Here is a 57,671-nt window from a genome sequence, read left to right on the forward strand (position 1 = left end):
CCCTGTCGCGGTGATCGGCCCGATCGTTGAACCGCAGGGCATGGCGTTGTGGGAGACGAAACTCTGGCTCGCCACCCCCGCAGCTTCACAGGCGCGCAGCCACAAGGCGATGCCTTCTGCATCAGTGGCGTAACGCTGATTCGCATTGATCTTGACGATGGGGCCACGGCCCATAACGGGACGATTGTGGGGATCGTGACGTTCGGCGTAATTCGGGTGGACCGAATGGGCAGCGTCGGCGCTCACACAGGAGGACTGGGCGAGCATGCGGTGTCGTGCGTCGAGGTCACGGCCAAGAGCTGCTCCAGTGCGTTCGAGGACGCTCGCAAGGAGCGGGCCTGCGGCGCCCGATCGGGTTTCCGAACCGATCTCCTCGTGGTTGAAAGCGATGAAAACGAGGACATCGCCCTCTTTCGGCATTCCCTTCGCGGCCAGGCGCTCCAAAGCGGTCAATCCCGAGTGGACGGAGGAGAGATTGTCTTGCTGGCCAGCGGCGAAGAACTGGCCTCGGTCGCCGAAGGTCCCCGGCCCCTGCTGAGGTACGAGGACGAGGTCGTGGGACACGATGTCTTCAGCCTTCACTCCCGCGTACTTCGCGATTTCTTCCATGAGATCGGCGTCGGAATCGAGGGACCAGATGGGGTGCAGGTGTTGCTGCGGATCGAGCTTCAGGCCCTCTGGGTTGACTGTACGGTCGAGGTGGATTGCGAGCTGCGGGATCCTCGCGAGCGCTCCGGTTCGGACGAGGACCTGTGAACCATCGCGCATGAGGAGGCGCCCGGCGATTGCGAGCTCGCGGTCGAGCCACGAGTTCCACAGCATGCCGCCGTAGACTTCGACGTCGATCTGTTTGAAACCATCCGGGCTTGTCGAGGACATGGAGGGTTTGACGCGGAAAGCGGGGGAGTCGGTGTGTGCGCCAACGATCCTGAAGCCCGCGTCCTCGGTGAGGGTTTCGGGGACGACCCATGCGACGACGGCACCTGAACGGAGCATGACGTGCCCGCCGGGGGAGGCGTCCCAGGGGTCTTTCTCATTTTGAGGCGTGAAGCCCGCGTCTTCGAGGCGCTGACGGACGAGGTCGGCGGCGTGGAAGGCGGAGGGGGAGTCGAGCAGGAAGTGTTGATAGTCGATCGCGTGCTGCGTCGTCTCGTCGTATTCGAAATAACCCATGAACTCCATCGTAGGGCCCGCCTGTGCTGACGTAGGACCCGCCGATGAAGACCACTGTTGATGAGGTCCTCGCCGACGGGCCCCTCCGGCTGTGCTCAGGATTCCGCGTCTGATTGATCCGCCAGAATGCGCCTGTAATCCGCGCTATCGCGTTTGAGTGTCTCGTGCGAGCCGTGGGCGACAACCCTTCCAGAGTCGAGCACCCAGATGGATTCCGCATCAGCAAGGGAAGCGAGGCGGTGCGATATCACCAAGGTCGTCCGCCCCTGCCTGAGGCGCGTCGCCGACTCGGTGATCTCCCGCTCCAACTCCGGGTCAAGATTGGCTGAGGGCTCATCGAGGATGAGGAGGCGGGGCTGTCGTAAGAATGCGCGTGCGAGGACGACCCGTTGCCGCTCGCCCCCAGACAGCGCAGTTCCCCGGTCACCGACTGGCGCATCAAGACCACCAAGACTTTTGACGAGGTCTTCGAGTCCAGCTGCATTAAGCGCCTCCCACATCATGGTGTCATCGGCGTTCCAGTCGGCCAGAAGGAGGTTCGAGCGGAAGGTCCCGGAGAAGACGTGGCCGTTCTGCGGGACGAGAGCGACCTCGAGCCTGTGCTCATCCGGATCAATTCCGCGAAGGTCGTGCCCGGAGAAACGCACGCTCCCCGAATCGGGGTCCATGAAGCGCATGAGCAGATGAGCGAAGGTCGACTTTCCGGCACCGGAAGGACCGACGAGCGCGACGGTTCGGCCCCCGGGGACACTCAGGGTCGCCTCCTTCAAAGCGGCTTCACCCTCATAGCGGTAGGTCACGGACTCGCCCACGGCAGCATCCTTCTCGCCTTCGACGAAGGGCAGATCGAGGACCGTGGAGGGGAGCGGATCTGGGGCGTCGAGGATCTCGTTGACTCGGTGGGCACAGGAGGAGACCTCGCCCATGATGCCGAGCATCCCCGCAAGAGAGAGAACGGGAAGAGTTGCCATCCCGATGAGCACGATGGCGACGGGAAGGAGCTGGGCCGGGTAGGTTCCTTCGATGACTCTGCCCGTGAGAACGGCCAAAATAGCGATGCTGACCGCGGCAGCGCCGAAAGCGGATCCTGCAGATTCGATGCTCTTGCGCGTGGCTTGTGCGAGTTTGTCGCGCTGGACGAGGGCGCTCATCTCAAGAACTCGACGCGTGTGTTCTTCGCGTTGTCCGAGGGCGTAGAGCTCTCGTGCGCCGACGACCGAGTCGAGGCCGAGGGATTTGAGGCTTGAAAGGCCTGCGCGCACCCGTTCTCCCTGTTTTCTTTGGATCGGGGCGAGTAACCATGGCATGAGGATGGGGAGAACCATCGAAATGAGGACGAGTAGGACCAGTGGTCCGATCAGGGCGATGAGCACGGACTCGATGATGATCGTGTTGATGAGGACTGCGACGGCTACTGGAGCGGTGTGGGCGTAGAACCATTCCAATTGTTCCATGTCGTTCATCGCAGTAGCAGTCAGATCGCCGGTCCGTCGCCCCGACAGGCCCCTGGGAGCGATCCTCTGGATCGCTGCGTACAGGTCGATCCGCATACGCGCGAGGATCTGATAGGCGAGCTGATGGGACCACCAGGCATCGTAGAGGTAGCAGAGTGCATGGACGATAGCGAGGGAGAAGAGCACGAGGAAGGGGAGGAAGAGCTGGGGGTGGTCCTCGGATACCAGCCTTGTCGTGATCCATACGCTCACCACTGAGACGAGGATGAGGGCGATCTGATGGAGGGCGATCACGAGGACGGAGCCGATGAGCAGGCGTTTGAACTCCCCGAGTCGTCCCATGATGGACACGAGGTCTGTGAAAGTCTGTTTCATCGCTTCTCGATTCCTTGGGAAGGCACGGGTTGGGAGGAGACGCCGATGACTTCGGCGGGGGCTCCGGATGAGTGGATCTCCCCACCGCAAAGACGGACGATCTCGTCTGCGCTCGCCGCCACTTCCATCCGGTGGGTGACGAGGACGAGGGTCATCTCGGGATAGGTCTTGCGCAGGCCGGAAAGGATTTGGGCCTCGGTATTCGAATCCAATGCGGAGGTGGATTCGTCAAGGATGAGGACTCGTGGTCTTCTGACAAGAGCCCTGGCGATGGCCAGACGCTGGCGCTGGCCTCCGGAGAGATTCGCTCCCCCTTCCTCGATGAATAGGTCGAGGTCTTCTCCTTGGGCGCCTGAGCCGTGGTGCACGCAGGAATCGCGATTGTCATGGAGCCCGTATGCGCGCGCAAGAGTCAACGCTTCGAGCATCTCTTCCCGAGTCGTCGAAGGGGCCGCCGCTGCGAGGATCTTTTCGACGGTTCCGGGGAAGATCACGGGAGATTGTGGCACCAGCGAAATCGTTGAGGGGATGTCGACGCTGGTCGCGGGCTCGCCGCCGATCGTGACTCTACCTGCAGTCGGGGAGTCGAGACCGAGGATCATGCCAATCAGGGTTGACTTCCCCGAGCCGGAGCCGCCGATGATTGCGAGGAATCTCCCTTGGGGAATGCGCAGTGAGGCGTTGCTGAGGGCGGGCGCATCGGCCCCCTCGTAGGTGTAGGACACGGCGTGGGCTTCAATGTCGGCGGTGTTTCCAGCGGGCAGGGCACGGCGCTCGGATGTGATGCGGGCGGGAGCGTTCCCGTGGAAGACCTCGTGGATTTGCGTTGCCGCACTCAGTCCGAAATAACCCGCGTGGAAGGCATTGGCGAGATCTCGAAGGGGACGGAAGACCTCAATGGACAGCAGGGTGATGAAGAAGAGACGATCGACCCCGTAGAGCCCATGATGGAGTTCGAAAGCAGCAATGAGGAGTGCGATCGCGGGTCCGAGGACCATGACGGCGGCGGAGGCGCCGGTCTCTCCAAGGGAGATCCTCAGCTGCGACAGGGTCGTTCGCAGGAGCTCTTTTGATCTCTCTGCGAGCTTATGCCCGTAGGCCTGGCTCGCGCCGAAGGATTTCAGGGTCGTCATCCCCATCATCGCATCGACGAAGTCGCTGTTGAGATCTTCGTAGGCGCCCCAGTGCGCCTGCCCCTCCTCAGCAAGAGCGCGGTCCCATAGCCTCGGCACGAGGAAGGTGGCGATCGCGCAAAGGAACAGCACGGTGCCGATGGCTGGGCTGACGGTTCCGATCCAGATGCACAGGGGGCCTGCCGTCAGTGCAGTGACGGCGATCTGGGGAAGATAGGAACCGAAGTAGGGCTCAATGGCCTCTACCCCGTCAACCATGAGTGATTCGAGGGCTCCTGCGCGTGAGGAGCTCAGGCGCATCGGTCCTCGCTCATCAATGTCTGCGAGGATCCTCCGGCGCAGATTCACTTTGAGGAGGAGCCCGAGCCTATTCGCGATGTAGGCCCGCAGGAGGCCCAGGAGGGGAATGAGGATGAGGAGCAGGGCAAGCACCGCGATCCATCTCGTCAATGCGGAGGGATTGCGTTTTCCTAGCAGTTCGGTGAAGATCATCGAATTCACTAGGGCGCTTCCAACAAGCGCGGTGCTCGCGGCAAGGCCGGCGAGAATCGGTGGGATGAGGACCGCAGGGCTCACTCCTGCCGCTTCGAAGACCGCACGTTGACGTTCCCCTACTGTGCGAATGCTCATTCTCTCTCCTGGGCCTTTCAAGGTCACTGTTCTGCGAGCGTCTTCACGAGCTCCCGTGCTGCGTCGATCGCTTCGACGGTCGGGTAGGCGGCCCCGGAGGGCAGCTCAATGATCCTCTTGTTCTTGAACGCTGCCGTTTCCGTCATTCCGGGGATCTTCTCCAAACGAGCCAGCGAGTCCTCGAGGGTGATTCCGCCTTCGCCCGTGGTCACGATGAGGACATCGGGATTCGACTTGACGATCGCCTCGGGCGAGATGGCGCCGTTGAACATCGCGTCGTAGGTGGGGGCAACGACGTTCTTCAGATGCGCGGTGTCGAAGATACCCTGGATCGTCGAATTCGCGCCGTAGGCGAAGAGGTCCTCGGATGAATCCCAGTAGTACAGACCTGCGACCGTGAGTTCGGGGAGCTTCTTACCTTCAGCTCGGGCTTCGGCGAGATCCGTTTCCATTGTGCTCGCGTTCGTGTCGGCTTTCTCTGCGGTATTGAGGAGCGCCCCGAGTTCACGGACGTGGGCGGGAATCGCATCGAGATCGGCGAAGTTGCTTGTCGCGTCGGCGAAGGCGTAGGCGCAGCTGCTCGGAGGCATCACGGCCGAGATCCCGTTTGCTTCGAGATTGTCAATGCTCAGGTCGCCGTCACCTAGGGCTGATCCGTAGATCATGTCGGGGCGTAGTTCGAGGATACGTTCGAAACTGATGCTGCCGTGCTCCTCGCCGCCTGCGGAAACGACCTCTTCGATACCGGTGAGTTTGTTGAGCTCGTTCTCAATGCGGGGGCCGTATTGAGCGCCGTGCTCGCCGAATCGTGCCACCATTTTGTCCGCTGCGCCGGCGGAGACGATGTTTGCAACGCCTTCGCGTCCAGCGCCGATGATTCGCTGGGGCTCGTGTTTGACGGTCACCTCTTGTCCGCAGAATGAGGCTTTCATTGGATAGGTGCCATTTGAAGATGGAGAGGCTGGCGTTGAGTGCTCTTGGGCGGCACCTGTGTCGGTCGAGCATCCCGCGAGGACGAGGGCCGCGCAGGTTGCGGCGGTAAGGAACAAGGGCCTGAGTGTCATGGAATTTTCCTTCTATCGAGTGGGTGAGGTGAAAAGGAATTGCGGCTTGCCGCAGTGGTCAATCCGTGAAACGTTGACGCCGTACAGCTCTGCGATGGTGCTTTCGAGGAGGACCTGTTCGGCGGCGCCGACGGAGTGCATGCGCCCTGCGCTGAGGATGTGGATCCTGTCGCAGTAGCGTGCGGCCATATTGAGGTCGTGCAGGACGATGACGACGGTGCGGCCAAGATCGCGCAACAGTTCGAGAACCTCGTGCTGGTAGCGGATGTCGAGGTGGTTCGTGGGCTCGTCGAGGAGGATGCAGCGACTTCCTTGCGCGAGCGCCCTGGCGATGACGACGCGTTGGCGTTCACCGCCGGATAGCTCGTCGGAGCGTCGTTCGCTCTTGTCGAGCATCCCCACCGCTTCGAGGGCATCGAGGGCCAGTTTGCGATCTTCTTCACGGTAGGGGCTGAAGTCGGAGATGAAAGGCATGCGCCCCAGCAGTACTTCGTCGAGAACGCTCATTCGATGAGGGATGAAAGACTGCTGGACGACGACGCTGATCTCACGCGAGATCTCCCTCGGATCGAGAGAGTCGAGGGGGGAACCGTTGAGGAGCACTCGTCCGCCAGCGGGGGTGAGAGCCCCGTACATCGTGCGCAGAAGTGTCGTTTTTCCTGAGCCATTGGGGCCTACGAGCCCGGTTACCACGCCGTGGGGGATTTCAGCATTGATCGAGTTGAGGGCAAGGGCTGATCCGTATTTGACCTTGAGATCCTCGATCCGGAAGGCGGGGGTTGTCGTTGTCATTCCTCATTCCTTGCGTCGCGTCCGATGAGGAACATGAGGAGGGGAGCTCCGAGTAGTGAGGTGATGACTCCGATTGACATTTCGCCGGGGGCTACGGCGATTCTTGCGAGCAGGTCGGCGAGGACGATGATGATGGCGCCGATCACTGCGCAAGCGGGGGCGGAGCGGCGGAAGATCCCACCGTGCAGTCTTTTCGCGAGGTGTGGGACGACGAGTCCGATGAATCCGATCGTTCCTGTGAGGGCCACGAGGAAAGCGACGATGAGGGAGATGAGGAGGAAGACGAGGAAGCGCTGGCGTTGTGGATCTACACCGAGGGTGCGCGCGACGTCGTCGCCGAGGGATAGCGCGTCAATGCGCCGACCGATGGCGATGAGTCCGAGGATCCCGGCGCCGCTGGCACCCATTGCGATGGCAACCTCGGGCCAGTGGCTTCCGGCGAGGGAGCCCAGCATCCAGAAGACGACTGAGCGCGTCGTCGTGGGGTCTTTCGCGAGCATGATGATGAGGCTGGTGAGGGCGGAGAAGAAGAAATTCACGGCCATTCCGGCGAAGATCACTCGCGTGTTCGTCAGTCGCCCCGCTCCCCTGGCAAGGGTCATGACGAGGGCGAGTGAGACGAGGGAACCGATGAAAGCGCCGACTCCGACTCCAACGTGAACTGGACTGTTAGCCATCCGCAGACCGAAGACCATGACGGCTGCAGCTCCGGTGGAGGCTCCGGCGGAGATCCCAAGGATATAGGGGTCGGCGAGGACATTTCGTAGGGTCGATTGAGCGGCGAGGCCTGTGACGGCTAGTCCCGCGCCGCATGCGGCGCCGACGAGAGTGCGGGGAAGTCGAGTGCTCCAGATGATGCCCTCGTCAACGGGGCTTGGGGGCGGCAGAATCGTCCATTGCCACGGGGTGAGGTGTTCGAGGACGATCCGCAGGGTGATTCCCGGGTGGACTTCGACTGCGCCGATGCTGCATGCGAGAAGCATCGAGATGATGAGGAGGACGACGAGGCCGACATTGATACTCGCGTTGCGGGCCCGTGCGGCACGGGGTAACCGAGTATTTCCTTGAGTGAAGCCGATGCTACTGGTGGGGGGATGAGAGCTAGGCATGAGGCAGGGGGAATCGGTTGAGCTGGTCGGGGCTCTGCGGGGCGTCGTGCAGTCCCATCCGGTGGTAGGCATTGAGGATTCGTCCGCCTCCGAGCGTGATGTCTCCCGCGGGGAAGTTCGGGACAAGACCGGGGACGAGGACTCGGAGCACGACGCCGTTGCAGGCTCGAATGTCGGGGGTGGTGACGTCGGCGGCGAGGATCTCGTAGCCTGCGGCTTCCAGTTTGTTGCGGTAGTAGGCCGAAGCGCGGGATTCCCCTTCATCCACGGGGTATCGGGTAATCGGGACGATAGGGCGATCGAGATGTGGGGAGCGATGCTCGTGCGCCCGGGGGTCGAGGTTGAGCTGCTGTTGGATCATGAGGTCATGAACGGAGTCGTAGTTCCATTCAATGGTGTCGAGATAGGCCCGGTCTTGCCTGTACGGCAGGGCCATGTTCGGTGACAGTTCCAGTCTCTCGATGGCTGAGAACATCCTGCCCGCCGGGTCGAGCAGATCAATCGCTCCGTCGAAGAGGGTTGCGGCTTCTGTGATCGCCTTGAGAGCGGCAGCTTCCGTGCTCGGGCGGCAGGAGAAGCCGATGTTGCAGGTGCGGTGGTGGTCGTTGCGCAAGACTGCGGCGACGACGGGGATGTGGAACTCGTTGGGGAGGATGAAGAAGGAGAGATCGAACCCTTTCGCTAAGAACCGGTCGACGGTTTCGGCGACTTTGGGCGACTCGATGCTCACGGGATTAATCGTTGGCTTCGAGTGCCACCAGATCATTGTGGCGTCGCGTTCGATGATCTCTTCGAGGCCGTTGAGCAGTGCTCCCTCGAAATCGTGGCCTGCGGCGATTCCCGCGTATGGGATCGGTGCGATTCTGGGGAATGAGGAGAAGGGTTCGCCGTGGATCGTCCCCTTCTGGTTGTAGTTGACGTAGACCATGGAAAGGGGGACGAAGTCGTCGCGTTGGCGCGTAAAGTTACGCGCCGGCATCCATGGTATTCGGGTGTGAGGGGTGAAAGGTGTGAATCGGAAACCGGCTTGGGCGTACTGCTCGGAGGAGAAGAGTATGAAGCTTTCAGGGGGAACGGGGGTGCGGCCTGAGGAGAGGAGGTCGTCGTAGCTGCCGATGACGATGGGCTCGGAGTCTATGACATTGACGCAGTATCTCTCGATGGCCTCTCCCACCGCTGCGCGGCGTGCCTCATCTTCGTCCTCAATGGCGCTTCCCTGGCATACGGTGTTGTTGCTCCATTCGCTGATGACCCGAATATCCGTGACATCGGATTGAATGGTGATGACGCATTTGGGCAGGGCTTCGTTGTGATCGATCGTTCGCAGTCGTGTGACGATTCCGGCGAGTTCGTCGCAGAATGCCTCCGAATGAATATCGATGATTTCTGGCGCGTGCTCGTAGCCCCTCCACGTCAGCCATGGAACGAGCACCCGAGCGCGCTTGCGCGCGGAGGGAATATCGATAGTCGTCCAGTTCAGGGATGATTTCGCATCCTCGTTTCGTGTGGGTGAAATCTTCACGTCGAGGAGACGATCGGGGAACTCTTTCAGGTGATCGCGGATGAGATCGAGGGCGGGCGGACGCAATGTCGCGGAGGTGGCTCCGGGGGCGAGGCTGGCCGCCGTTATGCGTGCCTCCAGGTGTCTGTAGAGGTTGGGGAATTGGGGGCTGGACAAGGGGCCGATGAGAAGATCGGGAAAGCGGATGAGGATGGCGAGGTAAGAGGCTCCAGCATTCAGCGCTCGCTCCTCGGCTTTCAGCACACTGGGAAGGTCTGGGCTCGTCAGGTAGTGGATGACGGTGTCGCCGGGGAGGGGGCCTTCTCCTTCGAAGAATTCTTTCAGTGTGAGTTTTCGCGCGCATGCCTTGAGGAGGCTTTTCGGAGCCGGGCTATCGGCGAGGAGAGCGGGGTGCGCGTTGGGGGTGAGGTCAATGACGATGGAGAAAGGGTCGGAGGGGAGCGGAAGGGCTGCGTCTGGGCAGGGGGCGAGGGCTTCGAGATCGTTGCGCAGACCTCTGATGAGGGTTCCGTCTGCTCTGCGCGCGTATGAGTCCTTCTCGCTCGGCCATAGTTGGACGAGACCCTTTCCGCTCCCCTTCGTCATGGTTTCAGCCCTTGAGCTCGGCTTCGAGCTGGAAAGCGGTGCTCGCGTGCACGCCCGGGTGGTGGTTGGAGTTGGGAGCGAGGATAGCGTCCTCGCGTTTTGTTTCGAGAATCTCGGTGATGGTCTTGTCGCTCATGCTGAGTGTCCTTTCGTGTGGTTGGCCTAATTCGGAGGGGTCTCCGAATTAGGCAAGGTAAGGCTAACCTAATTCCCTGATCTCTGAAAGGGGAGACTCATGATGAGGTGTGAGTGGGCATCACGAAGCGTGAGTGGGCGTCACGAAGCATGAGCGCAAGTCACAGAGCATCATCCGCCCGGGGTGCATACCCACAGCGGTGGTGCTTTCAGAAATGAAGAGTGTGGCCCTCCACTCGGGCAACGCTTCAGATTCGAAGAGCTCAGTCCAGGGGCGCGTGGTCTATGTCGGCGGTGACTGCGAGGTCTGCGCGGTCCACGTCAGTCCAAGGGCACGCGGTACACGTTCGTCTCACGCTGCTCGAAACCTGCTCGGCGGTACAGGCGATTCGCGGCTTCGCGTGAAGGGCGGCTCGTGAGGTCGACGGTTCTCGCGCCGACTTTCTTCGCCTGTTCAAGAGCAGCTTCGACAAGCTTAAGGCCCGCGCCCTGACCGCGCGCTGCTTCGTCGACAACGACATCCTCGATCCAGGCTCGAACGCCAGTGGGAATCTCGAAGATCGCGAGTGAGAGCATGCCGAGGATCGGATGCTCGCCTCGTGCGTCGGCTGTGTCGGGGCGGTAGATGAGGAAATGAACGCCGGGCTGGGAGATGAATCGTTCGCAGGCTTGAGCGTCGAGAGGTTTCGCTGAGCGGGAGAGTTGGGGGATGAGGCGCTCCATCGCTTCGACGATTTCCGGGGTGGATTCGGTCAGCAGTTCAACGGCCATTGGTTTTCCTCATCGTTCGGGGTCGACGCGCTTGTGCGCGGGACGCTTGCCATGAGTGTAAGTCTCTGTGAGCACTGAAGGAGGGATGCCCGTTTGGTGTTCTCCTTCGCTCGTGTTCGAGTGCGCGCTTCCTCCACGTCGAGTCGCCGTAAGAATCCTGGCTTGCAGGGCTTAGGGGAGTGTCCTCGTCTTTTCGAGGACGAGGGCGAGCTCGGCGTGATCGGTGTGCGGGAACATGTCGAAGAGCCTCGCCTCGATTCCTTGGTACGAGGGCATGAGCGCGAGATCCTTCACGAGGGACTTCGGGTTGCACGAGGAGTAGATGACTCGTCGGATGCCGGATTCTTCGATCCATCGGGCGAGTTCTTCGCCAATGCCGCGCCTGGGTGGATTGACGACGAGCACATCGGGGTGGGTCTGCGCGGGCTGTGCTTTCGCCCATTCGGTGGCATCCGCCGTCACGAAAACGGCTTTTGAACGGCTAATCCCCATTGACCTTGCGGCTGTGATCGCCGATGAGATCGCCTGATCTGAAACCTCCACTCCCGCAACCGAGGCTATGCCCTCCTGGGCGAGGTGGAGCGCGAAGCCACCGACTCCGCAGTACAGATCCCAAGCGGTGGAGGGGGCGGCCTTGGCGATGGGGGCGCTCGCCCACTTGGCGGCCTGACGGTAGAGCTGGGAGGCGACCTGCGTGTTCGTCTGGACGAAGGAACGCGGTCCGAGGGCGAGCCTCGTGTCACCAACTATCAGCGGCAAAACGCGGGCCTTAGTGAGGATGATCTCTTCGGGTCCTTCGACGATTGCCTCGTGTGTGGGGTGGATGTTCGCGGTGACGACTGAGACGCCGTGGACGAGTTCGCGCAGAAGGGGAAGGGAACGACGCAGATCGGTGACACGCTCGCGCGTGCGCAAGACGAAACGGCACATGAGCTGCTCGTCGGCTCCGAGGGTGAGAAGGATGTATTTGAGTTCTCCGGATCGCCTCGGCACGTCGTAGGGCGTCAGGTCGAGTGCACGGATGAAGCGTTTAAGTCCGGGGATGGCCTTGTTGATTGCGGGGTGCTGGATCTGGCAGGCGGGGAGGTCGACGCCGCGCCGATCAGCTCCGAGGGCGCCGAGGGTGGGGCGCCTGCGGGTCCCGCCGACGACGAGTTTTGCTGAGGTGTGAAAAGCTCGGGGCTCGGATGAGGCAGGAGGGAGCCAGTGAATGTTCGAAGCATTGGGGACAGTGTCGAGGGTGGCTCTCAGCGAACGGGCTTTGTCGGCCAGCTGTTCTTGGTAGGGCACTTCAATGAGAGTGCACGAACGGCACACCCCCGATTCCCAGTGTTCGCAGTGCATAGTCTGATCGTCCCATGAGGTGGCTACGGACGCACATGTCTTTTCCGATGACAGAAAGAAAACCGCCCCCGTGATGGCTGAGCAACAGCGGGGAGCGGTATCTGATAAAACGACGGTAACACTGTTTTCGTAGCTGTGGATGGCTATAGCAAAGATGTGCCTGAGGTCACGCTGCTCGCAATGCGCTGCGAATCGTCACGTGGCTTGGCTCACTCAACGATGTATTCGACGAACTCTTTGAGTGAAATGGACAAGGCTTGGGGCCGCCGCCCACTGTGAGGTGATGCGGCGGCCCCGAACGGGAGCTAGTGCTCAGGAGCGGGCTGTGCGCTTGCGCAGCAGCAAGAGGGTTCCAGCTCCTGCGGCCAGTGCGGCCCCGAAGAGGACCGGCAGTGCGCTCGAACCCGTGCGGGCGAGGAGACCTGTGGAAGAGGACCCGTCGTTGGAGGGCTGGGTCCCTGATTGGGGACCTGGCTCGGCAGCGGGCGGATTGGACGGAGCGGGCGCCGCCACGGCCAGCGGGATACTGACGGACTCGCCGCTCGCAGCGTCGAGGGCGATCAGCTGGTGGTCGCCAATGGGCGTATCCGAGGGGATGGTGACCTCAGCGGTGAAGGTTCCATCCGCAGCCACCTTCGCGGTCCCGAGGTCGACCGGGTCTGAATGCAAGGTGAGCAGAATGGTCGCGTCAGGCGTGAAGTTCTTCCCGGTGAAAGTGACCTTCTCGCCCGGGGTGACGGAAAGGAGATCCAAGCTGATCGACGCAGGCTCCTTCACGGTTTGTGCGCTGACCGTGACTGAGGTGACCTTCGTGTTCTTGCCGAAGCCTTTCAATGCGTAGTAGGGGTCGTCGTAGGACAGGGTCGCTCGGTAGGTGCGTCCCGCTTCGAGCGTGAAAGCACCAACGCCAGCGGCCAGATCCGCAGTTGTCAACCCTCCGATCTTCTGATCGCCGACAGTGACCTTGTACTTGGCGTAGCTGTCTGTGAAGCCCGTCGTGTCAAAGCGCAGCGAGACGCCTTCGGCGCGCTTATCGCCGGAGGTGAGTGAGGCGATGACCTGAGTCTCACCAGTCTTCGGAGTCGGCGCCTTGAACATCTCGAGGTGTTCGCTTCCGATCGTGGTCTGCCCCTGTGTGACGGTGGTCAGGCCCACGGGCACGTAAACGGGGGCCGTGGTGGTCTTCACCGCGATGACGGGCAGGAAGTCGTCGGGGACGGCGGGCAGCGTGATGGCAAGGTCATTGCCCTCAACCGTGTAGGAAAGGGCCTGATCAGTCCCATCCAGGGTGATGGACTCAATCGAGTTCGCGCCTGCGCCCCTGAGGGTAATGGTCTTGCCTTCTTCCCACTTCTCGACGCCCATGTAGATATGGGAGTCGTCAACCATGGTCTTGCCCCATTCTTCGATGGGGAAGTAGGTGGGACGTGAGTTCGTGAGAACACCAGGGTGAGCGGTGTTCCACTCACCGATGGCCTTGAGGACGGAGGCGTCCCACTCGTTGTAGGAGCCGTCGAACTTCGGGCCGACGTTGAAGAGGAGCTGGCCTCCCAGTGCTGCAGTGTTGAAGAGGTTTGTCAGAGTTTCTCGAGTCTTTTTCGCTGCGCCGTTCGGGTCTGTGCGCAGCCAGGTCTGGTTATCGACATTAGTGACGTGATCCCAGTCGGGGTAGTCCGGATACCCGGTGTCTAGGTACTGCGCGTTAACGTTGTCCCATTCACAGTAGCCCCAGCACTTGGGGAAGATGGAGACGGCGGACTCCCAGGGGCCCTGTGTCTGTTCGCTTTGAAGCTCGTTATCCCAGCCGACCTCGAAGTCGGCGCGATCATTGCCCACACGCGAATTAATCATGATGTTCGGCTGCAGCTCATGGGCCCACTGGCGCATCTTGTCAGATTGCTCGGGGTTGGGCTTACCCATGTCGTACCAGAGCTCGGCGATCTCGCCGTACTTGCCGCCGAGGAGTTCCTTGAGCTGCTCATGGATGTAGTCCATGTAGCCCTCTTCGTTGAGGGTGTTGTCATTCCTCCACGGATTCTCGGGCTGTTTCTCCCAGTCGATGTTGGAGAAGTAGAGACCGAACTTGATACCGACCTGACTGCAGGCCTGTGATAGTTCCAGGATGGGATCGCGGTGGGAGGGTGACTGCTTGGCGAAGTTGTAGTCGGTTGTCGCCGTATCCCACATGGCGAAGCCGTCATGGTGCTTGGAAGTGATGAGCAGCATTCTCATGCCGGTGTCTTTGGCTTGCTGACACCAGGCGGTGGGATCGAAGTTGGGAGCATCGAAGGTTTGCGCGGTAGCGAGGTACTCCTCGCGGGGGATTCCCGACAGGGGGATGCGACTATCCCAGGTTTGTTGGTGCCCCCATGCCTTGATCTGCTCGGGGTAGCCGACTTCTTGCTTTTGCCCCTTGTACCAGCCGGCATAGTGAGAGTAGACGCCCCAGTGGATGAACATGGCGAACTTCATGTCCTGCCAGGTGGCGACTTTCTCGACGTCCGAGGTCGGGATTGCGGCGGGGATTGCGTACGTCTGGTCGGGAGTTGGGTCGGCGATTGCAGTGCCCGCCATTCCCAGGGTGACAAGACCGGCCAGGGTTGTGCCGATCACTTTTCGTATGTTCAACATCAAGTCTCCGTTGAATTGATGGGAATGCTCCGGCTTCTGGAGGCCCTAATAGGGTAGCAGAAAAGGCGAATAAGAATCATTTTCCTCTTCCGATGGTAGGGGAGTTTGTGTGCAGCTCACTCAGGGTTTGGAAAGTATTGGTAAAGGAAGTGGTTTTTCTGATGGAGGTGTGTGCATTTCGAGTCTGGATTGACAAATATGCAAAGTTTTCTGATGTGACTCTCTAAAGGTCGACCCTTGTGTCTGAAGTCTTGATTTTGCGCCTCGGATCTCGAAGTTGTGTCCATTCGACCTCGGCGCTCGTCGTCGAACTCTGCTGCCCACGCGCTCTTGCTTCCTTATGTCCGCGCGCCCTCTGCTCTTCACGAACGAGTCCTGGGACTGCCTGACTTGCTCCCTTCGTACCCACCGCCCCGGTCCCTCACTCTCTCTGACTTGTTCTTCCCCGTATCTTTCGAGTGTGGAGCTGAACTCCGCGGGGGAGGTCTTCAACGAGGAGTACTACGCCAGGGCGCAGGCGGCAGTGGACTCCTTCGAGGAATACTCCCGGCGACTGACGGAAACGGACGACCCGAATGCGGTCGACGTGATTTCCGGTGCGACCGTCGCGCACTCCCAGTTCATGCAGGCCGCGATCCGTGCCATTTCCGCAGCCCAGGGGGTTGACAATGATGCTGCGGCAAACCGGGTCGACATCCCCGGACTGTCCGACTCGATGCGGGATGAGGGGTTGGACAAGGACCTCGGCGGGGCGGATCGGTGAGACTCCCGTCGTCGCGCAGTGCCACGGGATGGGGCGCGACGGTCGATTTCAGCGTCAGCGGCTTGCCAACCTGGAGGGTTTCCTTCCCCGCGATGGGCACCCGATTCGACCTCGTCGGCCACGGCGGGGACCTGCGGGCAATCACCGAGGCCGCCTGCTCCCTCGTCGACGCCCATGAGCAGCTCTGGTCCGTCTTCCTTGATTCCTCCGATGTATCGCGACTCAACGCCTCACAGGGGTGGACGGATGTCGACGCGTCGACGGATCGCCTCCTTGTCGATGCCCTCGCCCTGTCGGAGGCGACCGGCGGAGTGTTCACACCGCTCATCGGCGCCTTCGCTGCACTGTGGGAGGGTGCGGGCGGCGGGCGCGCACTCGGGTCGGGAGACCCTGCGACGCTCGCGCCGGACGAACGGGAACGGGCGAGAGCCCTCCGGGCGTGCTCGCCGTCGCGCCTCGAGCGCAATGACATCGGCCAGTGGCGCCTCATTGCGAGCAGCGACAGCGCGCACCCCAGGGTCGACCTCGGCGGAGTAGCGAAGGGGGAGACGGCGGACCGTCTGCGCGACCTCGCGGTCGACATGGGAGCCGGGGGAGTCCTCGTCTCCGCTGGAACCTCATCGCTCGCCGCATGGGGGACGAGGACGAGCGGCGCGCCCTGGCGGATCGGATTGCGCGACACCGTCGGGGGAGCGGACGACTGGGCGGGGTCGGTGCCCCTGCGAGGAGGGGCACTGTCGACGTCCGGGATTCCAGGCGGAGCGTCCTGCCCGCCATCCCATCGGATTGTCGACCCGAGGACGGGCGCCGCGCCGACGTCGGCGCGGCGCCCGGCGAGCGTTTTGTGCGCGAGCGGAGTCATGGCGGAGGTCCTGTCGACTGCGATCCTCATCGCCGGGACGGAGTGCGTCAACGAGGAGGCGCTTCGCCGGTGGGCGCACCGTCGCGGGGTGAGCGCCGAATGGGAATGGGTCGTCATGGGAGACTCGGGCGTGCAAGCGTCGGCTGGTGCGGGTTGGACCCCGCGCGCCGGTCCGGCTCATGAAGTCCGTCGAGGGGCGGCCCGGTAGGCGGAGACCGTCGGGTCGCCGTCGATCCAGAAGCGCCACGGGTAGGCGTCGCCGTCCCCGCCGGGGCCGGTGACGCCCGTCCTCGGGCCCCGGCGGATCATGGCCGGCGCGGCCGCCTGCCTCGCCCAGCAGCGCCCCGTCGTCCTCGCGAGTCAGTCCGAGGGCGGTGCACAGCCTCGCCGGTCCTCGCGCGAGGTCGGTGTCGCGCTGGGCCCTCGGCCTGCGGGCCCTGGCCGCCTCGACCCCCCGGGTGACCTCTCCGGCGCGTAAGAGGACCGCCGAGGCCGACCCGGCGGGCCCGCATACGATGTTCGCGCAATGGTGCATGCCGTAAATGGAGTAGACGTAGATGCGGCCCCCGGCTTCGAACATTGACGAGTTCCGAGCGGTACGCCCGCGGAAGGCGTGCGATCCGGGGTCGTGCTCGCCCAGGTAGGCCTCGACCTCGGTAAGGCGGACGGACACGGCCGTGGTCGGGCCGAGAACGCTCAGGGTTGCGCCGAGGAGGAAGGGGGCGGCTGCGAGTGCGTCGCGCTCGACGATCCCGTCCAATGAGAAGCGCGCCGTCCGAGTCATGAGGAGAGTCTACCGATGCCGTTCCGCTTCGGATACCGCGGGGCGTACGAGTCGCGGTCCAAGCGCCGCGCAGCGTATGGACGACGAGTTGTGTCCGCCCCTGATCGCGCGTGGTGCCGGTCCAGCGAATGGACCGGGGTCTTTGCGTGAGGGGCGGCACGGAGTACGTTGTGATATGTAGCTTCAGTAACTTGCTGCACAAGACGAAGGAGTCTTCGTGAGTCCCTCACACGCCCCGCGAATAATGACCCGCCTGCGGCTTCTCCTAGCCGCCCTCATCAGCGCCGGACTCCTGATCCCCGGTGCCGCCGCCCCGACCGTCGCCGCCCCGACCGTCGCACCGACGACGGTGACCCTGACGAACGCCCTCACAGGCGCTTACGACGGAGACGGCGACGCCCTCGTCACCATCCCAGGCTCCCACAACCCCGCCATGGGGTGCTCGGGCGAATGGCAACCCGAATGCGACAGGGCCGCCCTCATCAAAGACCCCGAGACGGGCATCTACACCGCAACCTTCGACCTGCCGCGAGGCCAATGGCAGTACAAGGTCGCGATCGGCGGGACGTGGGACGAGAGCTACGGCGCCAACGGAGTCCCCGGCGGAGACAACATCACCTACTCGCTGGACGAAACCGGTCCCGTCACTTTCTTCTACGACCCCGCAACCCATCGGGTGTGGAATACTGCGGATGGCCCTGTCATCACACTCTCCGGAACTCTCCAAGCGCCACTGGGGTGCACGCGAGGGGACAACGGCGGCAATTGGGCGCCCGACTGCCTCGCACCACTCATGGCGCCCAATGGGGACGGGACATGGACCTACTCAACGAATAAGCTGCCTATGGGCAACTACCTCGTCAAAGTCGCCCATAACCGCTCCTGGACGGAGAACTACGGCGTCGACGGGGTCGAAGACGGTCCGAACTACTCCTTCTCTGTGACATCCGACAAGACAGTGACATTCACCTACACCATGGCAACGCACCTCCTCGACATCGACGTCGCCGACGCTCCCCTCATGGGAACCGGACAACAAGCCGCCTACTGGGTAGATGCGACAACCCTCGCATGGCCGACGTCGATGCTCCCCAAGGGCGTGACCGCAGATCAGGTGGTCTCGGGAGAAGCCGGTATCGGCTTCTCCCTCGTCACCGCGGGCAACGGCGGTGCGGAGATCATCGACGGAGCAGTCGCGGGAGGAGAATCGACGCCGCTGACAATTACCGCAGACCTGCCGAAGGAGGCGACCGACCTCCGACCGAACCTCAAGGGCTACATCGGACTGCGCATCCCGGACGGCTTCGGCGTCGACGCCGTGAAGCGGGCCCTCACCGGCCAGGTCCGCGTTCTCGCCACCGCTCACTCCGCCCCCTTCGCATTCACCGGAGTGCAGATCGCGCCCGTCCTCGACGCCCTGTACTCCGACGATGCACGCACTGCGGAACTCGGCGTGACGTGGACGGGGTCCAGGCCCTCCTTCGCGCTGTGGGCGCCGACCGCGAAGAGTGTGACGCTGCTGAGTTGGAACAGTGGCGATGACACCGGCTCCGTTCCCCAGATCGACGAGGACGCCCGCCGCACACCCGCACGCCTGGGCCCCGACGGGCGCTGGGTCGTGGACAATGCGGACGGGGCCATCACCGCGGGTGCGCAGTACCTGTGGGAGGTGGAGGTCTACGTCCCGGCGACCGGGAAGGTGGAGACGAACACCGTCACCGACCCCTATTCGATCGCCCTGACCGCCGACTCGACGAGGTCGGTCACCATCGACCTCATGAACCCGGCGATCATGCCCGAGCAGTGGGCCCGTACCCCGTCCCCTCGGGTCCACAATGACGCCTCTCGGGCGATCTATGAACTGCACGTCCGCGACTTCTCCGCGAAAGACGAGTCCGTGCCCGCCGCGCTGCGCGGCACCTACGGGGCATTCACCGTCTCGGACTCGACGGGCATGAGGGCGCTTGCGGAACTCGCCGAAGCGGGCATCGACACCGTTCACCTGCTGCCGACCTTCGACATCTCCACCATCCCCGAGAGACGTGCGGATCAAGCGATTCCGACGATCCCGGATGCGGGTCCCGCGGCCGAGGACCAGCAGGCGGCGGTCGCGGCGGTCGCGGATCGAGACGCCTTCAACTGGGGATACGACCCGTTCCACTGGATGACCCCGGAGGGCTCCTATGCGGCCGACGGTCACCAGGACGGAGGGGCAAGGATCGCGGAGTTCCGGGACATGGTCGGCGCTCTGCACTCCGTCGGCCTGCAGGTCGTCCTCGACGAGGTCTACAACCATACGGCCGCAGCGGGGCAGGACCCCAAGGCAGTGCTCGACCGGATCGTCCCGGGCTACTACCACCGCCTCGATGCGACCGGAGCGATCACCACCTCCACATGCTGCTCCAATATTGCGACCGAGAACCTCATGAGCGAAGACCTCATGATCGATTCCCTCGTCCTGTGGGCGCGCGCCTACCGGGTCGACGGGTTCCGCTTCGACCTCATGGGTCACCATTCCCGCGACACTATGATCCGGGCGAAGGAGGCGCTCGCCGAACTCACCCTCGAAAGGGACGGTGTCGACGGATCGAGCCTCTACCTGTACGGCGAGGGATGGAACTTCGGCGAAGTCGCAAACAACGCCCTGTTCACGCAGGCGACCCAGGGACAGCTCGACGGCACGCAGATCGGCGCATTCAATGACCGGCTGCGCGACGCAGTCCACGGCGGCGGCCCCTTCGACGCGGACCACCGGGTCTTCCAGGGCTTCGGCTCCGGCGCGGTCACCGATCCCAACGGCTTGGACACGAGGGGCGCCGAGGAACAGCTCGCCGACCTCATGCACCGGACCGACCTGGTGAAACTCGGCGTGGCCGGCAATCTCAAGGATTACGCGCTGACGACTTACGACGGGAGCGTGAAACTCGGCAGCCAGATCGACTACAACTCCCTGTCCGCGGGCTATGCCTCAGATCCCGCGGAGAGCGTCAATTACGTGGACGCCCACGACAATGAGACGCTCTTCGATCTGCTGACCTACAAACTGCCCTCGTCGACGCCGATGAGCGACCGGATCCGCATGAACACGGTGTCGCTGGCGACCGTCGCCCTCGGACAATCCCCCTCGTTCTGGGCGGCGGGCACTGAAAGGCTCCGCTCGAAGTCGCTCGACCGGGACTCCTACAACTCGGGCGACCACTTCAATGCCATCGACTGGACGGGCAGCGACAACGGTTTCGGACACGGCCTGCCAGTCGCGTCGACGAATCAGGAGCAGTGGCCGATCATGAGGCCGCTGTTGGAGGACCCCTCCCTCAAACCCGGCGCGGATGATATCGCTGCAGCGAAGGCGCAAGCCCTGGACCTTCTGCGCCTGCGCAAGTCGACACCGTTGTTCTCACTCGGATCCACCCGGCTCATCAAGGAGAAGGTTTCCTTCCCGAACTCCGGTCCCGACCAGGCGCCGGGCACTTTCCTCATGCTCATTGACGACAACGCCCCAAGCGGTGCGTCCACGGACGCAGGGAATCGGGCGGTGACGAGCGTCGATCCGAATCTCAACGGCGTCCTCGTCGTCTTCAACGCCTCGAAGGAGCCGCTCACACAGGCAGTCGACGGGCAGGCGGGCCGCCACTTCGTCCTCAGCCCCGTCCAGGCCTCCGGCTCCGACCCCGTGGTGAAGACGACGACCTGGGACGATGCGACGGGCACCGTGACGGTTCCCGCCAGAACCGTCGCCGTCCTCGTCGACGAGGCGAATGCCCCCGGACCCATCGCGCCCCTCGGCGTCTCCTACGAGCCGGTCGCAGTGACGGCGGGCGACGAGGCGAGTGCGACTCCGATCGTGCGCGACGAGTCGGGCAAGGCCGTCACCCTGCCCGAGGGGACATCGTTCACCCTGGGGGAGTCGGCTCCGCGTGATGCGGTGATCGATGCGACCACGGGCGTCATCCGCTGGACGGTGCCGGCCGATCATGCGACGACCGCAGTCCGGATCCCCGTGACCGTCTCATTCGCCGACGGGCGGGTGGTGACGAGCGAACTCGTCGTCTCCGTGACGGGACGCGACGCCGCATCCGATGCACCGGCCTCTCCTCGTGCCGGCATCGTGGGCGCGCTGCCGATCACCGGGGCCGGCGGGCTTCTCCTCGTCCTCGCCATCGCCGGTGCCGCGGCCGTCGCCGGGGGCGTGTTCGCCTCCCGCAGGCGGGCCTAGAGCGAGGGCGGGGCGCCGTCCTCGCCGCCGCCCGCTTCATGCCGCGGCCGCGAGGCGCGCGCGCCCGGAGGCGAGCAGACCGGCGACGCGCGAGCCGAGGCGGGAAGCATCGCAGCGCAGCGCCTCGACGGTGCCGAAGACCAGGTAGGACTGGCCGAGGTAGTTGAGTGCGAAGAGGGACGAGTTCGCCCCGATCGATGCGGCCCACAGGGGCACTCCCGTGTTCGTGAGGGTCGTGAGTGAGGCGTAGGCGAGCAGCATGATCACCGCCCCCCATGCGTAGTAGCGCGCCGCGGTCGCGATGAGGCCGCCGCGCGCCCTGAAGACACGCCGGTTGATGAGGTAGTTCATCGTGCAGGATGCGGTTCTCGCAATGATGACAGGGGCGAAGAGGCCGCCGATCGTCGCATTGAGGATGAGGAGCATGAGGTAGTCGACTCCGGTGGAGGACAGAGACGACGCGATGTAGCGGACCTGGATGCCCAAACGCCTCATGAGGTCGGTCTCCCGGGCGAGTAGCGGAGCGGGAGAGGCAGAGCGTCGCATCATGGTCATGTCTTCAGGTAACCGTGCTGCGCTGTCGCCGCCGTGTGGCGGACCTATGGACGAGCTGTGACATTTCGAGGATGGGCGCCCCTCGGCGGCCGTCCCGCGATCGTCCGATGACGCCTCAATGCGGGCGCCCGCCGTCGCGTGCGGCTCGCAGATCCCACGCATAAGATGGACGCATGTATCGAGGCGCCCTCGCGCACCACCAGGGATTGCGCCGCCGTGTGCGCATTCGGATGATGCGGCGCGCGACCCGACCGCCGTTCTCGGCGGAGGTGCGGGCGCCATGACGATTCCGGAGGGTCCCTCCCTTTTCGATTCGGCGGCTGAGGACGGCGGATTCGACGACACGACCCGTCCCCTCGCGGACCGGTTGCGTCCGCGCAGCCTCGACGAGGTCGTCGGGCAGGACCACCTGCTTTCAGCCGACGCCCCGCTCGGGCGAATGGTTCACGCGGGGCGGATCTCGTCGATCATCTTGTGGGGGCCGCCCGGATGCGGCAAGACGACGATCGCCCGACTGCTCGCCGGCAAGACCGGCCTCGTCTTCGAACAGGTCTCCGCCACCTTCTCTGGGGTGGCGGACCTGCGCAGGGTCTTTGCTGCTGCCTCCAAGCGCAGGCAGATCGGTCAGGGCACGCTGCTCTTCGTCGACGAAATCCACCGCTTCAACCGCGCCCAACAGGATTCTTTCCTGCCCTATGTCGAGGACGGCACGGTCGTCCTCGTCGGCGCGACCACCGAGAACCCCTCCTTCGAACTCGTCGGCGCGCTCTTGTCGCGCTGCCACGTCATGGTGCTCCACCGCCTCGACGGCGCCGCTCTCGCAGAGCTCATGGACAGGGCGGAGGGCCTCATCGGACGGCCACTGCCGCTGACCGAGGGAGCACGCGCCGCCATGATCGCCATGAGTGACGGGGATGGGCGCTACCTGCTCGGCCTCGTCGAACAGGTCGATGCACTGGGACCGAGGGGCGAACCCCTCGACGCGGAGGGCCTCGTCCATCTGGTCGCCTCGCGGGCGCCCCTGTACGACAAGTCGAGCGACGAGCATTACAACCTCATTTCGGCGCTCCACAAGTCGATGCGGGGATCGGACCCGGACGCCTCCCTCTATTGGCTGTCGCGAATGCTGCTGGGAGGTGAGGACCCCTTGTACGTGGCGCGCCGACTCATCCGTTTCGCCTGTGAGGATGTGGGCATGGCGGATCCGAATGCGCTGTCCGTGGCGCTGTCCGCCTGGGAGTCCTATGAGAGGCTCGGCTCCCCCGAGGGGGAGATCGCCATCGCCCAGGCCGTCGTCTATCTGGCGAGTGCACCCAAGTCAATCAGCGTGTACCGGGGATTCAACAGGGCGTGGAAACTGGCGAAGGAGACCGGGTCGCTCATGCCGCCCGCGCACATCCTCAACGCGCCGACCCGCCTTATGAAGGACCTCGGGTACGGTGCGGGATACCAATACGATCCCGACCTTGAGGACGGCTTCTCGGGCGCGGATTACTTCCCCGACGGCGTCGCGCGGCTCCGCCTCTACGAGCCGACGGACAACGGGTATGAGCATGCGGTGCGCGACGGCCTCGCACAGTGGGAGCGCATGCGCCGACTCAAAGAGCGCGACTCATGAAGGGGCGGTCGGGGCCGACGCGCAGCGGCCGCACGGCTCAGGAGGGGGTGCGGCGCAACAGCACCGCGACCTCGACGTGGTCGGTATGGGGGAACATGTCGAATAGGCGCGCTTCGACGCACCGGTAGGCGGGCATGGCCTCCAGATCCCGGGCGAGGCTTGTCGGATTGCACGACGAGTAGATGACGCGCTCGCCTGCGTGCTCGTTGACCCACTGGGCGAGGGCGTCCCCGATCCCGCGCCTGGGCGGATTGACGATGAGGACGTCGGGCGCCGTGGCGGGGTCTTGCTGAGCAGCCCACGCGGTTGCATCCGCTGCGATGAAGCGCGCAGCGGTGCGGGACAGTCCCGCCTGTGATGCCGAGCGGATCGCAGAGGCGATCGCCCGTTCCGACACCTCGACGCCGGTGACTCGGGGGATGCCAGCGTTCGCGGCGTGAAGGGCGAACCCTCCAATGCCGCAGTACAGGTCCCACAGTGTCTGCGGCGCATCGCCCGATGCGAGGGGGAGAGCCGCCCAGTCGGCGGCCTGGCGGTACAGATCGCCGGCCACGGCGGCGTTCGTCTGGATGAAGGAGCCCGGCCCGAGGGCGAGATCGAGGTCGCCCGCGCGGATCGGCAGCATCCGGCGCTTGGACAGGATGATCTCATCGGCTCCGACGGTGAGGAGGATGTACTTGAGCTCCCCGTTCTTGGTCGGAACATCGTAGGGGATGAGGTCGAGCGAGCGGATGAAGCGCTTGAGTGCGGGCGTGGCCCGGTTGATCGCAGGATGCTGGATGGGACAGCCCGGAAGGTCGACGCCGCGCCGATCCGGCCCGAGGATGCCGAGGGTGGGGCGCCGACGGGTCCCACCGACGACGAGTTTCGCACTGGTGCGGAATGCCGTGGGCGCGGATCGCCTCGGTGAGAGCCAATGGACGCCCGCGGCGGTGGGGACGAGGGCGAGGGCCTCGGCCGCCGTTTCAGACTTGGCGGCGACTTGTTCGCCGTAGGGGACGTCGAGGTAACGGCAGGAGCGGCATGCGCCCCGGTCCCAGTGTTCGCACTGCATGGCCCGATCGTCTCATGAGGCCGCCACAGATGCACGTGGCTCGTCCGATGATCGAAGGGATGATCAGGAAAATCGAAATCGAAAGAGACGTATCGACTACTGTCGTTGGGGTTATCTGACGCTGGGAGAGGCAACGACGCCCCGCCCGGTGCCAAGGCTCAGCGCCTTGAGCCGTCGACCGACTTCGGTGCGACCAGTGCGAAACACGCTTCGTCCCGGATGCGTCGAACAACGCGTCTGCTGGATGTGCGCGTCTCGTTGGGGGCGATCGTCTGGTCGAGGGCCGGAGGAACGGACCCTGTCCTTAAGCATGCCCTCGTGCGCGGCGCCCTTGATGAAATCATCGGAACGGTACTTGCGCTGACGAGGATCCTGTTCACTTGTCGGAAGAAGGCGGAAGGGGTATCTGTAACCGCCGAGACGGTGATAGCCGTAGGTCTGGAGGTCTTGCAGGGCGCGTGAACGGTCAATAATGAGCAGTCCGCGAGCGATCATCAGATCCAACAACTCAGCGTCAGTGCGAGAGTGTTTGGGGAACGATGGCGCGGTCATCTCCCCACGATACAGAAAGAAAACCGCTCCCCGTGATGGCGAAGCAACAGCGGGGGGCGGTGTCTGATGGAACGACGATAAGACGGCGTTCGTTGCCTTGGACGACTGCAGTGAAGGTGTGGGTGATGTCATGTGGGCTGTGGGCGCCCCGGGTGTTGTCATTGCTCGTGACGGACGTGCCTACTCAAGGAGGTGGAGGGGGTGCACGAATGGTCACGCGGATAGACCGTGTCGTTGCAGGCGGATAACGGCGCGATCCAGTCGGGGCGTACGACGGCGTGCTCCGCACGAGTGAGCCGCTGCTGGGCGTCGAGCGGAGCGTGTTCTGGCGGTGATCCGTGATGCGTCTATGACGTTGTTGGGCCGTTGTGTGCGCCGACACGAGAGTTGAGTACATGTGACTCAATGTGAGTCGCGTCGTGTTGCGCCCGCGATTCTCCTGTTCTAAAGTTGAGCCCAAGGGACTCAAGTGAGTCTGTAGAACGTCAGAAACCCTTGGTCGGGACACTCGCTCCGACCGGAAGGAAGGAAACACCATGGCACGAGCAGTCGGCATTGACCTCGGCACCACGAACTCTGCAATCGCCGTCCTTGAAGGCGGCGAACCCACCATCATCGCGAACGCGGAAGGCGTGCGCACCACGCCCTCCGTCGTCGCCTTCTCCAAGACCGGCGAAGTTCTCGTCGGCGGAATCGCCAAGCGCCAGGCCGTCACGAACGTCGACCGCACAATCTCCTCCGTCAAGCGCCACATGGGCACCGACTGGAAGATCACGATCGACGACAAGGACTACACGGCCCAGGAAATCTCGGCCCGCATCCTCTCCAAGCTCAAGGCCGATGCAGAGGCCTTCCTCGGTGAGCCCGTCACCGACGCGGTCATCACCGTCCCCGCCTACTTCAACGACGCCCAGCGCCAGGCCACGAAGGATGCCGGTCAGATCGCCGGCCTCAACGTCCAGCGCATCGTCAACGAGCCGACGGCCGCGGCCCTCGCCTACGGCCTCGAAAAGGGCAAGGAAGACGAGCTCATCCTCGTGTTCGACCTTGGTGGTGGCACCTTCGACGTCTCCCTCCTCGAGATCGGCAAGGACGAGGACGGCTTCTCCACCATTCAGGTTCGCGCCACCGCTGGCGATAACCGACTCGGTGGCGATGACTGGGATCAGCGCATCGTCGACTGGCTCATCGCCCAGGTCAAGGCCAAGACCGGTGCCGACCTGTCGAAGGACGCCGTCGCTTTGCAGCGCCTGAAGGAGGCCGCCGAGCAGGCGAAGAAGGAACTTTCCTCCTCGACCTCGACGAACATCTCCCTGCAGTACCTGTCGATGACGGCCGATGGTCCGATTCACCTCGATGAGACCCTCACCCGCGCGAAGTTTGAGGAAATGACCTCCGACCTGCTCGAGCGCACGAAGAAGCCCTTCAAGGACGTCATCCGCGACGCCTCGATCTCCACATCCGAAATCGACCACGTCGTCCTCGTCGGCGGCTCGACCCGTATGCCGGCCGTGACCGAGGTCGTCAAGGAGCTCACCGGTGGTCGCGAACCGAACAAGGGTGTGAACCCCGATGAGGTCGTCGCCATTGGTGCTGCCCTCCAGGCCGGTGTCATCCAGGGTGACCGTAAGGACGTCCTCCTCATCGACGTCACTCCGCTCTCTCTTGGCATTGAGACCAAGGGCGGCATCATGACCAAGCTCATCGACCGCAACACCGCGATCCCGACGAAGGCCTCCGAGGTCTTCTCGACCGCAGAGGACGGCCAGCCCTCCGTACTCATCCAGGTCTACCAGGGTGAGCGCGAGTTCGCCCATGACAACAAGCTCCTGGGTACCTTCGAGCTGTCCGGCATCGCCCCGGCCCCCCGCGGCGTCCCGCAGATCGAGGTCACCTTCGACATTGACGCGAACGGCATTGTTCACGTCTCGGCGAAGGACCGCGGCACCGGCAAGGAGCAGTCCGTCACCATCACAGGCGGCTCGGCCCTGCCCAAGGAGGACATCGACCGCATGGTGAAGGAGGCGGAGGAGCACGCCGCTGAGGACAAGAAGCGCCGCGAGGAGGCTGACACCCGCAACCAGGCTGAGCAGGTCGTCTACTCGATCGAGAAGCTCCTCAAGGATGAAGCGGACAAGGTGACTGAGGGTACGCGCACTGCAGTCCAGGCTGATGTCGACGCCGTGAAGGAGGCCCTGAAGGGTGAAGACATCGAGGCCGTGAAGTCCGCGCTCGACACGCTCAACGCCTCGGCCATGAAGATCGGCGAAGAGGTCTACGCCGCCCAGCAGGCCGCTGAGGCGAAGGGCGAGCAGGCCGAGGCGTCTTCGGCGGCCGATGACGATGTCATCGACGCGGAGATCGTGGATGAGGACGAGTCCAAGTGACCAATCCTCAGAACCTGGGCGAAGAGCCCGATTCGAAGGACGAGGCTGCAGGGGCCGACGAGAAGACGTCGGCCCCTGCGGGCCAGGGTGAGGGCGTCACGAGCGCCAAGCCCGGCGCGCCGAACGCTGAACCCACCGCCGAGTCCTCAGCCCAGAGCGACGAACCGCAGGCCGCTGAGTCAGTCCCCACCGACTCTGACGCCGCCGCCGAGGCCGACACTTCAAGCGTGAACGCTCCGGGCGAAGAGCTCGATATGAGTGCCTTCGAAGAAGAACTCGGAGACTCGGACCTTGTGAAGGCCCTCGCGAAGATCGCCGAATTGGAAGATCAGCTCGCTCGCGCGCATGCGGATCTGTACAACCTCAATCAGGAGTACTCGAACTACGTGCGCCGCTCTAAGGAAGCGGCGTCCGGACACCGAGAATCCGGTCAATCTGAGGTCCTTGAAGCGCTCATCGGCGTCCTTGATGACATTGATGCCGCGCGCGCTCACGGCGACCTCGACGACGGTCCCTTCGCTTCCATCGCGAGCAAGCTCGAATCTGTTCTCGGCCAGCGTTTCTTTCTGGAGCGTTTCGGCCAAGAAGATGAGGACTTCGATCCCGCTTTCCATGAGGCACTCCTCGCGAATACGAATCCCGAGGTCGACCGCCCCATCATTGCGAAGGTTCTCCAGCCCGGCTACCGCCGCGCTGAGAGGGTTCTGCGCGCGGCCAAGGTCATGGTGGACAACCCTGAGTGACCACCTCAATAATTACCCGCCCGCGAACGCCCGGAACGCCCGGGCAAAAACCGAGAAGGAGGTGACGTGCGGTGAGTGAACAAGAATGGTTCAACAAGGACTTTTACAAGGTCCTCGGCGTCTCGAAGGACGCTGACGACGCGGCCATTAAGAAGGCCTACCGCAAGCTTGCCCGCACGTGGCATCCGGACAAGAACCCCGGCGACGAGAAGGCGGAAACGCGCTTCAAAGAGATCGGCGAAGCCTATTCGGTGCTGTCGAATAAGGAACAGCGTCGCAAATACGACGCTATTCGTTCCATGGCCAGCGGCGGGGCTCGTTTCAGCGCGGGTGGCGCTGGAGGCCCCGACCTTTCTGATCTGTTCGGTGGTGCTTTCACAGGTGGAGGCACTCGCGTGAACTTCGGCGGCGGAGCCGATTTCGGTGACATTCTCGGTGGGCTCTTCGGAGCGAGCCAGCCTTTCGCCGGAGCTCAGGGGTTCGGTGGGGGAGGATTCGATCCCGGTCGAAGCGGCTTTGCCAGCTCCCCCTTCGCGGGCGCGCAGACGCCACGTCCTCGTAAGGGCGAGGATCGTCACGCTTCAACGAGCATCACTTTCCGCGAAGCCCTCGCCGGAACCGAGGTCATCATGTCGATCGACGGTTCCAAACAGAAGGTTCGTCTGCCCAAGGGCGTGAAGGATGGCCAAAAGATCCGCCTGCGAAAGAAGGGCCGTCCCGGCGTCAACGGCGGAGCACCGGGCGATCTCGTCATCACGATCCACGTGGGCACCCATCCCGTGTTCACTCGAGACCACGACAATCTGCGCATCGTCTTGCCCGTGACCTTCGCCGAAGCAACCCTCGGAGCGAAGATTGAGGTTCCCCTCCTCGATGGTTCTTCTGTCACGGTGAAGGTTCCCGCCGGAACCCAATCGGGCGCTGTCCTTCGTGTCCGGGGCCGCGGCGTCGAAACCTCGAAGACGAAGGGTGACCTCCTCATCGAGGTGCGAGTCGCCGTTCCCAAAGACCTCAACGATACGCAAAAGGCCGCGCTCGAAGGCTTTATCGCGACTCTTGAGGACTCGGACCCGAGGGCGGAACTCCTCACGAAGGCGAAGGCGTAGACGATGGCGGCGCAGGGAAACGGGGCTGAGGAGGCTTTGACCTTCGTCATCTCGGTTGCGGCCGAGCTTGCGGGCATGCACCCGCAGACGCTGCGCCAGTACGACCGCCTCGGCCTCGTCATCCCTGCGAGGGCGAAGGGCCGAGGGCGGCGCTACTCCAAGCGCGATATTCAGCGTCTGCGCGATGTTCAACGCATGAGCCAGGAGGAGGGGATCAACCTCGCGGGGATCCAGAGGATTCTCGAACTTGAGCGCTCAGTCGAACGTCTCGAGGAGGAGAACCTTGCCCTGAAAGAGCGATTGGCGGAGCTCATGCAACGGCGTGACCGGGTCTTCGCTGCGACGCCCAGCGGTGAAGTCTTGCCGGTGAGGCGTGGTGAGCGGAGCTGGGCTCCGAAGCGTTCTTCGAGTGGGGGAGGGGAACTCGCTCTTTGGAGGCCGTTCCGCCCGCCTTTCCACTTTCGTCCTGAACAGCGCGTGCGCGCAGTGATTGAAGCCGGACCCGCAGGCGTGCGAGTGATCGAAGGAAGCGTCGCGGTCATCGACTAGCTGTTGGCGTTGGTCGACTAGCTGTTGGCAGTTATACTCTCTGACCCCCGGGGTGGAGGGCCCACTGGACTCTGCTCAAGTCAGGGTGGGGACTCTGCTCACATCAGGATGGGGGACAGTGCTCAAATGGGGATAGGGAGTGCTCGCTGAATGATCGGACGTGAGTAGGGGAACCGCCGTCCTCGCCGACTCAGCGCACTTGGGGCCGGTACATTCTCCACTGTGAGTGGATTTCCCATCACGGGCGACACAATCTTTGGCGTCGGCATCTTTTCTCCTGCGGGTAGATCTCCCGGTGTGAGTGGGGTGATTGTGATCATCGGTGATTGCTTTTCTCTTGTGAGTGAATCCCCTTTTGCACGTGTCGCCTCTTATTCACCGTGGAGCAGCAGAGTGAAGCTCTTGTGATGAGAGTTCAGCTCTCGTGACTCGATTCCACTCGGGGGCGCGCTCAATGCCTCCGCCGCGCAGAATATGGGGGCTTGCCCGTAGCTCTCACCTGCGTCATTGCGGTCACGGGCTGCGGCTCGCGCTAGTGTTACCGCATGACTTTGCAAAGACCTGGACTTCGACTCTCCCCGAGGAGTGCACTCGCTGTCGCCGCAGGGCGAACGGCGAGAGCGGCCTCCCGAGCCCTCGGTCGAGGATCGGGAGGGATGATCGGCGGAGAGGTCGCGATGCGCGTCTCACCGAGGATCATGGCCGATTTGGCCGCCCCAATGGATACAGTCATCGTCTCCGGGACGAACGGGAAGTCCACGACGACCCGGATGGTGCGCGCCGCCCTCGAAACCCGCGGTCCAGTCGCTTCGAACACGAACGGCGACAATATGGCCTCCGGCGTCATCACCGCTTTGATGAACGCCCCGCGCGCGCCCTTCGCGGCCCTTGAAGTCGATGAGATGCATCTTCCCGCAGTCGCGGGCGAGGTGAACCCCGAGGTCCTTGTCCTGCTCAACCTGTCTCGCGACCAGCTTGATCGCGTCGGCGAGATCTCCTCGGTGGAGCTGCGCCTGCGTCAGGCCGTCGAAGAGCATCCGAACGCCATCATCATCGCGAACTGCGATGATCCGCTCATCGTGTCGGCGGCCTGCTCCTCCTCCAAGGTCGTGTGGGTTGCGGCGGGAGCGGGTTGGGGCGCGGATTCCATCGCCTATCCTCGCGGCGGACGAGTGTTGTGGGAGAACGGTACCTGGCGTCTCGTTCCTGCCCAGTCTGGTGGCGCCCTGCCGGAGTTGTGCGAGCGCCCTCGTCCCGACTGGTGGCTCGACGACATTGATCTTTCCGCTTCCACCCCGAAGGCTCGCCTCAATGGTCCTGATGGAGTGAGTGTCGAGCTTGCACTTGCCCTGCCCGGTCGAGCGAATCTTTCTAACGCTGCGCAGGCGGTAGCGGCCGCTGCGGCCCTGGGAGTCTCCCCGCAGGCCGCCGCCGATGCGATCTGCTCTGTTCGCGAGGTCGCGGGCCGGTATTCCATTTACGAGGTCGATGGGCGTCAGGCTCGCATTATGCTCGCGAAGAACCCTGCGGGTTGGCAGGAAACGATGACGATGATCGATCCGGAGGTGAAGCAGGTCGTTATCGGGCTCAATGGCCAGATCCCTGATGGGCAGGACCTGTCCTGGCTCTGGGATGTCGACTTTGGCGCCCTCGCGCGAACGAGTGACGAGGACGGGGAGCCTATTCGCGTCGTGGCCTGCGGTGAACGCGGCGCCGACCTGGCGGTGCGCCTCGAATATGCGAATATCCACACGAGCTTCGTGAAAACACCGATGGAGGCGCTTGCCGCATGCGCGCCCGGACGAGTCGAGATGCTCCTCAACTACACGGCTCTGCGAGATTTCAAAACGATCCTTGATGCCAGGGAGGCGAGGAAGTGATGAGCGAATCCACCCTGCGGATCGGGGTCCTCATGCCCGAGGTCCTGGGCACCTACGGAGATACGGGCAATGCGATCGTGCTCAAGGAGCGGGCGCGTCGGCGCGGCATCGCAGCCGAAGTCGTCAAGGTCGGCCTGCTCGACGCGATCCCCGAAAGCCTTGATATCTACGCTCTTGGAGGTGGCGAGGACACCGCCCAGTCTCTTGCAGCGCAGAAGTTGCGCGAAGACCCCGGCCTCATGCGCGCCCTCGATGCGGGGCGCCCTCTGCTCGCGATCTGCGCTTCCTTGCAGGTCTTGGGCCATTGGTATCGAGATGCGCGCGATCAGCGCGTCGCAGGCCTTGGGGTCTTGGATATTACGACCGACCCTCAAGGTTCGCGTTCCATCGGTGAGCTCGTGAGTGAGCCGATACTCGAGGGCCTGACAGAGACATTGACGGGTTTTGAAAACCACGGCGGAGGAACCGTTCTCGGCCCGGAGGCGAAGCCCCTTGGTCGCGTTGTGAAGGGCACGGGAAATGGCACGCCCGAAGGCTGCGAGCCTGCGCCCGTCGCCTACGACGGGGTTGTTCAAGGATCGATTATTGCGACCTATATGCATGGTCCTTGCCTGGCGCGTAATCCTGAGCTCGCGGACCTGCTGATTTCGCGTGCGACGGGCCTCGAGCTGGAGCCTTTGGAAGTCCCGGGAGTTGGCGCGCTTCGCGCCGAGCGCCTCGGAACGCTCGGGGTCTGAGAGGTCCTCTCGTGCTCTCGAGCTGCTCGCTCGCAATCAGGCTCGTACAACTTCTGCGTTTTTGCGGGCGGATCGTGCACGATCCGCGTTTCTAGGCGGCTCGTACACCGAACGCGCTCCATCGGGCGACACGTATCCACGCAAGCCAGCACGCCACGTGGGCTCGCTCGCGGCGATGACGAAGGGTGCAAGCTGCTCGCCCTCGTCGATTCGGGAACAAACACGCCTCGTGGTGCTGGCGCGGGGCTTCGCCTGCTGGCGTGGGGCTTCGCCCTGAGGGGAATCAGGGAGGAGTCGGGGAAAGCCCTGCGGACTTGGGCACTGCTATTCGATAACCTGAAGATACTGAACACGATGTGGAGGAACCATGGCATCACAGATGAATGACGAGCCTCGATACGGACAGCGCTCGTCTGAACACTCACAGGGAACACCTTCGCAAGTCCCCTCGCAGGCATCGACTCCACGGCCCCAGTACGGCCAGATCCCGGCCGAGCAAGGTCCCTCTTATGGCACCCATCAGCCTCATGGCACCTATCAGGGCGCAGAGCACAACGCTTCTCAGGCAACCCAGTCGGGTGCGGACCTGCCCCTGCGCTTCCTCGCTGATGATGCTGTGCGCGCAATGGGGTCCTCCTATGGCCAGCAATTTCCCTCTGCTCAACCCGCCCCGCACCAGAACGGCTACTTCCCGAATGCGGGTGCCCCCGTGCTCAAGGTTCCCAGTCGCGTGGGCCCGATTCTCCTCATTGTTTTCGGGATTCTCAGCGCCGTGATCATCGCGCCCTTGGCTTTCGTTGGAGGGATTCTCGGTGGGATTGACTTCACTTCGATGATGGACCGGATGAGCCCCGTCACCTCTGGAGACACGGTCACAGTTGACGACTCCGGTGCGCTCATGGTTGTCAGCCAGGCCGGCAATGTCACCTCCTGCTCACTCGAGGGCAGCGGCGGCACGCATCGGATGGAGCTGGTCGGAAATGACACCTTCTTTGCGCAGAAACTCGAGCGGGGTGATTACGTCCTCGAGTGCGTGGGATCGGGCAGTTCCAATCTCCTGGCGTTCTCGGGCCTTGATGCGGATTCGATTATGAACGCTGGCTTCTCCGGCTTCGCTTGGGGAACGGGAGTCGGTGTTCTCAGCCTCTTCCTCACCGTCGGAGGTATCGTCTGGCTCATCGTGGTGAACCAGAAGAGGAAAGCGATTCTGACAGCACTTGCACGCTATTGAGGATGAGGTCGGAGTGGGAGCTTCAGGCTCTGCTCCGGTAGGGCAGGTCGGAAATACCTGCCCCCCTCGCTATGCTTAGAAAAACTGATCGGAGGGCTCATGAGCGACGCATCGGGTGTTGACGTACCCCAGTCGGATCCTGTTCTGGAACAGAATCCGACCCCCATCACGCAGGATCGCGTGAAGAAAATCTTCGACTCACAAGGCTGGCGCTGGTTTGTCGACAACGAGGGAGACCTGGGGGGAATGTGGAATCTCCATACCTTCTACTTCCGCTTCCTCAGCCCCGAGAAGGACGTTTTCCAGGTCTACGGCGTTTTGAACCGCGAGATCTCGATTGATCGCTTGGAAGAGGTTCGCGCTTTCCTCATGGATTGGCACCTGAGGAAGTTCTGGCCCAAGTGCGAATACCGCATCACAGACGACGGCGAGATCCGCGTTCAGGCGGAGAACTCTGTGCACTGGGAGTACGGGGCGACGGACGCGCAGCTTTTGCAGCAGATCAATTGCGGGATCGCGACGACAACAGATTTCTTTGACAAAATGATCGAAAGGCTCGGACTCTGATGGGTATCTTCTCCTGGCTCTCCGATCGCTTTGGCGAAGGAGATCGTTCACGCGATGGCGATGAGCATCGCGAGCAGCCCGCGACCCCAATGGACGCGGAGCACTCCCCTGCCCCTGTGGGGGAACAGCAGCCCACGGCCCCAATAGGCGCGGAGCACTCCTCTGCCCCTGTGGGGGAGCAACACCCCGAGGCCCTTGAGGGAGAAGCAGCCTCTTCTGAGGAGGAACCCAAGGCCCCGACCTTCACCGACTTCACGGTTCGCCCGGTCACCATTGAGCGCCTCGGCCTACTCTTCGATTCTTTCGGGTGGAAGTGGAGTCTTGACGATGATGGGGACATTGCGAGCCGCTGGAACGGGCACAACTTCTACTTCCGCATGGTCGGCGCTCATCATGATGTCTTGTCCGTCGTGGGTTTCTGGAAGGGAACGCCGCGTGAGGACCAGCGCGAAGAGGTCACGTTCCGGATTGAGGAATGGCATCGTACCCACCTATGGCCAACATGCGCCCTCCGTGAGGTCAATGGGGAACTTGAGCCTCTCGCCGAGTTGAATCTCGATGTTGAGATGGGCATGACTGATCAGCAGCTTTACACCCAGTGCCGCTGCGCTTTGGGAACGACCCTCGAGTTCTTCGATGAACTGAGCGAGCATCTTGGTGTGCCCGAATCGGATGATGAGGGCCGAGAGTCTTCGGAATCCTGATCCTTGAGGGAGTGTTGATCCCTGAGGGAAGGTCTTTCCTATCGGTGAGGCGGGGTGGCGATTCTTTCGCTTCCCCGCCTTTCTCGTACCTGATTTCGGCTCAAGGTCCTTTGCTCCGTGGCGGTATGGTACGAGCCTTTTTCATACGTGGTTGCGAGGTCCGGTACAAGGTCCCTAGACACGAGCCACAAAGTTGAGTGGAATAGACTCAACTATGGGGGCGTTGAGAAGTGCAGAGCGTGATCGAGGACTTCTCGGCCGCTAAGAACATCTCGACGCTACGCGTCGAAGGAGGACACATGACCAAGGAATTCACCACGAAGGCGCAGGAGGCGATTGCCTCCGCGCTTCAATCCGCCCAAGCCGCCGGCAATCCCCAGGTGATGCCAATTCACCTGCTCGAAGCCCTTCTCGAACAAAAGGAAGGCATCGCCACCGCACTCGTCGACGCCGTAGGCGCAGACCGAAGCGCGATCGGAGCGAGGACCCGTAACGCCCTCGTCACCCTCCCTTCGGCGAGTGGAGCGAGCGCATCCCAAGCCCAGACCGCACGCGCCCTCCTTGATGTCGTGAACCAGGCGCGCAGCCTCGCAGATAAAGGCGGGGACGCCTACGTGTCGACCGAGCATCTCCTCATCGCCCTCGCCGCTTCGAAGGACGAGGCCGGGAGGATCCTCTCAAGCGCAGGCGCAACCCCGGAGGCGCTCAGCGAAGCCCTCGCACGTCTTCGCCCCGAAGCGATCACCTCCGCCGACCCCGAGGGGTCCTTCGAGGCCCTCAAGAAGTACGGCCGCGACCTGACGGAGGTGGCGCGCGAGGGCAAGCTCGACCCCGTGATCGGCCGTGATGCGGAGATTCGCCGAGTCGTCCAGGTCCTGAGCCGCCGCACGAAGAACAACCCTGTTCTCATCGGCGAGCCCGGCGTCGGCAAGACCGCAGTCGTCGAAGGCCTCGCGCAGCGCATCGTCGCAGGTGACGTCCCTGAATCCCTCCGGGACAAGATCCTCATCGCCCTCGACCTGCCCGCAATGGTCGCCGGCGCGAAGTACCGGGGCGAATTCGAAGAGCGCCTCAAAGCGGTCCTCGCGGAGATCCAGCGCTCTGACGGGCAGATCATCACCTTCATCGACGAACTCCACACGGTCGTCGGCGCGGGCGCCGGCTCCGAGGGAGCGATGGATGCGGGGAACATGCTCAAGCCGATGCTCGCCCGAGGAGAGCTCCGCATGGTCGGCGCAACGACCCTCGACGAGTACCGGGAGAACGTTGAGAAGGACCCCGCCCTCGAGCGGCGCTTCCAGCAGGTCTTCGTGGGCGAACCGAGCGTTGAAGACACGGTCGCGATCCTTCGCGGCATCGCCCCGAAGTACGAGGCCCACCACAAGGTGACGATCTCCGATGGCGCCCTCGTCGCCGCTGCCAGCCTCTCCGACCGTTACATCACCGGGCGTCAACTGCCCGACAAGGCGATCGACCTTATTGACGAAGCGGCGTCCAGGCTCCGTATGGAGCTCGACTCCAGCCCCGTTGAGATCGATGAGCTGCGCCGCGCGGTCGACCGTCTGCGCATGGAAGAGTCCTACCTCGAAGAGTCCGATCCTGAGCATGTGGACGAGTCCACGCAGGAGCGCCTCGATAAGCTCCGCGCTGATCTTGCCGACAAGCAGGAGACACTGACGGCCCTCACCGGCCGTTGGGAGGCGGAGAAGGCCGGGCACAACCGCGTCGGCGAGTTGCGCGTCCAACTCGATGAGCTGCGCACTCAGCTTGAACTCGCGATCCGTGAGAACCGCTGGGAGGAAGCGGGGCGCCTCCAAAACGGCGAGATCCCGGCGGTCGAACGTCAGATCAGCGAGGCCGAGGCTGCGTCCGAACAAGCTGACACGGATTCCGCTGAGCCGATGATCGCCGAGAAGGTCGGTCCGACGGAGATTGCGGAGGTCGTCGAATCGTGGACGGGGATCCCTACGGGCAAGCTCCTCCAAACGGAGACCGACAAGCTCTTGCGCATGGAAGAGGAGATCGGGAAGCGACTCATCGGCCAGAAGAAGGCTGTTCAGGCCGTTTCGGATGCTGTGCGCCGTTCGCGCGCCGGAATCGCCGACCCGAATCGTCCGACCGGTTCCTTCCTCTTCCTCGGTCCGACCGGCGTCGGTAAGACGGAACTGGCGAAGGCTCTCGCGGAGTTCCTCTTCGACGATGAGCGGGCCATGGTCCGCATCGACATGTCCGAGTACTCCGAGAAGCACTCGGTCGCTCGCCTCGTCGGCGCCCCTCCGGGATACGTCGGCTATGAGCAGGGCGGCCAACTCACGGAGGCCGTTCGGCGTCGTCCGTACTGTGCGATCCTCCTGGACGAGGTTGAAAAGGCGGACCCCGAGGTTTTCGATGTGCTCCTCCAGGTCCTCGACGATGGGCGACTGACCGATGGGCAGGGGCGCACCGTGGACTTCAGGAACACGATCCTCATCCTCACTTCGAATCTCGGCTCCCAGTTCCTCGCCGATCAGACGATGAACGAGGAAGAGAGGCGAGGGGCCGTGATGGAGGCCGTGCGCCGCTCCTTCAAACCGGAGTTCCTCAACCGACTCGATGAGACAGTCATGTTCGACCCCTTGTCTGCGGATGATCTGTCCGGGATCGTCGACCTCATGGTCGCCGACCTTGCTCGTCGTCTCGAAGACCGCAGGATCGGGCTGCTCGTTTCCGAACCCGCACGCGGTTGGCTCACCCGGATCGGCTACGACCCGGCTTACGGCGCGCGTCCGCTGCGTCGAGTCATCCAAAAAGAGATCGGTGACAGGCTCGCGAAGATGCTCCTCGCGGGGGAGATCGCGGATGGGAGGACCGTGCGCGTCGATGTTTCGGACGAGCTCGATAGCCTGTGCATGAAGGTCTTCGAGTCCGCCGAGGCTGCCGAGCAGGCTGCTCTGGGCGGGGTTGAAGAGGAATGCCTGGGCTGAACGAGGCCGACAGGGAGTGTTCTGCTCAAACACGGCTGTAGGAGAGCTCTCAGCCAGAATGGGCCCAGCCAGGCGCGTCACCCGCGCCTCGCTGGGCCCATTCCGCGTTCCTTCATCGTGAGTGGAGGGTTTGGTGGCGTGTGGAGGGGTTATATTCCCTCCACTTGTCGTTATCGCCTCCTTTTGTGAGGGGGTGAGGAATACCCGGGGATTGGGATGCTGATCGTGTGGGACGCGTTGAATAAAGGGTGTAGAGCGTGGTCTTCTGTCTGGTAGGGGCGTCCTTGTCCTTGCCTAACCCTCCTCGTTTCTCTGTTCGTGAGTGGAGGGTTTGACGATGTGTGGAGGGGTTATATCCCCTCCACTTGTCGTTATCCCCTCCTTTTGTGAGGGCGAGGGGCCTGATGGGCGGGGTGCGTGCGCGTCGGACAGTGGGCGGGGCTTGAAGGGTGAGAAGGGCATGCGATCGAGCAGGGGATCGTGCTCGGGCGAGGCCTCCACGGACACTCCAAGCTGCTCGGCTATCGTGAACGGAGCCGACGCCCCATGGAAGGAGCCACCGTGGCGCTCTCAATCGACATTCCCTTCACTCATGCACTCGCCCTGTGGGCGGGAGGTGAAACCATTCATGAGCAGGGAGATCTTTCGAAGCGCTACCCTTTGGCGTCGGTGACGAAACTGTGTACCGCATGGTCGGCGCTGGTCGCCGTCGAACGCGGATTGTGCTTACTCGATGATCCGGCTGGGCCGGAAGGCTCGACAATCCGGCATCTGCTCGCACACGCTTCGGGCCTGCCCTACGAATCGCGCGAACCCCAGTTCAGTGTCGCTAAACGCCGAGTGTATTCGAATGCGGGATTCGAGATTCTTGGAGACGTACTCGAGGAGGCGAGCGGTTCCCCGATCGAGCGTTGGATCGAAGAAGCGGTGTTCGAACCCCTGGGAATGACGACCGCCGAACTCGTGGGCTCACCCGCGTGGGCGGGCGTGGCATCTGTCGAAGACTTGCTGATCCTCGGCCGCGAAATGCTGGAACCGACCCTGATCTCGCCCGAGCTCGCGCAAGAGGCCATGACTCCTCAATTCCCGGAGCTCGTCGGCGTGGTGCCCGGTTACGGGCGTCACGCTCCGTGCCCCTGGGGACTGGGCATCGAGATCAGGGGGAACAAAAGCCCCCATTGGACCGGGCCGAGCTTCCCCGCGGGCACCGTCGGGCATTTCGGAGTCTCGGGCTCATTCCTCTGGGTTGACCGCACGCATGGCGCGACCTGCGCGTTCCTCGGAACAGAGAAATTCGGTGCCTGGCATAAGGAGCATTGGAGCACTATGAACGAAGAGCTCCTCGCCCTCATCCTTCGCTAAGGAAGAGCCCTGCGTCGAGCCTCGTACATGAACGAGGACGGGGCGTATGTCCTGGGTTGGGCCGGGCCGGGCCTGGCCGAGGTCGAGGGCCTGTTTGAAGATCGGGCGCGCAGGCATGTTTTGACGTGGGAACCGGAGTTCTGATCCATGATTCGACGAGGGTGGGGCGCATGTCCAGGGGTGCGGACCCATATCCAGGGGCGGGGGCGCTGAAGACCATCGACACCTTCAGCCATGGTGGCGCGGGCGCATGTCCAGGGGCGGGGTGCATTTCCTGGACCGAGATGCATTTCTTGGCCTTGAATTTGCCTCAACAATCACAGCCCTTGGATCGCGGTCAATCCTTGAGGGTGATGATCACAGGAACGTGATCGGAAGCTCCCTTGCCTTTGCGTTCGTTACGGTCGATCTGCGCGGCGGAAACTGAGGGGGCGAGGGCGGGGGAGGCGTACACGAAGTCGATGCGCATTCCCTCGTTCTTCGGGAAACGCAGGCGCTGGTAGTCCCAGAAGGTGTAGTTCGTGACGCGATCACGAGTCACTTCAGTCCACCCGTCTTCAGCGAAGGCGAAGAAGGCTTGTCGTTCGGGTTCGGAGACGTGGGTCGCTCCATCGAATGCGCTCATATCCCAGACGTCCTCGTCGAAGGGGGCGACGTTCCAATCGCCCACCATTGCGATGCGGGCTTTCGGGTCGGCGGCGAGCCAGGATTGCGCGTCGCTTCGAAGCTTGCGCAACCAGTCGAGCTTGTACGCGTAGTGCGGGTGGTCAAGTTCGCGCCCATTGGGCACGTAGAGGCTCCAGATGCAGGTTTCCTTTTCGTTCTCGCCTCGAAGTGTGACGCCGAGGGCGCGCGCTTCCACGACTTTGGGTTCGCCGAAGCCTGGTTGATCTGCGAAATGATCCTGGACTTTCACGATCGGCAGTCGCGAGGCAATGGCCACGCCATTCCACTGATTGAGGCCGTGGATTGCGACTTCGTACCCGGCGGCGGTGAAGGGTTCGATCGGGAACTGTTCGGGTGTGCACTTGATTTCCTGCATTGCGAGCACATCGACCTCGGAGCGTTCGAGGAAGGCAATGACACGGTCGACGCGAGTACGGATCGAGTTAACGTTCCAGGTTGCGAACTTCATCCCTCAACCCTATCGACCCTCACCGTCTATCGGCGCGCCGGGGGAGTTCGCATGATCTTCGAGGGAGCTCGCATTATCTGACGTGGGCGTGGAACTTGGTGTATTCGAACCACCTGGGGTCAGTAAGGGTGCCGATGTGGCTAGATTGCTAGGGCTAGATTCTGGTGGTGGTTGGCGTGGGTGTGCGTCTGGCGTGGGTGTGGCACCTGGTGTGTTCGAAGTATCTGGGGCGAGTACTGGTGCCGATGTGCCTAGGTTGTAAGGGCTAGGTTCTAGTGGTAATTGGTGTGGGTGTGGAACCTGGCGTGGGTAGCACCCGGTGCAGGTGCACCGAGCACTGTATTTACAGTCGTGGACGAAGGAACGGGAGTTGGCGTATGCATTGCACCTGCTACTGGCGCAGCACCCGGCATACCGCAGCGCCAACTACTACCGCAGCATCCGGGATACTCGCTGCATCTAGAGGGACTGCAGCGCCAACTACTGCCGCAGCATTCGGGATGCTTGCAGCGCCTGGTACTGCGGCTCCGCCTGGTATGGACGCAGCGCCCGGGATTCTCACCGCACCTGGTGGGACCGCAGCGCTCGCTACGGCCTAAGAACCTGGCGTAACGAAATCTGTTGAGGGGAGAGTCTCTTTCGCCCGAGCCTTGGCGCTGAGCTTCGAATAGAGGACGGAAAGGGCGAAACAGATCAGGCCAGCAATGAGCAGGGAGAGGACTCGTGAAATCGAATCGTTGAAGCCCGTGTCAATGAGTGAGAGTTTGAAGACCGCAATGATGACGATCACCAGAGAAGTGAGCCGCATATTCGGTGCTTTCCACCTGAAGCCCAACACGATGGCTGCAGCGCCAACAAGCAGAACCATGAGAGTCGCGACCCACGGCGCATTGTCGAGGGCTCGAATCACATTGAATGCTTGCCAGACGACAGAGACAAGGACTAAGGGAATGAGGATCCCGTAGAGCGAGTGGGTAGCGTAGGACTTCATCGCTAGGACGAAGGCGAGCGCGAGAATCAGCATGCCGAGGGAAACCACGAGGTCAAGCGGAGTGGAGGATGCTGAGGGCAGTCCGAAAAGGAAATTCCAGACGGAACTAAGAAGCATCAAAGGCAGTATGTATGTCACGCTCGAAACGAAGAACAGAGTCATCAGTACGCTGAGTGGAGCGAAAACTCCCCCGGATTCGCGTCTCGGCATCCCTGGAGGTTGCCCGAATCCTGTGGCAGGAGCCGCCGACATGGGCGCAGGAGAAGCTGGGGAGAAGCTCGTGGTGCGTGAAGTCGCAGCACTGTCTCCAGCTGTGGAGGAGAAGATGAGTCGTCGCCCCATCCACAGATCGGCCGGACCGATGTTCGGGGTCGCCAATCCGAGGATCAAGAGAAGAGCAACCACGAGGAAGACAAGGAAGATGACGGAGACTTCGAGGGCATTCCTGTAGGTGCTGTGTTTGGGGATCTGAGACACGATCTCCCAAGGAACCTTGAAGATGAGGCCGAAGATGCCGAGCCACATGGCGAAGGCGCGCTGCCATGGGAGAGCTTTAAGGGCGCGGTCGATGAGGACCGTCGCAATGAGTAGGGTCAGGATGATGAAGACTACGGAGAAGGTCTCCATCGTGAAGTCGAAGCCCCGATAGAGCGCAACAATCGGGAGAATCACGAGGAAAGAGGAAGAACGCTGTTGAGTGGCAAGTGCTGCGCAGGCAAGAATCACGAACCAGGCCGCGCAGTCCACTAGCGTTTTGTAGGAAGCGGTCGTGATGGGCGCGACACCGACCTCGTCGAGGAGGGGAAGGAAGATCGGCGGGGCGAGCAGCGCGTATTCGGCGAGCCCCTTGACGGGGCCGGAGAGTTTAGGTGTAGCGGCAAAGCCGATAAGACCAAGGCAGAGAAGGAAATGAACGAGGGAGAGGAAGAGTCGTTCTTCTTCAGTTGCCGCAATGCTCGTCAGTGACAGGTAGGAGATGATGACGACGAGCGGGGCGAGGGTCCATACCCATTGCCATTCGCGCTGTTCAGGTTCGCGCACGAGGAAGGCGACGGTTACAAGGGCGAGGACGGCCAACGCGATGCTCATGATGTATGTGCCAAGGGAGGACTGCTTGGAGGCGGCTTCGACCGGAACGAAGAGCAACGCGGGTACGGTGGCAGCCGCTGAAGAAGCAATGGTCCACCGCTTGAAAGCACCGTGGAGTGGCCGGGACGCGATCGTTGAGGATACGAGGCAAGCTGCGGAATAGGCGAGGATGAGCCCCTCGACGAGGAGAGCCTGGGAGGGGTGCCCGAGTGCATGCGAGTACAGGAGGGATAGGGTCAAAACGCCGCCGATCGCGGTTGCGATCAGGGTGAAGGGCATCTTGCTGAGGGTTGCCAAAGCGGTGGTTGCGATCGTCCAGACGAGCAGCACGAGGAATGCCCCGATTGGCGGCAGAACCTCGAGAAGTGCCGCTCCAATTCCTGTGAGATAACCGAGTCCGGTGCCAATTCCCGTCAGAGTTGCCGGCGGAATGCTGGGGTGCGCTTCCCGTTTGTGCCAAAGAGCTCCCGATGCGGTCATAGCAATCGCAACGAGTCCAAGAGTCAAGACCTTCACCCAGTTCGGAATGGAGTCCCAGAGGAGGGCGATCAAACTGGTTGCCGCAAGGATGACGAGGAGCGCGGCGAGGCCTGAGAGGAGGAGGACGATGAGGCGCGAGGAACTCGCATCCTTCAGTGAAGGCATCATCGTGCCCTTGACGGCCGGAGGTACTTGGCCCTTGGGGAGGTGCGATCCCTGTCCCCGAGGAGCTACTGGAGATTGTGGGACAGGGGGAGATTGAGTGCGGACCGGCGCAGGAGCCGGAGTCGGCGCGGTGGCCGGAAGTGGAGCCTGGGCTTGAAGCGGAGTCGAGGGGATTGGGACTTGAGCTGGAGTGGCCGGAAGTGGAGCCTGGGCTTGAAGCGGAGTCGCAGGGACTGGGACTTGAGCTGGAGTGGCCGCAACAGGAGCTTGAGTGTGAGTCGAAGTTGAGGGCTGTGGGGTAATTGGAGCTTGGACTGAAGGCTGAAGAACAGCAGGGCTCATCGCGCAGCGAGAAGCAGAGGAGGGGACATCAACTCGCGCGCTGCTGGGAATCGAGAGTGTAGCTCCTGAGCCTTCCAGATGGCACAGCAGGGCGTCGACTCGGGTCACAAGAGCTTCGACCCGTTCTTCAAGCGATTGAATCCTCTCGGGAGAGGTGTCCTCGCCATTGGCCATTGCCTTTCCCCTTCCATTCGCAGATCACTTGGTGTCAGGATCTCCTCGTGTCAATGTAGTCGGCGTGCTGTATCGAGGGAAACCACTGTCCCAGAATTGTGGATATCCGCAGTCTGTGGATTGCAAACGCGCTAGCCTGCATGTCACACTCGCTTCCCCGGCCGGAACTCCACTTGGTACTCCACTCGCCACTCCACTTGGCGTTCCAATTCTTAGCCTCTTGAGATCCGCCCCTACTAGCTTCGCCCGTTTCGCTGCTTTTCCATACTCCGCCAAGAGGACCTTGTTGCGTCCTAAAACCGCGAGAGACGCACCCTTCTCGCATGGGAACTGTCGGCGCATATCGGAGGGCGCATAAGGAGGCTGCGACGTACCCTTCTTGCATGGGAACTGCTCTTGTCACTGGTGCGACCTCCGGCCTCGGCGAGGAGTTTTGCTGGCAACTCGCCGCTGCAGGCCACGACCTCGTCCTCGTTGCGAGACGAGAGAAGCTGCTCAACGCGCTCGCTGATCGCCTCCGCCAGATAGCGAACGTCAAAGCCGAAGTGATCGTCGCTGACCTGTCGAAGCTTGAAGACTGCGAGCGTGTTACGGCGCGTATTGACCAAGAAACAGCCCCGGTCGGGTTACTCGTGAACAACGCAGGTTTCGGACTCGGTAAGCCCTTCCCAGACAATGACCTTGCTGCTGAGCTGGGCGGATTAGATGTGATGGTTCGCGCTGTCATGATTCTCAGCCACCATGCGGCTCGGGCGATGCGTGCTCGCGGGCGAGGTGCGATCCTCAATGTCGCTTCGGTCGCATCGAGGACGGGGGCGGGCACCTACTCGGCGCACAAGGCCTGGGTTGTGGCTTTCACTGAGGGCTTGTCGGAGGAGCTTCGAGGTACGGGCGTCACTGCCACGGTTGTGTGTCCGGGACCGGTGAAGACTGCTTTCTTTGAGAACGCGGGGTCGACGTATCCCACGCGCCCGCATCGGCAATGGCAACACCCGAGCAGGTCTGCGCAGAGGCTCTCGACGCGGTGCGCCGTGCCAGGGTCATCATCACCCCGACTCCGGTTTTCAAGGTTGCGATGGCAGCGATGAAAATCGCTCCGCGCTGGGCGACGCGCCGCGTCATGCGAACCGTCCCGCATATGTAACCGTTTCCGCTCCTCACAGGTACTACTGGACGCTTCCGAGCTGTTTGTCGCGGAGTGTACAGCACGAAGGTACACACTCTTCGCATTCCTGGATGTGAGATGCATCTAGTAAGTTGCTTGGTAAGTGCGTACTGTGATAAAGGGATCTGCTTTTGCGTGAGGAGTGGTCATGTCTGCTGTTACTCGTTCGTTTGGGCGCTCGCTCCTTCGAGTCGCCATATTGTTGTTCGTCGTCGTCGCCATGGTTATTCCCAGTCAGGCGAACGCAACGCCGGGTGGGCAGATGCTGCCTGTGGACGGGGAGGATCAGTTAGATGCGCAATCAGTGCAATCTGAGGATCCTTCGCTGGCACCGCAGGAGATCGTATCGCCCGATGCGCAAGACAGCAGGGCCACTAGAACGTTGAGCGTCACGGTGAAGCTCCCAGCGGGGACGAATCCTCAGTGGCTCGCAAACGCCTATGCGAGTCTCATTCCGGTTCATTCGTATCCGGGCGCTCCTCACCCTTCGAAGAAGATCAACCCGTCTACGGGGCACGTCACAATGACTGGAATCCCCTCGGGGCAATACCGCTTGGCCATTGACTTTAGAAAGGACATCACGCTCGACGGCAACTGGTTTTCAACGAGCTCAGCGCTGATCTACTACCCAGGAACGATGTTCTACTGGCAAGAGGCGCAGATCATTGATTTGGAGCCGCAGCCGGAGGCCACTGTTGCGGTGAACGTTCCTCAGGACGCCATCAATACGTATTACAGCTATCCCAACGGCGTGCCCTCAGCGGATGGCACAGGGCGATGGATCCAATCGGTGCACGATTGGATCTTCACCGATAACAACTGGAACGCCTACACCGGCTGGCACTTTGTTGATGGATATTGGTACTGGACGACAGGCGATGCCAGTCTCGCGCGAGGATGGCATCTCATCTGGGGCAAGTGGTACTTCTTCCAAGAAGGAACAACTCGAATGCACATCGGGTGGCACCAGGAGTATGACGGAACGTGGTATTACCTCGGCTCCAATGGTGCGATGGTGACCGGGTGGGCGTGGATTGGTGGTACCTGGTACTACTTCCATGGTAATGGTGCGATGGCGACCGGGTGGGCGTGGATTGGCGGTTCCTGGTACTACTTCCATTCCGGTGGTGCGATGGCGACCGGGTGGGCGTGGATTGGCGGTTCCTGGTACTACTTCCATTCCGGTGGTGCGATGGCGACCGGCTGGGTGAAAATCGGTGGTACCTGGTACTACTTCAGCCCTTCAGGAGCCTGGCTCTACTAGGGGTTGCGGCAGCGCGGATCATCGTTTTCGTCAGAGCCTTTGGCTGGCGGCATCATATCTTCGCTATGGTGCCGCCACCCTTATACAAGGAAGCGCAGTCGCCGGGAGAAGAATAGTGGTCACGGTGCGTGTCGCGCGCGATGAACAATCCCCGTGTAGCTCCAGGGTGAGGATTAACGTCAGCTCTTTCCCGGGGGTGGAGTAATTCTGTGCGAGGGCTTCTTTCTTGGGGTGGTGTAATTTTGCAATGGTCATCCTCAACATTTGGGTGACGTGACTCTGCGTCCAATGGCACGTATTTTTCACAATCCCGAATCACCTGCTCGTCCTTGGGGTGGCGTACTAGGGTATCGACGAGTCAGGGGTGAACCCCTAAAGGGATGGATGATCGCCGGTGGCGGCTCGCTTGGGTGAGTGGTATAGAGTGCCCTCAATCTCCTATGTGCTGCCACTCACGAGTCTTTATAAATGTCGCCTTCGAGGAACATTCTGAAACGCTGAGGCGGAGAACCTGTCTCAAATCGAAGTGTCGACATTGTTAATTGAGTGCCATTCATGGCAGTGAGGCTCGGCTCACTTACACAGCGCGAGATCTTTCAATACTGGTACAGTCGGGCAGGTAATTCACGCATCTCCAACGATAAGGACCCTAGGACTGTAGATGAAACTCCTCCCGAACTCCGCCTTTACCGGCGCCGTTCTCTGCACTGCCCTATTCTCCCTGACCTCTTTTGCTGGAACGGCGATGGCCTCGCCTTCAGCGGATTCTTCAACACCAGAGGGTGAATGGACGCAAAGCTCCCTTGAACCCTCAGGCAAGTCCTCTCTTGTGGATCCTGATGATGAAGTGACTGAGGACCTTACCCAGTCTTCTGATCACCAGGCCAAGTACGCGCCGAGATCCTCGTTCGCTCCAGTCAACGGCCCGGAAAACGCGAACCCCGCTAATGACGATGTAGCTGATGATGCTGTAGTCGGAGAAGAAGTGCAGGCTGGGCCGCAGCAGGGCAGCGCGCAACACCCGATGGAAGTCGAGGATGGAACCTGGGTTGTCGACAACGGGCGTTGGAAGTACCGGAATCAGGATGGCACATTTCTGACCTCTCGCTGGGCCACCATTGATGCCGATGTGTATTGCTTCGACGCTTCTGGCTTCATCCGCACAGGCTGGTACAAGGAGGACGGGAGCTGGTACCGCCTAGCGGCGACAGGGCAGCGCCTAGGAGGATGGCATACCGAGGAGGGGATCTGGTACTACTTGGATCCTGACTCTGGTGAAATGATCACCGGACCCATCATGTCTGGCGGCGCAGAGTACTATCTTCACCCCAATGGTGTGATGGCAACCGGATGGGTGCACCACGCTCATAGGTGGCATTTCTATTCAGCTTCGGGTGCCGGAGTGCGCGGTTGGGTTTCAGACCGTGGTATGTGGTACTACCTGGATCCGCAAACCGGCGTGATGCAGACGGGCTCCATCACGGTTGACGGGGCCGACTACTACCTTCAGCCCACTGGTGAGATGGCGACCGGGTGGGTTCACCACGCTGATAGGTGGCATTTTTATTCAGCTTCGGGTGCCGGAGTGCGCGGTTGGGGTTCAGACCGTGGTATGTGGTACTACCTGGATCCGCAAACCGGCGTGATGCAGACGGGCTCCATCACAGTTGACGGGGCCGACTACTACCTTCAGCCCACTGGTGAGATGGCGACCGGATGGGTTCAACACTCCGATGGATGGCGCTTCTATGACCTCTCGGGTGTGAAGAGAACCGGGTGGATTCAGTGGGGATATTCCTGGTACTATCTGCAGCCCGGATCAGGTGTGATGCTCGCGGGGACGACACAGGTGATCGACGGTCAGCCGCATACTTTTATGCCCGACGGCAAGTGGGTCGGCTAAGCGTCTGAGTGCAGGTCCTCGGCCCGTTTTATGCGGGCCGAGGACCTGCCTTTGTGCTCAGAAATCCCCTGGAGCCAGACTCAGGCTTGAGAGTCAGGCTCGCCTCCGCCTGGGAGCAAGACTCAGCTCCGGCCAAAACCAGTCTCACGCCAGATCGAGATCCTCGAGGCCGAGCGCGTGGAAGTAGGGGAATCCCTCGGCTTCAATGCGTTCTTTCGCTCCGGTGGAACGATCGACGATGACTGCGACGGCAACGACCTCGGCCCCAGCTTCTTGGAGGGCTTTCGCGGCTTCAAGGGGAGAGCCTCCGGTCGTGGAGGTGTCTTCGAGGACGACGACGCGCTTGCCTTTCACGTCCGGGCCTTCAATGCGGCGCTTCATCCCGTGGTCCTTCGCGGCCTTGCGCACCACGAAGGCGTCGAGGTTGAGTCCGCGTGAAGCGGCGGCGTGCAGCATCGCTGCCGCGACCGGGTCTGCACCCATTGTGAGCCCACCGACGGCGACGTAGTCTTCGCCGGGCGCGAAACCGGCCTCTTCGAGAAGGTCGAGCATGACGTGCCCGATGAGAGGAGCGGCCTCATGGTGAAGGGTCGCCCGGCGCATGTCGACGTAGAAATCGGATTCGCGTCCTGAGGCGAGGGTGACCTTTTCGTGGATGACCGCGAGGTCCTTCACGAGGGCGGACAGGCGTGCCTTATGAGAGTCATTCGTCATGGCTCCCAGCCTAGCGGGCGCATGCACCGGGTGGAGCCGACGAGCAGATCCACCCGGCGCAGGCAGGGTGATCCACACCAGCAAAACTCCTTAACGAGTCAAACGCAGACCCGCCCGGCGCAGGCGGGCGCTCAGCCGATGTGCGCTTAGCCGATGTGCGCTTTGACCAGTTCGACGAGCTCTCCGATCCCTTCGTGGACGCCAAAGGGACGGTAGGGGTAGTCCTTGATCTGTTCGCGAGACGTGGACCCGGACAAAACGAGGTGGGTGCGCAGGCCCGCTTCCACTCCGGCCTGAACGTCGGTGTCCATACGGTCGCCGACCATTGCGGTGTGCTCGGAGTGCGCGCCGATCTTGTTGAGGCCGGCGCGGATCATCACCGGGTTCGGTTTGCCGACGAAGTAGGGGCGTTTGCCGGTGGCCGCGGTGATCATTGCCGCGATTGAACCGGTCGCAGGCAATGTTCCCTCATCCGAAGGGCCGGTCACATCGGGGTTCGTCGCGATGAACTTCGCTCCGCCTTCGATCAGTCGGATCGCGCGGGTCAGGGAGTTGAAGTCGTAGGTTCGGGTCTCACCGAGGACGACGTATTCAGGGTCCTGCTCGGTCATGACGTAGCCCGCGCCGTGAAGGGCGGTGGTCAGGCCGGCCTCGCCAATGACGTAGGCGGTAGATCTGGGAGACTGTTGGGCGAGGAAAGCGGCGGTTGCGTTCGCGGAGGTCCAGATGCTCTCTTCAGGAACGTCGAGGCCGGAGTTCGCCAGGCGCGCGGAAAGGTCCCGGTTCGTGAAGATCGAGTTGTTCGTGAGAACGAGGAAAGGAGTGTTCGTGTGGCGAAGCGCGTCAAGGAACTCGTTTGCTCCTGGCAGTGCGCGATTCTCCTTCACGAGGACGCCGTCCATGTCCGACAGCCAGGCTGCCACGGGAGGCATCTCGGCGAGGGGCTTGGGCGCGTTGTTCATTATCGTCATGTCTCCATCGTAGGCCTCGGGGCATGCGTGGTCACCGGCTCGTGGGTGAAAACACGGGCATTCGTCATGTCTTTTCGAGAACGAGGGCGGGGCATTTTCGGGGACGAGGGCGGGTCAGTGAAGCTCCTGGCGGGGTGGTGAATCTCGTGGCTGTGAAGCAAAGCGGCCTCGGTTTTGGCACTGCGAATGGTTATCCGGGGGCTGTGGCACAAGGCGAGGACGCGGCGGGCCCTGCTTCTTCGCGTGTCCATGAGCGTGGTGTCCGCCTGATCCTCGTAGCTCTTCTTCGATTGTGAAGGAATGAATGCGCAGGGTCGGGTGACCGGTATTCAAAGCCTGGGATCTGCTGTCGACGATTCTCTAGGCGCAGAAGATCAACGAGGTCATGGGTCGGCTCGTCAATGAGCTTCCATCTCATTCCTAGCGGAATCAGGGATTCATATCCTTCTTTCGCAACTACTGCTCCGCCGACAGTCACTGCTCTACCGACAAGCAGTGCTCCGCCGACAGCTAGTGCCACCGCAGCTGCCAGCGGCAATGCGGCTCCAGAACCTCATCAGCCCGCTGATTCGAGAGCACCCGCGATGAATCCTCCGGCCTCGGCATCAAGAAGGCCGGGGCCCACCGCTCCAGACGATGAGCTGGAAGCGATCTGTGTTCCCGCCATGAGGAAGGAACTGACGGTTCCGAGGCGACTCGCCCATTCGGCAGAACTGATGAGCTTCTCACGCAGAACTGATGAGCTCGTGACACTGAAACGCCAGCGGGCCCGCCCTTCGCTTCACGTGCTTCAGTCAGGCCTACTCGTGTTTCACTCAACCTACTCGGGGTCGGCATCCACCGCGCCTTGCACATCGTCAAACAAGAGGTTAGAAACCTCGAGCTGCACATAGTCGATCTTCGGAATGTCATGCAGGACCAGCGGGTCGTCGGAGGAGGTTTGCAGGGTGAGGGTCCCGCATCCGAAAAGGCGATCGACGAGGTCGCGCTCACTGGCGACATCGGAGATGCGCGACAGTGGAAGATCATGGCCACGACGATTGAGGATGCCATGGCGGGTGATGACACGCTTCGAAGTGAGCGTGTAAGTGGAGGACGCCCAACGAAGAACAGGCACGAGGAACAGGGGGAGCGTCGCGACGAGAACGATCGCCCACACGAAAGCGAGACTGAAAGGCTCCCATTCTGGCGGCATGTAGACGGTGGCAAGGATGCCACCAGCCAAAAGGAGGATCTCGGCGATGATATTGCCGAGGACCGCTTTAATGTGGGTTCGCATATGACGGACGACGATTTCGTCCTTCGACAGGAGCTGAGCCATGACCCCATCCTGTCATCTTCTCCCGACCACTGGCACTATCGTGGGCGCGGTGAGCGATATGAGTGACGAGACCACCCCCTTGGGTCCCATTAACGAGGGCGGGGCATCTTGTGGAGTGGGCCCCTGGGAGGGGCCAGTGCCCGAGGACCCTCGATACGACCCGGAGCTCCTCGCCCTCGGCGATCGGCGAAACGTGGAGGACCACTACCGCTACTGGACGATGGACGCGATCCGCGAGGACCTCAAGCGGCGTTCTTTGCCTTTCGAGGTGGCGATCGAGAACCTCGGGCATGACTTCAACATCGGGTCGATTGTGCGCACCGCGAATGCGCTCGGGGCCGCTCGCGTTCACATTGTCGGCCGTCGCCGCTGGAATCGTCGAGGAGCGATGGTCACGGACCGTTACCTCGAGGTTGACCATGTGGATAGTGCGCAGGCGCTCGCGGATTCGTGTACGAGTCGCGGCCTCGTCCTCGTGGGTGTGGATAATGTGCCGGGTTCCCTTCCCTTGGAGTCGACTGAGTTGCCGCGTAGGGCGTGCCTGGTGTTCGGGGAGGAGTCGAATGGGCTCAGCGAGGAGATGATCGACTTGTGTGAGTGTGTGGTGAAGATCTCGCAGCGTGGCTCGACTCGTTCGATGAATGTGGGGCATGCGGCGGCGATCGTCATGTGGGAGCACGCTCGGAAATTGAGCGCTGAACAGGAGTGAGTCTGCAGGGCCCCTGAACTGGCCACTCTTGCAGGGGTCGAGTGGCAAATGTGCACGTAGTCGGGACTTCCTTCCTCGCGCCAACTTCGTCGAATGTGGGAGGATTGACAGTGACGAAACTGTCATTTGATAAGGAGGCTCCTGTGCCCATCGCAACCCCTGAGGTCTACGCCGAAATGCTGAATCGCGCGAAGGCAGGCAAGTTCGCCTACCCCGCGATCAACGTCACCTCTTCGCAGACCGTTACCGCAGCAATCCAGGGCTTCGCTGAGGCTGAGTCCGATGGCATCATCCAGATCTCCGTCGGTGGCGCCGAGTACGCCTCTGGCTCGACGATCAAGAACCGCGTCACCGGCTCCCTCGCTCTCGCCGCCTACGCAACTGAGGTTGCGAAGAACTACGGTGTCACCATCGCCCTGCACACGGACCACTGCGCCAAGCAGAACATCGACTCGTGGATCCGTCCCCTCATGGAGATCGAGGCCGAGCAGGTCGCCAAGGGTGGTCTCCCGACCTTCCAGTCCCACATGTGGGACGGTTCGGCCGTGCCGCTCGATGAGAACCTTGAAATCGCCAAGGAGATGCTTGAGCTCTCCGTGAAGGCGAACACGATCCTCGAGGTTGAGATCGGTGTTGTCGGCGGCGAAGAAGATGGTGTTGTCGGGGAGATCAACGAGAAGCTCTACACCACCACCGAGGATGCCCTCAAGACCGTTGAGGCTCTCGGCATGGGTGAGAAGGGCCGCTACCTGACCGCCCTCACCTTCGGCAATGTGCACGGCGTGTATAAGCCCGGCCACGTGAAGCTGCGTCCGGAGATCCTCGGCACCATCCAGGAAGAGGTCGCCGCGAAGATCGGTTGGAAGGATAACCGTCCCTTCGATCTGGTCATGCATGGCGGTTCCGGCTCCACCGCCGATGAGATCGCCCTCGCGGTCGCTAACGGCGTCATCAAGATGAACGTCGATACCGACACCCAGTACGCCTTCACCCGTCCTGTCGTGGAGCACATGTTCCGCAACTACGATGGTGTGCTGAAGATTGACGGCGAGGTCGGCAACAAGAAGATGTACGACCCGCGCTCGTGGGGCAAGTCGGCCGAGGCCGGCATGGCTGCCCGCGTTGTCGAGGCCTGCCAGCGCCTCGGCTCGGTCGGCACGAAGATGGCCTGAGTGACGCTGTAGCTTTTCACAGCTCACAAAGGTTGTGGGGCCCGCGGCTTAAGCCGCGGGCCCCACTTGTGTTGTGACAGGGGCTCTTGTTGTGTTTTAACAGGGCTCTTGACTGTAGATCGTGTTCAGGGTGGGGCATTGAGGCGAGGTGATTGCCTTAATTCCCCGCTGTTTCTATCTGCATTTTCTATCGTGTGCTGGCGTTTTCTGTTCTGAGGTCACCGTCCAGGAGCAGCAGCTCCAGGAACTACTTGATGCACCTTATGGCGCGAGGTGCTGTCTGACAAAGTCGCCCTTTAGCTTTGAGCGAATTTCTTTCTCGGTCTTAATGCACCTTATGGCGCGAGGTGCTTTCTGACCGCAGCGTGAATAAATCGCCGGAAGGTCTGGCGTCCCGTCTTAATGCACCTTATGGCGCGAGGTGCTTTCTGACGATGACAACATCTCTGAAGGGCGCTTCCCTCTGGGTCTTAATGCACCTTATGGCGCGAGGTGCTTTCTGACCTCACGAAAGAGACTCTTGAAAGCATGCTCGCCAACGTCTTAATGCACCTTATGGCGCGAGGTGCTTTCCGACACGAAGCCCGATACGCCTCCCAATCACCCCAAGTGTCTTAATGCACCTTATGGCGCGAGGTGCTTTCTGACGATACCAAGCCTGAGTTTCTGGCAATCGGCCGGAATTGTCTTAATGCACCTTATGGCGCGAGGTGCTTTCTGACGCCTAAAGAATCCTGTCATCATACCCTTGAAAGAGGGGTCTTAATGCACCTTATGGCGCGAGGTGCTTTCTGACCACAGAAAAATACTCTGTAAAACCGCTGGAAATCCCGGGTCTTAATGCACCTTATGGTGCGAGGTGCTTTCTGACGAGAGAAAGGAAGATCACGGTCATGTGGATCGATCGTCTTAATGCACCTTATGGCGCGAGGTGCTTTCTGACGGTCGCCCCCAGGGTTGAGCTAAGTTTTCCGGTCGTGGTCTTAATGCACCTTATGGCGCGAGGTGCTTTCTGACCCAGCCGCGATGACACGAACGAACTCGTCTGGTGGAGTGTCTTAATGCACCTTATGGCGCGAGGTGCTTTCTGACGTAGGATTTGGGCACTTGATGTCGAATACGGGAACGGTCTAAATGCACCTTATGGCGCGAGGTGCTTTCTGACTATATACAATCTCGGTGGTGTGTAAACACTGCCAGAAGTCTTAATGCACCTTATGGCGCGAGGTGCTTTCTGACGAGTAATCACCACGAAATTCGACGAGACTGACCTTAGGTCTTAATGCACCTTATGGCGCGAGGTGCTTTCTGACCTCTCTCGGTTCACGACCATGCTTACGGTTTCGGTCTTAATGCACCTTATGGCGCGAGGTGCTTTCTGACCTGCGGTACGCGTAGGTGAGGGTCGCTCCGCCGCCGTCTTAATGCACCTTATGGCGCGAGGTGCTTTCTGACCGACGTTGTATCGGTCGAAATCCGAAACTAAAGGAGTCTGTCTTAATGCACCTTATGGCGCGAGGTGCTTTCTGACGTGTATGACCTGAGTCTCCAGGTCAGCGCGCCTACGTCTTAATGCACCTTATGGCGCGAGGTGCTTTCTGACCGCGACGTGAACAGCTACCTATATGATCTAGGGGTCTGTCTTAATGCACCTTATGGCGCGAGGTGCTTTCCGACACGAAGCCCGATACGCCTCCCAATCACCCCAAGTGTCTTAATGCACCTTATGGCGCGAGGTGCTTTCTGACTGATCTCCCACATGCGACAACTGATCTCCCACAGTCTTAATGCACCTTATGGCGCGAGGTGCTTTCTGACTCGTGGCTCGTAGCAAGCGCGGGTTCGGGTCGATCAGTCTTAATGCACCTTATGGCGCGAGGTGCTTTCTGACGCTCAACAGAGTGAAAGTAGCCCTTACATAGGAAGGGTCTTAATGCACCTTATGGCGCGAGGTGCTTTCTGACAAAGCAACCTCGCAGGGGGTCATCCTGCTTGAGGTGTCTTAATGCACCTTATGGCGCGAGGTGCTTTCTGACGTCGACGTGCGCACGGATGATGTCGAAATCGACGGTCTTAATGCACCTTATGGCGCGAGGTGCTTTCTGACCGATCGGCACGCCCTACGTATGGGGCGGCGTCGACGTGTCTTAATGCACCTTATGGCGCGAGGTGCTTTCTGACAAAAATGAAGGTGAGGTTCACCTTTATTAATGGCAAGTCTTAATGCACCTTATGGCGCGAGGTGCTTTCTGACGAGCTGGGACCGGAAGTTTGGTGCCCGGTACGATCGCACCGAGTCTTAATGCACCTTATGGCGCGAGGTGCTTTCTGACGAGAGAGAAAGGGGGCGATTCGCTTGGCAAAGGCGAGTCTCAATGCACCTTATGGCGCGAGGTGCTTTCTGACGACATTGGCATCGATGTCAAACTCCACAAGATCGGAGGTCTTAATGCACCTTATGGCGCGAGGTGCTTTCTGACGTCACGGAGGAGCAGTACCACCAAATCCTAGGAGGTCTTAATGCACCTTATGGCGCGAGGTGCTTTCTGACGCAAATCAGGCTAGTGCTTACAAAGATAGACAGACAGGTCTTAATGCACCTTATGGCGCGAGGTGCTTTCTGACTTTGCTGACGGCAGCAAACGTGTCGTGGTAAGTCTTAATGCACCTTATGGCGCGAGGTGCTTTCTGACTAAGACGGCATCCATGAGGAGCGCGCCCGCTGAAAGTCTTAATGCACCTTATGGCGCGAGTTGCTTTCTGACATGAGCTCGCTCAAGCAATTCTCATTGGCGACGGTGTCTTAATGCACCTTATGGCGCGAGGTGCTTTCTGACAAGCGATCAACCGCTACCTCGAGCGCCTCATGAACAGTCTTAATGCACCTTATGGCGCGAGGTGCTTTCTGACAGAAGAAAAATGGAAACTTACACTGGAGAGACTGCGTCTTAATGCACCTTATGGCGCGAGGTGCTTTCTGACTTGAAGTAGAGGGTGCCCATGGCTCTTCCTCCTCGGTGGTCTTAATGCACCTTATGGCGCGAGGTGCTTTCTGACTCAGAAAGGACACTCCGATGGCACGCAACACCAAACTTGTCTTAATGCACCTTATGGCGCGAGGTGCTTTCTGACCTCCCTAATGCCTACCTGGACTAACAGATGCCAGCGTCTTAATGCACCTTATGGCGCGAGGTGCTTTCTGACAGCGGAGCGGATGTCATATACGTTAACGCAATGTCTGTCTTAATGCACCTTATGGCGCGAGGTGCTTTCTGACCTCCAACACCATCAGGAGATCCTGTGGTGTTTGTCTTAATGCACCTTATGGCGCGAGGTGCTTTCTGACTGTGGTGAGGGTAGTGGGTAAAGAAGCGCCGGCACGTGTCTTAATGCACCTTATGGCGCGAGGTGCTTTCTGACAGTGGGTCCCCGGCGCCCCCAATATCCCCGTCTACGTCTTAATGCACCTTATGGCGCGAGGTGCTTTCTGACTTTGGGCGCACAGCGCGGACAACGTGGTGGAGATCGTCTTAATGCACCTTATGGCGCGAGGTGCTTTCTGACGAGATGAACGCATGACCAAGCGCGAAATCCGGACCGTCTTAATGCACCTTATGGCGCGAGGTGCTTTCTGACCTGTGTACAAGGAAATCTTGGAAGGTAAGGTATCTAGTCTTAATGCACCTTATGGCGCGAGGTGCTTTCTGACGCGATGAAGCGCGATTCGATGGAGTGGGGTTTAGAGTCTTAATGCACCTTATGGCGCGAGGTGCTTTCTGACTGATATGGGAGCAGGATCACGGTTCAAAAAGTGTGAGTCTTAATGCACCTTATGGCGCGAGGTGCTTTCTGACAATGTGGAAACGCAGGAAATGCGTCCTCACAACTTGTCTTAATGCACCTTATGGCGCGAGGTGCTTTCTGACTGAAAGGAGCATAATTGTGTTGGACACGGAAAGTCTTAATGCACCTTATGGCGCGAGGTGCTTTCTGACTCTGGCTTACGACAACCTCGTAGTTGGTCTCATCGACGGGTCTTAATGCACCTTATGGCGCGAGGTGCTTTCTGACTCCACCCCGAAAACACCGCCTGTGACCAGGTAGGATGCGCGGGTTATCGCCACCGACCCGAAAAGCACCACTCGAGTCGTCCAGCACCACCCCCATTAAAGCACATATACCCAGGTCATAGGGTGATCGCCACCGAAGCACTCATGACGCGTTCATCCGCCGGATCTCAACGCGTTCTTGCGGAAAAGTCGGCCTCCTCCCGGGGAATCTGGCGCAAGAGGAGCGCGAAACGGACACACAGACAGGCCCAAATGGCGATACTACCCAGTAACACCCAGTGAAGGGAGCGCGCATGGAGAGTGCACCAAGACGAACACCGACGCCGCCGATGCGCCCTCGAACAGCCGGCTACTTCTTCGGACAACCCCTCTATCGCCTACGTAGCGCCATGAACACAACGGGAGAGGAAACCAAGCTCTCCCCTGTATTCCTTCAAATATCCTCCGTTGAAACACTTGAACGTGCATGGCAGTCCGTCCTCGCTCGGGATGCGCAAGACGGGGTTCTTCAGCGTCAAAGTAAGAGAATCATTGAAAATGCGGACGAGTTCCTCAACCAACTCTCTGCACTCTTGCGCAACGGAACATACGAACCTGAGCCACTCAACCGCGTCGACATTCCCAAGGGAGAGCACGGCAAAACGCGGACCCTCAA

At 61.5% G+C, this 57,671-nt stretch carries 39 protein-coding genes, 2 pseudogenes and 1 CRISPR repeat array (2 of these 42 only partly in view); of the genes and pseudogenes, 21 read left to right on the top strand and 20 right to left on the bottom strand.

What is annotated here, in order from left to right; translation table 11 throughout:
• The 11 genes from FFA61_RS00705 to FFA61_RS00750 all read right to left on the bottom strand — a co-directional run.
• Positions 1–1,173, bottom strand: partial view of a M18 family aminopeptidase gene (locus tag FFA61_RS00705; protein WP_040313560.1) — the 5' portion only. It extends 126 nt beyond the left edge of the window; the window shows 1,173 of its 1,299 coding nt (coding positions 1–1,173); its start codon is at positions 1,171–1,173; its stop codon lies beyond the left edge, outside the window.
• A gap of 95 nt (positions 1,174–1,268) precedes the next feature.
• Entirely contained in the window at positions 1,269–3,002 is a 1,734-nt protein-coding gene (locus tag FFA61_RS00710) for an ABC transporter ATP-binding protein (RefSeq protein WP_005962421.1), read from the bottom strand.
• Positions 2,999–4,765 carry an ABC transporter ATP-binding protein/permease gene (locus tag FFA61_RS00715; RefSeq protein ID WP_005962420.1) on the bottom strand — a complete coding sequence of 589 codons (1,767 nt, stop codon included), beginning with the start codon at positions 4,763–4,765 and terminating at the stop codon, positions 2,999–3,001. Before FFA61_RS00715 ends, FFA61_RS00710 begins: the two co-directional genes overlap by 4 nt.
• A gap of 23 nt (positions 4,766–4,788) precedes the next feature.
• Positions 4,789–5,829: an ABC transporter substrate-binding protein gene (locus FFA61_RS00720; RefSeq protein ID WP_040313559.1), complete on the bottom strand. Its 1,041-nt coding sequence runs from the start codon at positions 5,827–5,829 to the stop codon at positions 4,789–4,791.
• A gap of 12 nt (positions 5,830–5,841) precedes the next feature.
• Positions 5,842–6,621: an ABC transporter ATP-binding protein gene (locus FFA61_RS00725; RefSeq protein WP_005962418.1), complete on the bottom strand. Its 780-nt coding sequence runs from the start codon at positions 6,619–6,621 to the stop codon at positions 5,842–5,844.
• Entirely contained in the window at positions 6,618–7,730 is a 1,113-nt protein-coding gene (locus FFA61_RS00730; RefSeq protein WP_005962417.1) for a FecCD family ABC transporter permease, read from the bottom strand. Before FFA61_RS00730 ends, FFA61_RS00725 begins: the two co-directional genes overlap by 4 nt.
• On the bottom strand, positions 7,723–9,837 hold the full coding sequence (locus FFA61_RS00735; RefSeq protein WP_005962416.1) for a YcaO-like family protein: 2,115 nt from the start codon (positions 9,835–9,837) through the stop codon (positions 7,723–7,725). The genes FFA61_RS00730 and FFA61_RS00735 overlap by 8 nt, the downstream gene beginning before the upstream one ends.
• Before the next feature lie 4 nt (positions 9,838–9,841).
• Entirely contained in the window at positions 9,842–9,973 is a 132-nt protein-coding gene (locus FFA61_RS09485; RefSeq protein WP_005962415.1) for a hypothetical protein, read from the bottom strand.
• A gap of 320 nt (positions 9,974–10,293) precedes the next feature.
• Positions 10,294–10,743 (bottom strand): GNAT family N-acetyltransferase, encoded by a 450-nt coding sequence (locus tag FFA61_RS00740; protein WP_005962414.1) that lies wholly within the window; start codon positions 10,741–10,743, stop codon positions 10,294–10,296.
• A 171-nt stretch (positions 10,744–10,914) separates the two neighbouring features.
• Positions 10,915–12,087: a methyltransferase domain-containing protein gene (locus tag FFA61_RS00745; RefSeq protein WP_005962413.1), complete on the bottom strand. Its 1,173-nt coding sequence runs from the start codon at positions 12,085–12,087 to the stop codon at positions 10,915–10,917.
• Between the two features lie 312 nt (positions 12,088–12,399).
• Positions 12,400–14,718: an alpha-L-fucosidase gene (locus tag FFA61_RS00750; protein WP_005962411.1), complete on the bottom strand. Its 2,319-nt coding sequence runs from the start codon at positions 14,716–14,718 to the stop codon at positions 12,400–12,402.
• A 460-nt stretch (positions 14,719–15,178) separates the two neighbouring features.
• Between FFA61_RS00750 and FFA61_RS00755 the strand changes: the two genes are divergently transcribed.
• On the top strand, positions 15,179–15,481 hold the full coding sequence (locus FFA61_RS00755) for a hypothetical protein (RefSeq protein WP_005962409.1): 303 nt from the start codon (positions 15,179–15,181) through the stop codon (positions 15,479–15,481).
• Positions 15,482–15,573: 92 nt separating this feature from the next.
• Positions 15,574–16,551, top strand: a complete 978-nt coding sequence (locus FFA61_RS00760) for an FAD:protein FMN transferase (RefSeq protein ID WP_005962408.1) — start codon at positions 15,574–15,576, stop codon at positions 16,549–16,551.
• On the opposite strand, the pseudogene FFA61_RS00765 reads toward FFA61_RS00760, so the two are convergent.
• Positions 16,521–17,127, bottom strand: a pseudogene (locus FFA61_RS00765) (DNA-3-methyladenine glycosylase). The gene FFA61_RS00760 and the pseudogene FFA61_RS00765 overlap by 31 nt on opposite strands.
• A 244-nt stretch (positions 17,128–17,371) precedes the next feature.
• Here FFA61_RS00765 and pulA point away from each other — a divergent pair.
• A complete protein-coding gene (gene pulA, locus FFA61_RS00770; RefSeq protein WP_005962404.1) occupies positions 17,372–21,343 on the top strand; it encodes a pullulanase-type alpha-1,6-glucosidase in 3,972 nt (1,323 codons plus the stop codon).
• A gap of 36 nt (positions 21,344–21,379) precedes the next feature.
• Here the strand turns inward: pulA and FFA61_RS09160 are convergent, their stop codons facing one another.
• Complete coding sequence (locus FFA61_RS09160; protein ID WP_040313558.1) at positions 21,380–21,892, bottom strand: GtrA family protein; 513 nt, start codon at positions 21,890–21,892, stop codon at positions 21,380–21,382.
• A gap of 286 nt (positions 21,893–22,178) precedes the next feature.
• On the opposite strand from FFA61_RS09160, the gene FFA61_RS00780 reads away from it, so the two are divergent.
• On the top strand, positions 22,179–23,516 hold the full coding sequence (locus FFA61_RS00780; protein WP_005962402.1) for a replication-associated recombination protein A: 1,338 nt from the start codon (positions 22,179–22,181) through the stop codon (positions 23,514–23,516).
• A gap of 37 nt (positions 23,517–23,553) precedes the next feature.
• Here the strand turns inward: FFA61_RS00780 and FFA61_RS00785 are convergent, their stop codons facing one another.
• Both FFA61_RS00785 and FFA61_RS00790 read right to left on the bottom strand, forming a co-directional pair.
• The gene (locus tag FFA61_RS00785; protein ID WP_005962401.1) at positions 23,554–24,570 is read right to left on the bottom strand and encodes a methyltransferase domain-containing protein; all 1,017 of its coding nucleotides are present in this window, start codon (positions 24,568–24,570) and stop codon (positions 23,554–23,556) included.
• 111 nt (positions 24,571–24,681) lie between these two features.
• Complete coding sequence (locus tag FFA61_RS00790; protein ID WP_131247183.1) at positions 24,682–25,122, bottom strand: Abi family protein; 441 nt, start codon at positions 25,120–25,122, stop codon at positions 24,682–24,684.
• Between the two features lie 536 nt (positions 25,123–25,658).
• Here FFA61_RS00790 and dnaK point away from each other — a divergent pair.
• The 11 genes from dnaK to FFA61_RS00845 all read left to right on the top strand — a co-directional run bounded on the left by dnaK (position 25,659) and on the right by FFA61_RS00845 (position 39,351).
• On the top strand, positions 25,659–27,509 hold the full coding sequence (dnaK, locus tag FFA61_RS00795) for a molecular chaperone DnaK (RefSeq protein WP_005962399.1): 1,851 nt from the start codon (positions 25,659–25,661) through the stop codon (positions 27,507–27,509).
• Positions 27,506–28,252 carry a nucleotide exchange factor GrpE gene (locus tag FFA61_RS00800; RefSeq protein ID WP_005962398.1) on the top strand — a complete coding sequence of 249 codons (747 nt, stop codon included), beginning with the start codon at positions 27,506–27,508 and terminating at the stop codon, positions 28,250–28,252. Before dnaK ends, FFA61_RS00800 begins: the two co-directional genes overlap by 4 nt.
• A gap of 71 nt (positions 28,253–28,323) precedes the next feature.
• Positions 28,324–29,358: a DnaJ C-terminal domain-containing protein gene (locus FFA61_RS00805; protein WP_005962397.1), complete on the top strand. Its 1,035-nt coding sequence runs from the start codon at positions 28,324–28,326 to the stop codon at positions 29,356–29,358.
• A gap of 3 nt (positions 29,359–29,361) precedes the next feature.
• On the top strand, positions 29,362–29,907 hold the full coding sequence (locus FFA61_RS00810) for a heat shock protein transcriptional repressor HspR (protein WP_005962396.1): 546 nt from the start codon (positions 29,362–29,364) through the stop codon (positions 29,905–29,907).
• A gap of 545 nt (positions 29,908–30,452) precedes the next feature.
• On the top strand, positions 30,453–31,787 hold the full coding sequence (locus tag FFA61_RS00815; RefSeq protein ID WP_207382556.1) for a Mur ligase family protein: 1,335 nt from the start codon (positions 30,453–30,455) through the stop codon (positions 31,785–31,787).
• Entirely contained in the window at positions 31,787–32,524 is a 738-nt protein-coding gene (locus tag FFA61_RS00820) for a type 1 glutamine amidotransferase (RefSeq protein ID WP_005962394.1), read from the top strand. The genes FFA61_RS00815 and FFA61_RS00820 overlap by 1 nt, the downstream gene beginning before the upstream one ends.
• 367 nt (positions 32,525–32,891) lie before the next feature.
• A complete protein-coding gene (locus FFA61_RS00825; protein ID WP_051057804.1) occupies positions 32,892–33,755 on the top strand; it encodes a hypothetical protein in 864 nt (287 codons plus the stop codon).
• A gap of 99 nt (positions 33,756–33,854) precedes the next feature.
• A complete protein-coding gene (locus FFA61_RS00830; RefSeq protein ID WP_005962392.1) occupies positions 33,855–34,322 on the top strand; it encodes a type III secretion system chaperone family protein in 468 nt (155 codons plus the stop codon).
• Entirely contained in the window at positions 34,322–35,026 is a 705-nt protein-coding gene (locus FFA61_RS00835) for a type III secretion system chaperone family protein (protein ID WP_005962391.1), read from the top strand. The genes FFA61_RS00830 and FFA61_RS00835 overlap by 1 nt, the downstream gene beginning before the upstream one ends.
• Positions 35,027–35,325: 299 nt before the next feature.
• The gene (clpB, locus tag FFA61_RS00840; RefSeq protein WP_051057840.1) at positions 35,326–37,989 is read left to right on the top strand and encodes an ATP-dependent chaperone ClpB; all 2,664 of its coding nucleotides are present in this window, start codon (positions 35,326–35,328) and stop codon (positions 37,987–37,989) included.
• 546 nt (positions 37,990–38,535) lie between these two features.
• Entirely contained in the window at positions 38,536–39,351 is an 816-nt protein-coding gene (locus tag FFA61_RS00845) for a serine hydrolase domain-containing protein (protein WP_005962389.1), read from the top strand.
• 337 nt (positions 39,352–39,688) lie between these two features.
• On the opposite strand, the gene FFA61_RS00850 is transcribed toward FFA61_RS00845, so the two are convergent.
• Together FFA61_RS00850 and FFA61_RS00855 are read right to left on the bottom strand one after the other, a co-directional pair.
• The gene (locus tag FFA61_RS00850) at positions 39,689–40,486 is read right to left on the bottom strand and encodes an exodeoxyribonuclease III (RefSeq protein WP_005962388.1); all 798 of its coding nucleotides are present in this window, start codon (positions 40,484–40,486) and stop codon (positions 39,689–39,691) included.
• A gap of 595 nt (positions 40,487–41,081) precedes the next feature.
• Positions 41,082–43,211 (bottom strand): DUF2339 domain-containing protein, encoded by a 2,130-nt coding sequence (locus tag FFA61_RS00855; RefSeq protein WP_040313557.1) that lies wholly within the window; start codon positions 43,209–43,211, stop codon positions 41,082–41,084.
• 899 nt (positions 43,212–44,110) lie between these two features.
• On the opposite strand from FFA61_RS00855, the pseudogene FFA61_RS00860 reads away from it, so the two are divergent.
• From FFA61_RS00860 to FFA61_RS00870, 3 genes and pseudogenes are all read left to right on the top strand, one after another.
• Positions 44,111–44,871: pseudogene (locus tag FFA61_RS00860) on the top strand (SDR family NAD(P)-dependent oxidoreductase).
• 169 nt (positions 44,872–45,040) lie between these two features.
• Positions 45,041–46,156 (top strand): cell wall-binding repeat-containing protein, encoded by a 1,116-nt coding sequence (locus tag FFA61_RS00865; RefSeq protein ID WP_005962384.1) that lies wholly within the window; start codon positions 45,041–45,043, stop codon positions 46,154–46,156.
• A gap of 661 nt (positions 46,157–46,817) precedes the next feature.
• A complete protein-coding gene (locus FFA61_RS00870; protein ID WP_005962383.1) occupies positions 46,818–48,059 on the top strand; it encodes an N-acetylmuramoyl-L-alanine amidase family protein in 1,242 nt (413 codons plus the stop codon).
• Positions 48,060–48,203: 144 nt separating this feature from the next.
• Here the strand turns inward: FFA61_RS00870 and pyrE are convergent, their stop codons facing one another.
• The 3 genes from pyrE to FFA61_RS00885 form a co-directional block, all read right to left on the bottom strand.
• A complete protein-coding gene (gene pyrE / locus FFA61_RS00875) occupies positions 48,204–48,773 on the bottom strand; it encodes an orotate phosphoribosyltransferase (protein ID WP_040313555.1) in 570 nt (189 codons plus the stop codon).
• 146 nt (positions 48,774–48,919) lie between these two features.
• Positions 48,920–49,744, bottom strand: a complete 825-nt coding sequence (locus tag FFA61_RS00880) for an HAD-IIA family hydrolase (RefSeq protein WP_005962381.1) — start codon at positions 49,742–49,744, stop codon at positions 48,920–48,922.
• A gap of 820 nt (positions 49,745–50,564) precedes the next feature.
• Entirely contained in the window at positions 50,565–51,065 is a 501-nt protein-coding gene (locus FFA61_RS00885; RefSeq protein WP_005962379.1) for a PH domain-containing protein, read from the bottom strand.
• Positions 51,066–51,123: 58 nt separating this feature from the next.
• On the opposite strand from FFA61_RS00885, the gene FFA61_RS00890 reads away from it, so the two are divergent.
• The 3 genes from FFA61_RS00890 to cas1 all read left to right on the top strand — a co-directional run.
• Positions 51,124–51,774 carry a TrmH family RNA methyltransferase gene (locus tag FFA61_RS00890; RefSeq protein ID WP_131247279.1) on the top strand — a complete coding sequence of 217 codons (651 nt, stop codon included), beginning with the start codon at positions 51,124–51,126 and terminating at the stop codon, positions 51,772–51,774.
• Between the two features lie 143 nt (positions 51,775–51,917).
• On the top strand, positions 51,918–52,946 hold the full coding sequence (fbaA, locus tag FFA61_RS00895) for a class II fructose-bisphosphate aldolase (protein WP_040313554.1): 1,029 nt from the start codon (positions 51,918–51,920) through the stop codon (positions 52,944–52,946).
• A gap of 248 nt (positions 52,947–53,194) precedes the next feature.
• A CRISPR array of direct repeats spans positions 53,195–57,017; the repeat unit is 37 nt; unit sequence GTCTTAATGCACCTTATGGCGCGAGGTGCTTTCTGAC.
• A gap of 292 nt (positions 57,018–57,309) precedes the next feature.
• Positions 57,310–57,671, top strand: the beginning of a protein-coding gene (cas1, locus tag FFA61_RS00900; RefSeq protein ID WP_131247179.1) for a CRISPR-associated endonuclease Cas1. The gene runs 1,654 nt beyond the window's last position; 362 of the gene's 2,016 nt are visible here — the first part of the coding sequence; the start codon lies at positions 57,310–57,312; its stop codon lies off the right edge, out of view.

This window comes from Schaalia cardiffensis F0333, from assembly GCF_005886435.1.
Lineage (GTDB): Bacteria > Actinomycetota > Actinomycetes > Actinomycetales > Actinomycetaceae > Pauljensenia > Pauljensenia cardiffensis.

What these genes read in the sequence shown, in the direction of transcription:
- FFA61_RS00850 (WP_005962388.1), bottom strand. Translation starts at nt 40,486, where the DNA reads ATGAAGTTCGCAACCTGGAACGTTAACTCGATCCGTACTCGCGTCGAC.
- FFA61_RS00885 (WP_005962379.1), bottom strand. Translation starts at nt 51,065, where the DNA reads ATGGCTCAGCTCCTGTCGAAGGACGAAATCGTCGTCCGTCATATGCGA.
- FFA61_RS00855 (WP_040313557.1), bottom strand. Translation starts at nt 43,211, where the DNA reads ATGCCTTCACTGAAGGATGCGAGTTCCTCGCGCCTCATCGTCCTCCTC.
- FFA61_RS00815 (WP_207382556.1), top strand. Translation starts at nt 30,453, where the DNA reads ATGACTTTGCAAAGACCTGGACTTCGACTCTCCCCGAGGAGTGCACTC.
- pulA (WP_005962404.1), top strand. Translation starts at nt 17,372, where the DNA reads ATGACCCGCCTGCGGCTTCTCCTAGCCGCCCTCATCAGCGCCGGACTC.
- FFA61_RS00720 (WP_040313559.1), bottom strand. Translation starts at nt 5,829, where the DNA reads ATGACACTCAGGCCCTTGTTCCTTACCGCCGCAACCTGCGCGGCCCTC.
- FFA61_RS00745 (WP_005962413.1), bottom strand. Translation starts at nt 12,087, where the DNA reads ATGCACTGCGAACACTGGGAATCGGGGGTGTGCCGTTCGTGCACTCTC.
- clpB (WP_051057840.1), top strand. Translation starts at nt 35,326, where the DNA reads ATGACCAAGGAATTCACCACGAAGGCGCAGGAGGCGATTGCCTCCGCG.
- FFA61_RS00845 (WP_005962389.1), top strand. Translation starts at nt 38,536, where the DNA reads ATGGAAGGAGCCACCGTGGCGCTCTCAATCGACATTCCCTTCACTCAT.
- dnaK (WP_005962399.1), top strand. Translation starts at nt 25,659, where the DNA reads ATGGCACGAGCAGTCGGCATTGACCTCGGCACCACGAACTCTGCAATC.
- pyrE (WP_040313555.1), bottom strand. Translation starts at nt 48,773, where the DNA reads ATGACGAATGACTCTCATAAGGCACGCCTGTCCGCCCTCGTGAAGGAC.
- FFA61_RS00760 (WP_005962408.1), top strand. Translation starts at nt 15,574, where the DNA reads ATGGGCACCCGATTCGACCTCGTCGGCCACGGCGGGGACCTGCGGGCA.
- FFA61_RS00830 (WP_005962392.1), top strand. Translation starts at nt 33,855, where the DNA reads ATGAGCGACGCATCGGGTGTTGACGTACCCCAGTCGGATCCTGTTCTG.
- FFA61_RS09485 (WP_005962415.1), bottom strand. Translation starts at nt 9,973, where the DNA reads ATGAGCGACAAGACCATCACCGAGATTCTCGAAACAAAACGCGAGGAC.
- FFA61_RS00890 (WP_131247279.1), top strand. Translation starts at nt 51,124, where the DNA reads ATGAGTGACGAGACCACCCCCTTGGGTCCCATTAACGAGGGCGGGGCA.
- FFA61_RS00790 (WP_131247183.1), bottom strand. Translation starts at nt 25,122, where the DNA reads ATGACCGCGCCATCGTTCCCCAAACACTCTCGCACTGACGCTGAGTTG.
- FFA61_RS00750 (WP_005962411.1), bottom strand. Translation starts at nt 14,718, where the DNA reads ATGTTGAACATACGAAAAGTGATCGGCACAACCCTGGCCGGTCTTGTC.
- FFA61_RS09160 (WP_040313558.1), bottom strand. Translation starts at nt 21,892, where the DNA reads ATGATGCGACGCTCTGCCTCTCCCGCTCCGCTACTCGCCCGGGAGACC.
- FFA61_RS00725 (WP_005962418.1), bottom strand. Translation starts at nt 6,621, where the DNA reads ATGACAACGACAACCCCCGCCTTCCGGATCGAGGATCTCAAGGTCAAA.
- FFA61_RS00780 (WP_005962402.1), top strand. Translation starts at nt 22,179, where the DNA reads ATGACGATTCCGGAGGGTCCCTCCCTTTTCGATTCGGCGGCTGAGGAC.
- FFA61_RS00820 (WP_005962394.1), top strand. Translation starts at nt 31,787, where the DNA reads ATGAGCGAATCCACCCTGCGGATCGGGGTCCTCATGCCCGAGGTCCTG.
- FFA61_RS00715 (WP_005962420.1), bottom strand. Translation starts at nt 4,765, where the DNA reads ATGAGCATTCGCACAGTAGGGGAACGTCAACGTGCGGTCTTCGAAGCG.
- FFA61_RS00785 (WP_005962401.1), bottom strand. Translation starts at nt 24,570, where the DNA reads ATGCAGTGCGAACACTGGGACCGGGGCGCATGCCGCTCCTGCCGTTAC.
- FFA61_RS00730 (WP_005962417.1), bottom strand. Translation starts at nt 7,730, where the DNA reads ATGCCTAGCTCTCATCCCCCCACCAGTAGCATCGGCTTCACTCAAGGA.
- FFA61_RS00835 (WP_005962391.1), top strand. Translation starts at nt 34,322, where the DNA reads ATGGGTATCTTCTCCTGGCTCTCCGATCGCTTTGGCGAAGGAGATCGT.
- FFA61_RS00870 (WP_005962383.1), top strand. Translation starts at nt 46,818, where the DNA reads ATGAAACTCCTCCCGAACTCCGCCTTTACCGGCGCCGTTCTCTGCACT.
- FFA61_RS00880 (WP_005962381.1), bottom strand. Translation starts at nt 49,744, where the DNA reads ATGACGATAATGAACAACGCGCCCAAGCCCCTCGCCGAGATGCCTCCC.
- FFA61_RS00825 (WP_051057804.1), top strand. Translation starts at nt 32,892, where the DNA reads ATGGCATCACAGATGAATGACGAGCCTCGATACGGACAGCGCTCGTCT.
- FFA61_RS00865 (WP_005962384.1), top strand. Translation starts at nt 45,041, where the DNA reads ATGTCTGCTGTTACTCGTTCGTTTGGGCGCTCGCTCCTTCGAGTCGCC.
- FFA61_RS00810 (WP_005962396.1), top strand. Translation starts at nt 29,362, where the DNA reads ATGGCGGCGCAGGGAAACGGGGCTGAGGAGGCTTTGACCTTCGTCATC.
- FFA61_RS00735 (WP_005962416.1), bottom strand. Translation starts at nt 9,837, where the DNA reads ATGACGAAGGGGAGCGGAAAGGGTCTCGTCCAACTATGGCCGAGCGAG.
- FFA61_RS00710 (WP_005962421.1), bottom strand. Translation starts at nt 3,002, where the DNA reads ATGAAACAGACTTTCACAGACCTCGTGTCCATCATGGGACGACTCGGG.
- FFA61_RS00740 (WP_005962414.1), bottom strand. Translation starts at nt 10,743, where the DNA reads ATGGCCGTTGAACTGCTGACCGAATCCACCCCGGAAATCGTCGAAGCG.